General features: G+C 47.7%; 51 protein-coding genes (1 of these 51 cut by a window edge). 32 read left to right on the top strand and 19 right to left on the bottom strand.

The features are described 5' to 3' along the window. The 6 genes from H8K52_RS13630 to H8K52_RS13605 form a co-directional block, all read left to right on the top strand. On the top strand, positions 1-204 hold a 204-nt coding region (locus H8K52_RS13630), incomplete at its 5' end, for a transposase (RefSeq protein ID WP_186923452.1). 275 nt (positions 205-479) lie between these two features. Beyond that, a complete protein-coding gene (locus tag H8K52_RS13625) occupies positions 480-632 on the top strand; it encodes a hypothetical protein (protein WP_186923451.1) in 153 nt (50 codons plus the stop codon). Positions 633-667: 35 nt separating this feature from the next. Further along, positions 668-1360 (top strand): DUF2711 family protein, encoded by a 693-nt coding sequence (locus H8K52_RS13620; protein WP_186923450.1) that lies wholly within the window; start codon positions 668-670, stop codon positions 1358-1360. Between the two features lie 19 nt (positions 1361-1379). Further along, complete coding sequence (locus H8K52_RS13615; protein WP_186923449.1) at positions 1380-1829, top strand: hypothetical protein; 450 nt, start codon at positions 1380-1382, stop codon at positions 1827-1829. Between the two features lie 372 nt (positions 1830-2201). Further along, a complete protein-coding gene (locus tag H8K52_RS13610; protein ID WP_186923448.1) occupies positions 2202-3578 on the top strand; it encodes an amino acid permease in 1377 nt (458 codons plus the stop codon). A 43-nt stretch (positions 3579-3621) separates the two neighbouring features. After that, on the top strand, positions 3622-4443 hold the full coding sequence (locus H8K52_RS13605; RefSeq protein ID WP_186923447.1) for a substrate-binding periplasmic protein: 822 nt from the start codon (positions 3622-3624) through the stop codon (positions 4441-4443). A 42-nt stretch (positions 4444-4485) separates the two neighbouring features. On the opposite strand, the gene H8K52_RS21305 is transcribed toward H8K52_RS13605, so the two are convergent. Both H8K52_RS21305 and H8K52_RS13555 read right to left on the bottom strand, forming a co-directional pair. After that, positions 4486-9843, bottom strand: a complete 5358-nt coding sequence (locus H8K52_RS21305) for a type I secretion C-terminal target domain-containing protein (protein WP_246464530.1) — start codon at positions 9841-9843, stop codon at positions 4486-4488. Between the two features lie 350 nt (positions 9844-10193). Next, a complete protein-coding gene (locus H8K52_RS13555; RefSeq protein WP_343044200.1) occupies positions 10194-10550 on the bottom strand; it encodes a VOC family protein in 357 nt (118 codons plus the stop codon). Positions 10551-10823: 273 nt separating this feature from the next. Between H8K52_RS13555 and H8K52_RS13550 the strand changes: the two genes are divergently transcribed. After that, the gene (locus H8K52_RS13550) at positions 10824-11573 is read left to right on the top strand and encodes a hypothetical protein (protein WP_186923446.1); all 750 of its coding nucleotides are present in this window, start codon (positions 10824-10826) and stop codon (positions 11571-11573) included. Positions 11574-11643: 70 nt separating this feature from the next. Here H8K52_RS13550 and H8K52_RS13545 read toward each other — a convergent pair whose 3' ends face one another. From H8K52_RS13545 to H8K52_RS13535, 3 genes are all read right to left on the bottom strand, one after another. Then, positions 11644-11994: a VOC family protein gene (locus tag H8K52_RS13545; RefSeq protein ID WP_186923445.1), complete on the bottom strand. Its 351-nt coding sequence runs from the start codon at positions 11992-11994 to the stop codon at positions 11644-11646. An 80-nt stretch (positions 11995-12074) separates the two neighbouring features. Continuing rightward, the gene (locus H8K52_RS13540; RefSeq protein WP_186923444.1) at positions 12075-12875 is read right to left on the bottom strand and encodes a hypothetical protein; all 801 of its coding nucleotides are present in this window, start codon (positions 12873-12875) and stop codon (positions 12075-12077) included. A gap of 46 nt (positions 12876-12921) precedes the next feature. Then, the gene (locus tag H8K52_RS13535; RefSeq protein ID WP_186923443.1) at positions 12922-13992 is read right to left on the bottom strand and encodes an AraC family transcriptional regulator; all 1071 of its coding nucleotides are present in this window, start codon (positions 13990-13992) and stop codon (positions 12922-12924) included. Positions 13993-14189: 197 nt separating this feature from the next. Here H8K52_RS13535 and H8K52_RS13530 point away from each other — a divergent pair, with 197 nt between their 5' ends. Then, positions 14190-15716, top strand: a complete 1527-nt coding sequence (locus H8K52_RS13530) for an amidohydrolase family protein (protein WP_186923442.1) — start codon at positions 14190-14192, stop codon at positions 15714-15716. Here H8K52_RS13530 and H8K52_RS13525 read toward each other — a convergent pair. Beyond that, positions 15661-16887 carry a GGDEF domain-containing protein gene (locus H8K52_RS13525; protein WP_186923441.1) on the bottom strand — a complete coding sequence of 409 codons (1227 nt, stop codon included), beginning with the start codon at positions 16885-16887 and terminating at the stop codon, positions 15661-15663. The two genes, H8K52_RS13530 and H8K52_RS13525, sit on opposite strands and share 56 nt — an antisense overlap. A gap of 334 nt (positions 16888-17221) precedes the next feature. Here H8K52_RS13525 and H8K52_RS13520 point away from each other — a divergent pair, with 334 nt between their 5' ends. The 4 genes from H8K52_RS13520 (at position 17222) to H8K52_RS13505 (ending at position 21501) form a co-directional block, all read left to right on the top strand. Continuing rightward, complete coding sequence (locus H8K52_RS13520) at positions 17222-17464, top strand: hypothetical protein (RefSeq protein ID WP_186923440.1); 243 nt, start codon at positions 17222-17224, stop codon at positions 17462-17464. 134 nt (positions 17465-17598) lie between these two features. Then, the gene (gene ggt, locus H8K52_RS13515) at positions 17599-19392 is read left to right on the top strand and encodes a gamma-glutamyltransferase (RefSeq protein ID WP_186923439.1); all 1794 of its coding nucleotides are present in this window, start codon (positions 17599-17601) and stop codon (positions 19390-19392) included. Between the two features lie 72 nt (positions 19393-19464). Continuing rightward, the gene (locus H8K52_RS13510; protein ID WP_186923438.1) at positions 19465-20760 is read left to right on the top strand and encodes an NRAMP family divalent metal transporter; all 1296 of its coding nucleotides are present in this window, start codon (positions 19465-19467) and stop codon (positions 20758-20760) included. A 51-nt stretch (positions 20761-20811) separates the two neighbouring features. Further along, complete coding sequence (locus H8K52_RS13505; RefSeq protein ID WP_186923437.1) at positions 20812-21501, top strand: DNA alkylation repair protein; 690 nt, start codon at positions 20812-20814, stop codon at positions 21499-21501. Between the two features lie 26 nt (positions 21502-21527). On the opposite strand, the gene H8K52_RS13500 is transcribed toward H8K52_RS13505, so the two are convergent. Next, a complete protein-coding gene (locus H8K52_RS13500; protein ID WP_186923436.1) occupies positions 21528-21992 on the bottom strand; it encodes a winged helix-turn-helix transcriptional regulator in 465 nt (154 codons plus the stop codon). A 236-nt stretch (positions 21993-22228) separates the two neighbouring features. On the opposite strand from H8K52_RS13500, the gene H8K52_RS13495 reads away from it, so the two are divergent. Both H8K52_RS13495 and H8K52_RS13490 read left to right on the top strand, forming a co-directional pair. Continuing rightward, positions 22229-22531, top strand: coding sequence for a hypothetical protein (locus H8K52_RS13495; protein WP_186923435.1), 303 nt, complete (start codon positions 22229-22231; stop codon positions 22529-22531). Between the two features lie 110 nt (positions 22532-22641). After that, the gene (locus tag H8K52_RS13490; RefSeq protein WP_186923434.1) at positions 22642-23511 is read left to right on the top strand and encodes a hypothetical protein; all 870 of its coding nucleotides are present in this window, start codon (positions 22642-22644) and stop codon (positions 23509-23511) included. 81 nt (positions 23512-23592) lie between these two features. On the opposite strand, the gene H8K52_RS13485 is transcribed toward H8K52_RS13490, so the two are convergent. The 8 genes from H8K52_RS13485 to H8K52_RS13450 form a co-directional block, all read right to left on the bottom strand. Then, entirely contained in the window at positions 23593-23880 is a 288-nt protein-coding gene (locus H8K52_RS13485; RefSeq protein ID WP_186923433.1) for a helix-turn-helix domain-containing protein, read from the bottom strand. Next, positions 23864-24073 carry a type II toxin-antitoxin system RelE/ParE family toxin gene (locus H8K52_RS13480; protein ID WP_246464529.1) on the bottom strand — a complete coding sequence of 70 codons (210 nt, stop codon included), beginning with the start codon at positions 24071-24073 and terminating at the stop codon, positions 23864-23866. Before H8K52_RS13480 ends, H8K52_RS13485 begins: the two co-directional genes overlap by 17 nt. Positions 24074-24340: 267 nt before the next feature. Further along, positions 24341-24757, bottom strand: coding sequence for a hypothetical protein (locus H8K52_RS13475; protein WP_222613781.1), 417 nt, complete (start codon positions 24755-24757; stop codon positions 24341-24343). A 159-nt stretch (positions 24758-24916) separates the two neighbouring features. After that, entirely contained in the window at positions 24917-25888 is a 972-nt protein-coding gene (locus H8K52_RS13470; protein WP_186923431.1) for a leucine-rich repeat domain-containing protein, read from the bottom strand. 82 nt (positions 25889-25970) lie between these two features. Then, positions 25971-26501, bottom strand: a complete 531-nt coding sequence (locus H8K52_RS13465; protein WP_186923430.1) for a hypothetical protein — start codon at positions 26499-26501, stop codon at positions 25971-25973. 117 nt (positions 26502-26618) lie between these two features. Continuing rightward, positions 26619-27182, bottom strand: coding sequence for a TIR domain-containing protein (locus H8K52_RS13460; RefSeq protein ID WP_186923429.1), 564 nt, complete (start codon positions 27180-27182; stop codon positions 26619-26621). A gap of 10 nt (positions 27183-27192) precedes the next feature. Then, positions 27193-28023: a macro domain-containing protein gene (locus tag H8K52_RS13455; protein ID WP_186923428.1), complete on the bottom strand. Its 831-nt coding sequence runs from the start codon at positions 28021-28023 to the stop codon at positions 27193-27195. A gap of 206 nt (positions 28024-28229) precedes the next feature. Beyond that, on the bottom strand, positions 28230-28646 hold the full coding sequence (locus H8K52_RS13450) for a rhodanese-like domain-containing protein (protein ID WP_186923427.1): 417 nt from the start codon (positions 28644-28646) through the stop codon (positions 28230-28232). A gap of 135 nt (positions 28647-28781) precedes the next feature. On the opposite strand from H8K52_RS13450, the gene ftrA reads away from it, so the two are divergent. Both ftrA and H8K52_RS13440 read left to right on the top strand, forming a co-directional pair. Next, a complete protein-coding gene (ftrA, locus tag H8K52_RS13445; protein ID WP_186923426.1) occupies positions 28782-29750 on the top strand; it encodes a transcriptional regulator FtrA in 969 nt (322 codons plus the stop codon). Between the two features lie 62 nt (positions 29751-29812). Beyond that, positions 29813-30499 carry a glutathione S-transferase family protein gene (locus H8K52_RS13440; protein WP_186923425.1) on the top strand — a complete coding sequence of 229 codons (687 nt, stop codon included), beginning with the start codon at positions 29813-29815 and terminating at the stop codon, positions 30497-30499. Positions 30500-30577: 78 nt separating this feature from the next. On the opposite strand, the gene H8K52_RS13435 is transcribed toward H8K52_RS13440, so the two are convergent. Next, positions 30578-30820 (bottom strand): DUF1161 domain-containing protein, encoded by a 243-nt coding sequence (locus H8K52_RS13435; RefSeq protein WP_186923424.1) that lies wholly within the window; start codon positions 30818-30820, stop codon positions 30578-30580. A 380-nt stretch (positions 30821-31200) separates the two neighbouring features. Between H8K52_RS13435 and H8K52_RS13430 the strand changes: the two genes are divergently transcribed. From H8K52_RS13430 to H8K52_RS13380, 11 genes are all read left to right on the top strand, one after another. Continuing rightward, positions 31201-32172 (top strand): FHA domain-containing protein, encoded by a 972-nt coding sequence (locus H8K52_RS13430; RefSeq protein ID WP_246464532.1) that lies wholly within the window; start codon positions 31201-31203, stop codon positions 32170-32172. Between the two features lie 34 nt (positions 32173-32206). After that, the gene (locus tag H8K52_RS13425) at positions 32207-33229 is read left to right on the top strand and encodes a serine/threonine-protein kinase (protein WP_186923422.1); all 1023 of its coding nucleotides are present in this window, start codon (positions 32207-32209) and stop codon (positions 33227-33229) included. Between the two features lie 192 nt (positions 33230-33421). Continuing rightward, positions 33422-33865, top strand: coding sequence for a DUF1843 domain-containing protein (locus tag H8K52_RS13420; RefSeq protein ID WP_186923421.1), 444 nt, complete (start codon positions 33422-33424; stop codon positions 33863-33865). A gap of 243 nt (positions 33866-34108) precedes the next feature. Beyond that, on the top strand, positions 34109-35560 hold the full coding sequence (locus H8K52_RS13415) for a GDL motif peptide-associated radical SAM/SPASM maturase (protein ID WP_186923420.1): 1452 nt from the start codon (positions 34109-34111) through the stop codon (positions 35558-35560). Positions 35561-35641: 81 nt separating this feature from the next. Further along, positions 35642-35941: a DUF1843 domain-containing protein gene (locus tag H8K52_RS13410; RefSeq protein ID WP_186923419.1), complete on the top strand. Its 300-nt coding sequence runs from the start codon at positions 35642-35644 to the stop codon at positions 35939-35941. A 413-nt stretch (positions 35942-36354) separates the two neighbouring features. Further along, positions 36355-37002, top strand: a complete 648-nt coding sequence (locus tag H8K52_RS13405) for a collagen-like triple helix repeat-containing protein (RefSeq protein ID WP_186923418.1) — start codon at positions 36355-36357, stop codon at positions 37000-37002. Between the two features lie 107 nt (positions 37003-37109). Further along, a complete protein-coding gene (locus tag H8K52_RS13400) occupies positions 37110-37625 on the top strand; it encodes a hypothetical protein (protein ID WP_186923417.1) in 516 nt (171 codons plus the stop codon). 10 nt (positions 37626-37635) lie between these two features. Further along, positions 37636-38274, top strand: coding sequence for a hypothetical protein (locus H8K52_RS13395; RefSeq protein ID WP_186923416.1), 639 nt, complete (start codon positions 37636-37638; stop codon positions 38272-38274). Positions 38275-38383: 109 nt separating this feature from the next. Beyond that, complete coding sequence (locus H8K52_RS13390) at positions 38384-39394, top strand: hypothetical protein (protein WP_186923415.1); 1011 nt, start codon at positions 38384-38386, stop codon at positions 39392-39394. Beyond that, entirely contained in the window at positions 39391-40326 is a 936-nt protein-coding gene (locus H8K52_RS13385; RefSeq protein WP_186923414.1) for a prenyltransferase/squalene oxidase repeat-containing protein, read from the top strand. The genes H8K52_RS13390 and H8K52_RS13385 overlap by 4 nt, the downstream gene beginning before the upstream one ends. Before the next feature lie 21 nt (positions 40327-40347). Beyond that, the gene (locus H8K52_RS13380; RefSeq protein WP_186923413.1) at positions 40348-41211 is read left to right on the top strand and encodes a phytanoyl-CoA dioxygenase family protein; all 864 of its coding nucleotides are present in this window, start codon (positions 40348-40350) and stop codon (positions 41209-41211) included. A 76-nt stretch (positions 41212-41287) separates the two neighbouring features. Here the strand turns inward: H8K52_RS13380 and H8K52_RS13375 are convergent, their stop codons facing one another. Both H8K52_RS13375 and H8K52_RS13370 read right to left on the bottom strand, forming a co-directional pair. Next, positions 41288-43699 carry a TonB-dependent receptor gene (locus H8K52_RS13375; protein ID WP_186923412.1) on the bottom strand — a complete coding sequence of 804 codons (2412 nt, stop codon included), beginning with the start codon at positions 43697-43699 and terminating at the stop codon, positions 41288-41290. Between the two features lie 7 nt (positions 43700-43706). Further along, positions 43707-44603 (bottom strand): substrate-binding periplasmic protein, encoded by an 897-nt coding sequence (locus tag H8K52_RS13370; protein WP_246464527.1) that lies wholly within the window; start codon positions 44601-44603, stop codon positions 43707-43709. 467 nt (positions 44604-45070) lie between these two features. Here H8K52_RS13370 and H8K52_RS13365 point away from each other — a divergent pair, with 467 nt between their 5' ends. After that, positions 45071-47209 (top strand): S46 family peptidase, encoded by a 2139-nt coding sequence (locus H8K52_RS13365; RefSeq protein ID WP_425507538.1) that lies wholly within the window; start codon positions 45071-45073, stop codon positions 47207-47209. A gap of 15 nt (positions 47210-47224) precedes the next feature. Here the strand turns inward: H8K52_RS13365 and nhaR are convergent, their stop codons facing one another. After that, positions 47225-48187, bottom strand: coding sequence for a transcriptional activator NhaR (gene nhaR / locus H8K52_RS13360; protein ID WP_186923410.1), 963 nt, complete (start codon positions 48185-48187; stop codon positions 47225-47227). Between the two features lie 147 nt (positions 48188-48334). Here nhaR and H8K52_RS13355 point away from each other — a divergent pair, with 147 nt between their 5' ends. The 4 genes from H8K52_RS13355 to H8K52_RS13340 form a co-directional block, all read left to right on the top strand. Next, positions 48335-49021 carry a Bax inhibitor-1/YccA family protein gene (locus tag H8K52_RS13355; RefSeq protein WP_186923409.1) on the top strand — a complete coding sequence of 229 codons (687 nt, stop codon included), beginning with the start codon at positions 48335-48337 and terminating at the stop codon, positions 49019-49021. A 90-nt stretch (positions 49022-49111) separates the two neighbouring features. Then, complete coding sequence (locus tag H8K52_RS13350; RefSeq protein ID WP_246464526.1) at positions 49112-50068, top strand: TerC family protein; 957 nt, start codon at positions 49112-49114, stop codon at positions 50066-50068. Between the two features lie 477 nt (positions 50069-50545). Beyond that, entirely contained in the window at positions 50546-54295 is a 3750-nt protein-coding gene (gene metH, locus H8K52_RS13345) for a methionine synthase (protein ID WP_186923408.1), read from the top strand. A 32-nt stretch (positions 54296-54327) separates the two neighbouring features. After that, a protein-coding gene (locus H8K52_RS13340; RefSeq protein ID WP_186923407.1) for a hypothetical protein crosses the window boundary here: on the top strand, positions 54328-54495 show its start. Its footprint extends 303 nt past the window's final position; 168 of the gene's 471 nt are visible here — the first part of the coding sequence; it begins with the start codon at positions 54328-54330; the stop codon falls past the right edge of the window.

The raw sequence follows: 54495 nt of genomic DNA, 5'->3' as shown, positions 1-54495 counted from the left end.
GCGATCGAGTCTCTCAACAGTGTCATCCGTTCGGCGACTAAGCGAAGAAAACTATTTCCAAGTGATGACTCAGCTATGAAAGTGGTGTATCTCGCCATCTCTCAGGCCGCAAAGAAATGGACGATGCTGATTCACAATTGGCGTATGGCCTTAAATCGTTTTATGATTGAGTTCGGTGATCGTATTCAAAAACACGATCACTAACTTGTTCCGTGGCATTTACACAGAAATTCTTACAGGCTCCGTCGAGGCGGGTATGCAATATTATGTTGTGTTTTCTTTTGTTTGGTAATCGGCCTAAGGAAAGTTAAGGAAGGGGCCAACCCACGCAGCCAATCGTTGTTGAATGCAATACCTTGCGTGTGCTTTGCAAAGCGCGGACATTACTACTTTGCACTAACAGTGTCTGGAACTGTCTTGTTTGATTTTTATGGTTGTGTTAACTTCGGCTCTTCTATTTCCAAATAAGTTGGCGACCTATGCGTATTAAGTACACGTATGATGATCTGAGGCTAATTCATCCTCTCTGGTACACCGTGATTGCTGCTCAAGCACTCGGCGCTATCGCCGACCTTCTTCTCCAGCAAGAAGGGCGGGTTGCACCCGCCCTTCTAAGCTATCGATATTTTTGATAGCGAGTTTTACCATTTATCGCGGAGTCAAATTAATGACCACAAGAGTTTTGCCACAAGCAGAAAAATTTGCGTCGTGTCCAAGCGATGGGAAGATACTTGATTTCTATAAAGGACAATTTGATGACGTGTTTGTTCTACTTCATCCCTTTGTTAGACCAATGGATATCAGTATTGATCGATTTTGCCCCGAACATTGGCCAACGAAATTGGAAATTCTCGAACACTGTGAGCCAGTCGTTTGGCAAAGGATTCTTGAGATGACCGAACTCACTTGTTTGGAACAAATCGACGTCGGTCTAAGGACTAGCATTCATGGTCTAAACGGCGAAAAGGCAAATGAACTCTTCGCGTCAAGCCTGATTGAGTTAAGCGAAACAACAAACATCATTCATCCGACAGAAGGTCAACTTCCACCTCTTTTGGAAAATCGCATTTTCAATACAATCAAGCTCTTGGGTTATGAGTGGTTGTGGGTGGGGGATGATCTTGGGACCGAGAGAAAACTTCATTGGATTGATGACTTAATGAGTAGTGATGAAGTCCCCTCTCACGGTTGCATTTTTACGCCCGACCATAGACTATTAATCACAACCCACTGGGACAGCCATTGTTCTTTCTTATGCTCGTCGAAAGATCTGATCGAAAAAATCCTAGACGTTGATAATTTTGAGGGATTCTACTGCACCGAGAATACAGAGGTCTATTGGGGACTTTATGAAAGATAATCAAGTAGGACTAAAAATAATGCAAAGCTTTTTCCTATGCCTCCTATTATCCTTGTCCCTAACGAGCCAAGTTGCGATGGCCTGTAAGCTGCGGGCTGAGGCTTATGTTTTAAAAGCTTTTCTTGCAGAGCGAACACCTGAGCAAATTGTGTTTCTTGGAAAAGTGGTGGCAGTTGAACCGATCCCAACTTCAACTGAAGGCGTCGCGAGTCAAATAATTCACTTCAAGGTGAGTCGGTGGTGGCGTGGCGAAAAACGCGATCAGATTATCGCCATCGGTGTACAAGGCTCAGCAAAAGGAAGTAGCTGCGAAGGTGTGTTTGATTTTGAGGCACGCATTGGACAAGAATTTCTGATCGTTGGATACGAGATTAGCGGAGAAATTAGGCCATCAAAACGACTGAGCATCGAAGTTCAAGAGTGGAAACTACCAGAAGATGTGCGGATTTTGTTAGGCGAATCGAAATGATTCATGCAGCTTGGTTGATTCTAAATAAGCAGGCAATTGAGCTCTAAGTACCAGTTAACAGCCCTAACATTTTTCGTCGATAGAAACGCATTACCTGAATCACCATCGATCCTTTCTCATCTAGCTGAGCATTCGCTCAAATTCCGCAAGCTACCTATCATGCCTGCAGTTGTATGTCCGCATACGGGACACAGCATTGGTCTGTTTGACGTTTAAAAGCCTCGCACTGCAATCGACCTCCACACAATTTTCTATTACGGCGCTATTTTCACGCGTAATATTCCCCCTTTGCCTAATCAGCTGGGGCGCTAGGCTGGCCCGAATCACTAGCGTTGAAACGAGATACTAAGACTGCAAACCACCGGAGACAGAATGAAACAAGAGAATACTAGCTTTGCTGAGATTACCAAACGCGAAACGGGTTTGCAGCGACATTTGAGTCGTCGTCAGATGACCATGATCGCCTTGGGTGGCGCGATTGGCACGGGTTTGTTTTTGGGCAGCGGGTTTGCGATTAGTTTTGCGGGGCCTAGTGTGTTGATTAGTTATGCCATCGGTGCGGTGATTGCTTTACTGCTGATCGCCAGCTTGGCAGAGATGACGGTGGCACATCCTGGCAGCGGCTCGTTTGGTGCCTTGGCGGAACACTATGTGCATCCGCTCGCAGGTTTTTTGATTCGCTATGCGTATTGGGCTGCGAATGTGCTGGTGATCGGCACTGAGGTGACGGCAATTGCCTTATACATGCAGTTTTGGTTTCCCGATTCGCCGGGGTGGTTGTGGATAGGTGGTTTTTCGGCCTGTCTGGTGGTTGCCAATGCCATGAGTGTGAAGGTGTTTGGCACCATTGAGTATTGGTTTTCTAGTGTCAAAGTGATCGCGATTATGGCCTTCATTTTGCTCGGTTCGTATCTCTTGATTAGCGCTCCGGCGGCACGTGATATTGGCTTTCATCATTATGTCAGTCATGGTGGTTTTTTTCCCAAAGGCGGATGGGGAATGTGGCTGGCGGTGATCGTGGCTTTGTTTAGTTATTTGAGTATAGAATTAATCGCGGTAGCGGCTGGCGAAGCCGAAAATCCCGAGCAGGCAATTACTGGTGCCTTTCGTTCTGCCCTACTGCGCTTGGTAATTTTTTATATGCTGACTTTGGCTTTGGTGCTAGCGATTGTGCCGTGGACGCGGGCGGGTCAAGATAAAAGTCCATTCGTTTCGACGATGGAGGCCTTGCAAATACCGGGCGCGGCCGGGGTCATTAATTTTGTGATTCTGGTTGCTGCTCTGTCGGCGATGAATAGTCAGCTCTATGCGGCGACTCGCATGTTGTTTAGCCTGGCGCGAGGCGGTTTTGCACCGGCCGGATTAGGCAAGTTAAATCGCCAAGGCTCACCGATGCGAGCGCTTATTTTGTCTTGCGCTGGCATTGCTATCGCTACCTTATTGAGTGTGATTTATCCGAGCAATGCGTTTATGTTGATGATGGCGATCTCGATGTTTGGGGGGATGTTTACTTGGTTCATGATCTTTGTCACGCATTATTTCTTCCGCCGTTCTTGGGATCGTGCGGGTAGGGATAGACTAGCATTTCGGATGTGGGGTTTCCCTTGGTTGACCTTGATAGGCGCAGGTTTGATGTTGGCGTTGATGATAACCACGGCGTTCACGCAGGAGTTTGCGATGACCTTGGCAACGGGGATTCCGTTTTTGATTGTGTTATGCATCTTCTATTTTGTCAGACATCGACGATGACCTTGGTATAAGATCAGAATTGATGGAATCACGGATTAGATTGATGACTATGCGACGTTTACTACAACAAATTTCTTTTGCGATATTGCTGTTATGTTCTGTAACGACAGCGGCAATCGCGGCCGTCGCAGCCGTCGATGCTGGTCAAACTTCGACCACCACGGTCACCGTGTATCTTCAAGAAACCTTAGATACCAAAGGCAATTTGCAGCCAATCTCAAAAGGTCTATTGAAGTTTCTTCAATTTTTAGAACGTGAAACGGGTTTGCATTTGCAACCTGTTTCCGTACCTTGGAATCGCGCAAAATTAATGACTTTAGACGGTAAAGGAATTATTTGGGGCTTTTCCAAATCGCCAGAACGCCTGTTGTCGTATCGCTATTCAGAGGCTGTTTTAAGCTCAAGAATCTGGGCAATTGCTTACGGTGAGCCGCGTATGCGTTTGCGTTCTATTAAAGATTTGCAAGGCAAAGTCGTCAGTGTCGAGCGCGGGGTCAGCCATGGCATGGAATTCGAATTAGCCAAAAATAAGGTGTTCAAAATCGACGAAGATTCGGCGCAAGCCTCTGCCAGGTTTAGAAAACTCATCGCCAAACGTTCGGATGTGTTGTTGTGGGGATTGGCGCAATTTGATCGCCCTGATCTGTTCTTAGCCTATCTGCACAAGACGTATATCCCAGAATTACGCGATCCAGAATTGCTGGGTAAGACGTTTTACGTTTCAGATATCCCATTGTTTTATGACTCAATACATTTTGCTAGCGCCAAAATGCGATTTGAAAATGAAATGCAGAAGATCGATGCGGCGATCAAGCGTGGAATTAAAACGGGTGAGTTGACGCGATTGATGGCGACCTTGGATTAAGACTAGCGCCTGGTCTGGCGCTAGTCTTTTGTTGAGTATGACTTAGATAAAACTCATCTCACTTGCTGAAATGCCGACCAGTTGTAGAGCTGCTGTCATGTCCGTTGGCGTCACGGCTTTGGCAATCGCGACCCCTCGGCCGTAGGCATCCACGTTATAGGTAATACCCCAGTCGATGGCCAGCGTTTTGCCAACCAAATACTTATTGTCTAGCAAGTCCGCGACGTAGCCGTAGGTCGCATTGCCCTTGAAGGTGTGAGCGGAGTTGAGAATATCCTGCGCCAGGGAACCACGGGTTGACTGGCCGGCAGCTAATTTTCCCATCCAATAGTCTAAACCACCAGTGTCCGCACCTTCACTACGGCCAAGCACATTTTTGTAGAACGTATGGATAAAATCAGCGTTGCTCATGTTGGCAGTAAAACCCGTCAGTGATGCATATTGGGGTGAGGCGCCAATGTTATAGAAGGATTCTGAAATCGCACTCATGCTAGTCCCGGATTTGACTTGATCTATCCAATACGAAAGGCCGTCTGCATCTGGGATACGGTTGAAGAAGGCAACGTAGATTTCGATGAGTGTTTTGACTTCAGCAGCCGAAATCGTGGCGGCCTTTTCTTTCATTGTGAGGTTGATGTTGACGTCGCTAAAATGCAGATATTCAACACCATTAACAGTATCAGTTCCTTCAAGCTTAGTTTTATCGTTAATCACGAAACCGTTACTGGTCTTGCTGATCGCATAATTGGAGAATTTATTCGCGTAGGATGCTTGATCAAAGCCATCGCCGCCCTTGAGTTGATCGTCGCCTGCACCGCCCTCTAAAGTATCATTGCCTTCGCCGCCATCCAAGATATCTTGATTTGCAAAACCGCGAAGCAGATCATCGCCAGCTAAACCAGATAAATTGTCGTTCAACCAGCCTCCTGAGATTTGCTCGGATTGCAAATTTCCAGTGGTAGTAAGACCGATATTGCCACCGAGCGGATTCACGTGTTCTGCAAAGTGATTTGCGGTGAGTTTACTGGCATCGATATTTTCTAATATCAATAATGTGATTGGACTAAAAGCGGTGCCAGAGCCATCAGAATCAAATTGAACCAAGGTGTTTTTGCTACTTTGTGTCAACAGAAGCTTGCCACTATCAAATGGATTGCTATCAGTTTTGTCGAATAAGTGAGCGATCGAAATCTGATCACCATTGTTGTTCAAGTCAAAATCAAGGACGTTAAACTTACTGTTCCAAGTCGATGAACTCAATGTGTATTGATCCTGCCCACTACCACCAGTTGCGAAAATTGGTATTGTCATAGGATAAAATGACAAATAGGAAAACGAGTCGTCGCCCGCACCTCCGAATAGACGTAGTCCAGGATCCATGTAGTTGTTGTAATACGCGTCTACTGTGATGACAAATTCATCATTTCCATTTTCGCCTTTAAAGATGCTATTTCTGAGGGTGAGTAAAAAAGTATCATTGCCGTCGCCGCCGTTACCGATGTTACTATTGTCTCCAGACGCGATAATCGTATCATCGCCAGCACCACCAATGAAGGTATTGAAACCGAAGCTATCGATCAAACGATCATCACCATCTCCGCCATCAATTGTGTCATTACCTTCGCCACCAGAAATCGTATCATTACCGCCGTTCCCAGCGAGATTGTCATTGAGATAGCCACCAGAAAACTCCTCTCCTGTCTCACTGCCTTGAATCTTGAGGCCAGTATTGCTGCCATCAAGCGAGTAACCACCTACAAAATTGGTGGCGCTGAGATCGGAAACTGTGACATCTTTCAAGGTAATTACGTCTTGAAATTGTTTCGCACCCAATGGGCCATCTGTGTCGGACTGCAAGATCGCATCACCGCCGCGTTGAATTAGGCGAAGTACACCAGCAGCACCAAAAGGATTGTTACCCCCCAAAGTGTAAGACAGTAAGTGTTGAACATCAATTTGATCTCCACCAATGCCCGGCATAAAGTCAGTGACCACATATTGGCTCAATTCCGTGACTCTATTGGGCGAAAATAGATCAACGCCCTTGCCACCCGTCACATTCATTTTCACGCTTGACGACATTGTTAGGAAATTGAAAGTATCTTTACCATCACCACCGTTTGCAGTGACAACGGTGCTTATTTTGGCATCAGCGTATGGGCCATACATATTGAAAACGTCGTCGCCATTTCCGCCCAGTAAGGTATCGTTTCCTCTAACTGATGTCAGGATGTCGTCACCATCGCCACCATCAAGGCTATCGTTACCTGAGCGATCATACAGGTTATCGTTACCCGCTCCCCCCAATAAAGTATCGTCACCACTTCTGCCGCCGTTGAGGATATCGTTGCCAGCACCACCTTGCAATTTGTCATTGAGGAAATCACCAGTCAAGGTATCGGCCGCGCTGGTACCGATCAGATCAAGACCATCTTGTGAGCCATTAGGATTGATACCGTTCAAGAAGTTCGCTTTGGTCAATGAGCTGACGGTGACATTGCTCAAAGTTACTAAGGGCAGAAAACCATAGGCGCTTTTGGCAGCGCCGTCTTGATCAAATTCAATAACGGTGTCCTCACCCTTTTGCACTAATTGAAAATATCCCGAGCTTCCAAATGGATTTCCATCACCAAAATCCGATGGCAGGATTTCAAATAATCCAATGAGGTCTCCACCGCTGCCCGTTTTGAAATCAAGAATGACGAGGGTATTAGAGAAATCCCCGCCGACAAGCTTATAGGTATCGATGCCGGCACCACCTATGGCTTCAACTCTTAAAGGCTCCCTGGCTGTTCGGATAGTAATTTCGTCGTTGCCATCGCCAGCATTAATCTTGCTCGTGGTTGTTTGGCTTTGATCGTATTTATAACTAATATCAATTTTGTCGTCACCGCTACCACCAATGAGGGTGTCGTTACCAGCGGTGCTATAAAGCGTGTCATCGCCCTCACCACCATCGAGCAAACTACCAGTACCATTGCCGCGAAGAATATCGTTTCCAAAACCGCCATTTAGCGTGTTTTGACCGCTAGCGTCGTTGAGCGTGTCATCGCCACCCCCACCGTTTAAGGTGTCGTTGCCATCGCCCCCCTCGATGACGTCGATACCATCACCACCATCAAGGCTATCATTGCCGCTATCACCAAATACGGAATCATTTCCTTTGCCACCTACAATGGTGTCGTTACCTGTTTCGCCGTGTAGATCGTCCCCCGTATTGAATTGGGTTTCATCGCCTCCTTCGATCAGGTCATTGCCAGAGCCTCCATAAATGCTATCGGAGCCATCGCCACCGTATAATTTGTCATTCAGACCCAGCCCAATGATTTTGTCGTTGGCGGTAGTACCATTTATCGTAATTCCCTCTTCACTACCATCCGGATTCCACCCACCTACAAAATTGAGGCCGCTCAGCATCGCCAGGTTTGTGTTTTCTAAACGCAGTATGACGGTCATGCTTTCTGCTGTGCGCTCAGCGCCATCAGGATCAACAGAAATAATGACATCATTATTGACTTGCTCTGCACGTAAGAACCCTGAGCTTCCGAATGGGTTTCCAGTTCGGTCATACCCGTACAGATTGAAACTTGAATTCAAGTCAATTTGATCTCCTTCACTTGGAGAGAAATCAGTAATGACCGTGTCTACCATTTTTTGATAATTGAACTTAAATAGATCGCTGCCAGTTCCACCACTGATACGAATTTTTTGATTCGGCGGTGATTGAACAATGATTCTGTCGTTGTCGTCATCGCCATAGACGGTAGCATTTGATCCTACATAAATCGTATCATCACCGGCGCCACCACTAAAAACATTAGTGCCACCGTGGTCACGCAAAGTATCATTACCAGCGCCACCTTGTAGGGTATCATCATCATCGTTTCCATCTAGTTCGTCGTCGCCAGCGCCGCCTTGTAACAGGTCATGTCCAAAGCCACCATTGAGCCGATCATTGTCATCACTTGAGTTATCGGCACCGCCAATTAGGGTATCGTTGCCGCTACCGCCATCCAAGGTGTCGGGTCCACCCAAACCACGCAGCGTGTCATTCATGATATTGCCGGTAATGCTATCGCCGCTTTCTGTGCCTGTCAGGGTAAGTCCTGTTAAACCGCCTTTGGGGTCGATGCCACCGACAAAATTGTCGGCAACCAATTCAGAGAGAAGAACATTTTTTAAGCGAGCCACGGTGCTTTCTTGACCTACAACAATGCGTTTTAAAAGCGTATCCTGTCCGTCTTGCCGCAAGCGCAAATAACCATTATCGGCAAAAGGATTGATCGTCTTGTCAAAATAAGAATTGATGAAAAAACTAAGATCAATCTGGTCACCGTCAGTTCCTGCAGTAAAATCATTGATGCTGAAATTTGTATCGGTGATGATATAGCTTACAGTTAGCCCGTATGTATCTCTTCCGCTGCCACCGGTTGCAGTAACAAAATCGCCGCTTCCAATGTAAATGGCAAATTGATCGTTTCCGGCGCCACCGTCTAAGTTACTCGTAGAAGTTGATCCATTATTGTTTTGAAGACGTATTTTATCGTCACCATCCCCACCCTTTATTTCTACACTTCCAGTAGCATTAAGGATGTCATTACCGGATCCACCATCTAGCAGATTGCGACGTGACTCTCCAAAATTATGCGCCTGCAAAGTGTCATTGCCCGCACCCCCTATTAGTGTGTTATTTCCATTGTTGTCTGTGAGATGATCATCCCCATCGCCGCCATCGAGATAATCATCTCCTTCATCGCCACCTAAACGATCTTTGTCTGCATCACCATACAACTTATCGTTACCGATGCCGCCAGCTAAAAAGTCATTGCCGTTGTTTCCATGCAGCGTGTCATTGCCGTTGCCGCCTTCGATGTTGTCCCCAGACCACTGGTCAGTCTCGTCCCCACCGTTCAGAATATCGTCACCAGTGAGACCGATGATCTTATCAGCGCCACCGCCGCCATTGATCGTATCGTCTTTGCTGCTTCCATAAATCGTTTCATTGCTGCTGTTGCCTTCGTATTGGATCGCTGTTTGGCTAAAATCTGTCTGAAAATAATAGGAGTGGAAGATCCTCGAAGTTAATGGCGTACCACTTAAGCTTTTGACAAAACCAGCGGGAATCTCGATTTGATAGAATTTGTTAAAGTCAAAATCAGCAGACGGATTGAGTGTCAGTACATTTCCCGAAATCGAAAATAACGGACTATTGATGTTTTCTCGCAATATGATTTGGTAGTTTGATGAATTCCGAATGGTGATTTCGCCTGAGCCGATGACGATAGGCTCACTAAAGCTAATCACGATATTGGTGCTAGCCAGCGCTGTCATTTGGACGTTTGGCGTCACGCTGACGATAGTCAATTCTTTATCTTGCTCGGACGTTGCTAAAAAATCCATCATATTGATCCAGTAGGTGTGAGTATTGTCTTGATGGAAATCATTGCATAAAATGCATTCAGCGTCTACCAATTTTTTGCTGGTTTTCAGAGACCTCGCCCGTCTCATTGTAAAAACGCAGAAAAGTTGAATGCGCTGCACCCGTGTCTGGTATTAGCGCAAATAGATTGCCGCAATCGTCTGCGTTAGAGAAATTCATTTGGGGGTTGTCGCAGGGGCCTGGCTCTTCTTGTTTCGATTGTTCGGATGTTGCAGGTGCCTGAAATGTCCACTCTGCATTGTGAGGATATCGTCTTTTGTCATTGCTGATGCCTACCAAAAAGAAAAATGTTGGCTTGCAATGGGTTGTGCTAACGACGCCCAATCAAATCCCATTTATTGCCATACAAATCTAAAAACACCACCACCGTGCCATACTCTTGTTCGCGCGGTTGCTCAGTGAATGTCACTGCATGTGATTGTAGGTGATGATAGGTTTCCCAAAAATCGTCGGTCTCCAAAAACAAAAACACCCGGCCGCCAGTCTGATCGCCGACATGACGCAATTGCTCCGGTGTGCTTGCTTTGGCCAGTAATAATTTGGCGCCGGTTGATCCCGAGGGCGCCACGACCAACCAACGTTTGTCGGCATTGAGCTGGCGATCTTCGATGAGGTCAAAGCGCAATACTTGCGTGAAGTAGGTGAGTGCTTCGTCGTAGTCACGCACGAGGTAAGCGATGTTGGATCCGTCGGAAATGATCGTTTGAACAAAGTGCGACGTCGATACGACAAGTATCTCAATTGTACGTGCCCAATTGTATTAATTCATACGTTCAATCCAACTTGAAGCCGTCGACGTGTTTTTACATCTTTGTTTGCCCCCTCTTATCGATAGGTTCTGACGAGCATGACCGTTGTGTCGGGCGTCTGAGCGTGACTTGCAAAACAGTCAGATGACCCTCACACTATGAAACTAAGTATATATAGGAAGGAAACTAAGATGGCTATCTGGAAAGCGGATCTGAGTAATGAGCTTGGGCAAATCGAAAACGCCATGATTCGTGTGTCAGAAAACACCGTCAAACCCATGCTCACAGAATCGATCGCGATGGCCAGTGAACATCTCGATCAAGTGGTAGAAAAAGCCAGCGCCAGCCTAAACCAAGTGGTCGAGCACGCAGGCAAACAACTCAACGAGAGCATTGAACGTCTGTCTTCGGAAGTTCACGATCTCCGCTCCATCACCAAAGATGACATCAAGGAACTGATCGAATTTGCGACCTTGCAAATGGGACAGATGCTAGACCAGCGTATTTCTGCTTTAAAGGACGAAACCTCAAGTCTGATTAACGATAAAACGCAAATGCTCAGGTCAGAGCTAGAGGATGCTGCGATCCGTAGTCGTAAAACTATGTACACGAATGCGGCAATTTCTATTGGCGCGGCTATATGTATGGCTGTGGTGGGTTTCTTTTACAAGCAAGTGTCGCTCGATCAGATTGATTTACTCTCAGTATTCCGTATTGCGCTGTTATCGCTCTCAGTAGGTTCTGGCATTGCGAGCGTTTTAAAGATCATCCAGCATTGGCGCAGCATGAGCGAAGCGAAGAAAAATACGACGACGGTCGTTATTAGTTATCTAGGTGTATTGCGACCCAACGGTGCCTTTGGTTTGTTTGTCTTAAGCGTGGTGTTACTGCTGGGCTGGGGTGGTCTACTACATGTACCGAAGTTTTTACATTTGGGGTAAAACGATTATCTTAAAAAGATAATCGTGTAGAGCCGTTAGCAAATACTGGCGGCTCCATGTTTACCACTAGTTACCATTGTCGAAACACAATACAAACCTGACTCGCGTCTAATAACGCAAATTCCTTCGCTCCCCACGGTCTATCTTGTACGCTCGATAAATTGGGATGCAATAGGTCAGGCGCGCGGGCAGCAATTTCTGCGTAGATCTCGTCGATATTATCAATCTCGATTGCCAGCTCGGGGCGATCGAGCACAGCAAGCTCAGCGTTTTCCATCAAATAGACTTTCACCTGATCTCGCCCCAACACCGAAATACTGCTGTCTTGATGTAGGAGTTCAAAACCAAGACCACGGGTGAATAAGTCTAGGCCGACTTGAATATCAGCGTAAAAAACTTTGGGGATGAGGCTTAGTAGCATGGTGTGCGTTCCTTTACGTGGGGAAGACATTATTGATAGTGCAAACTCGGTTTTGCTTCACGCACGATTAAATTTTCGATTTAAATAGGATCAATTTGCGCTTCCGCAGGCATATTGACTTCGGCTGCGTGATTTTTTCTAAAGATCAGGAAGCACACAGCACCTAGCGGTAGCGAAATGGAAAGGATCCATGGGCCATGAGGTACAGCAGAAGCCGATGCACTAAACATTTGTATTGCCAGTAAAGCAAAGCCGAATTCTCCAGTACTCCAATTCACCGCGAGGTTTCCAAAACCGAACAAAATGAACAGTATCCATGGCCATTTTCGTCCCCGCAATTTCATTTTGATACAAATGATCAGCGCCACGATTGTGACAATAGCGAAAGCGACCGCCAGCGCCAAAATGAGGTACTGCAATAGCGATTTCCCGACCAGGCTGAAACTGTTCTGTTCCTCGATCTGCGCCGATTGCGGTGTGATACGGATTCCCAAAATGCTGGGTTGATCATGACTTTTATTTAGCGTCACTTCGAGAATAAACCATTGTTTTGGGTAGGTATATTCATAAGTTAAATTGCTCATGACCTGACTAGACGAGTGATTTTGTCGTGTCGAGAGTAGGATGACCTTGCTTGGCTCTTCAGGCGGCAGCAAGGCTGACATCTTTTCCAAGCCACCACGCAAGTTTGGCTGTTGAATACTTGCATCCATCCGTTTTTCAAGTTCTTCAAATTGCTTATGGCGAAGTTGATCCAAAGACTTTTCTACAAATGCCTGATCCTCGGCGGAGGCTAATTTTCTGACGATGTCGTCTTGATTACAGCTTATCAGCATAGCCAAAGGCAACAGGAGGACTAGGCAAAACAGTACTTTTTTCATGGTATTTAACTGACTTTCGAAATTATGAACGAGCTTCTTATCTTCGTTATATCTGTGTGACTGGTTTTGAGCGCTCTTCTCGAAACCCCGACGGCGACAAACCCGTCACCCGCAAAAACTCTTTATTAAAATTCGACTTACTACTAAAACCGGATTCTTGCATGACGTCGATTATCGACATTTCCGGGGCGTCGATTAATAAGCGTTGAGCCTCGTGTATGCGTTGGTCGTTGAGATAGACCGAAAAGCTCTTACCGTAAATATGGTTGATCGCATTGGATAGTTGTCTTGCCGGTACTTGAAGCTTTTTGGCTGCTTGCGGCAGCGTGATGCCGAATTCCAGTTTGTGTAATTGTTCACGTTTGACGAGATCTTCCCAACGTTGGAACAATTGTTGTGCTATATCGGGGGCGATGCTTGGCGTAGCCATCGGTAAATTTTGCGCGCCAAACTGATACATCCACTCCAACCAGTCACTGCGCTTGAGTGCGGCCAACATGATGCTGGCGTTGATCAGGAAAAAAGCCATACTGGCAATGAGTAAGGAGATCGTGTCGCGTAAAGCCACGCCGGACTGCATTTCTAGATTCACGGCAATTTCTAATACGATGTTGATCAATGCCAGCAACATTAAGATCAGTAACCATCGATAGGCTGATTTAGTATGGCTTCCGAGGTGAGCTAGTGCTTGCTCACCAGTGCGAATTTGGAATGCGATAAGAGCTGTGTAGATGATAAAGCTGGCAAGAATCGCAAAATCAATCAAGGCTCTGAGTGGTTTGATTTGGCTCAACAGCACGAAACTCGCAATCCCGAGGATGAAATGCCAACTGTCTTTGTAATGTAGTTGTGCCTGCGGCCGACGTACACATAAAAAATAAACATAAAGACAAGGTCCGAGCAGCATCGCGACCAACGGACGAGTAAAGACAAAACCACTAACATGACCATTTAATATGGCAACTAGTGCAATACTTTGATGGGCATACAAACCATAATTGAAGCCTAGTAGACGTTTGGGAATCGGATACATGGCGCTCATGGCCAATAAATGTGCCGCCAATAACAGGCATAAAACGGCGTTGGCAATTTGTAGGTGGCTGATGATCGATGACATGTTTGACATCATAAGCGATGTCACTAAGGTATTTCAAAAAATGCAGGAATACCGTTGTACCGATTCAGCTTGGCGCCATTTTTTGGTCGATATGGACCCAAAACCGGTTTTTTGCCGTCCTAGATCGCGTTTTCGGTCGAATTAGGGGCTCGAATTGTGAATACTGGGACTCTTTCCAGCCAACAAGGATTTCCTTTATGTTTTCATTGCCCGCCGTTTCCGTTTCTTTTGGACGTCACCTGCTTGCCACTTGTTTGTTGATGTCCTTACCTTTCACGCCAGCTCAAGCCGATAGCGTGTTGATTAAGCAAGTGCGCATTATCAGTGGCGATCAAGCCCAGATTTCCGCCGCGATGGATGTCTTGATTCGTGATGGCAAGATTGTTGCCATTTCTCCAAAATTGAATCCAAAGGCAAGCAAGCACAGCCAGCAGATTGATGGCCGTGGTCAATTTTTGATCCCAGGCTTAATCGATAGCCACGTGCATTTGGATGGTGTGCCGGGTTATGCCGGAGATAATCCTAAAGACGCGAGCATGTTGCAAGAAGCACGGCGACAGATGCCGCGCAGTTATGCCTATTTTGGCTTTACTACCGTATTAGATTTGACAGGTGACGCCAGTTTTATTGCTAAATGGAATGCGCAACCCGCTGGACCACAGGCGCATTTTTGTACCCCCGTGACGATCCCGAATGGCTATCCGGCTTCCTGGATGGATAAAGATTTGCAGTTCCAAGTCCCGGCAACCAAGTATATGTTGTTCGATCCTGCGCAACCGAATGTCTATCCAGCTAATTTCAAAGTCGAAGCGCATACGCCACAAGCGGTGGTGAATGCCGCACGTCAAGATGGCGCGAATTGCATCAAGGTATTTTACGAAACTGGTTTTGGTCCGAAAAAAAATCTTCCGGTACCGTCCATTGAATTGATACAGGAAGTCGTTAAACAAGCAAAGGACTTGGGTATGCCGGTGTATTTGCACGGCAATTCTCAGGCATCTTACGAGTTTGCTTTAAAAGCGGGCATCACGACCTTGGTCCACGGTATGTGGCACGATGCCAAAAATGTCGAACAATTTGTCAATCAGACGCGTCTAGAACAGATCGCACAAGAGATTAGCAAGGCGGGGATTTCGGTGCAACCGACCATGCAAGTGCTGTATGGCGAACATGAAGAAATGAATCCAGAATTTTTTAAAAATCCTGTAGTAGCCCATGCCATCCCATCCTCGTTGATGGTCTGGTATCAAACCGAAGCGGGTCAGTGGATGAAAACGATCTTGGCAGAAGATTTTGACCCCGCCACAAAAACACCCGCAGAGCTATATCTGGCAGTGAAGTCCATGTACCAAAAGCCGCTCTCCACTGTGCGCAAAATGACTGCGGCATTGCATCAAAGTGGCGCGCACTTATTATTTGGGAGCGATACCCCGAGTGGTCCGTTCTATACCCAATTCCCTGGCATCAATGGACGTTGGGAAATGGACCGATGGCTGGAAGCGGGCATGAGTTTGCCGGAATTGTTTAGTGCGCTGACAATCAAGAATGCACGTGCCATGGGTTTGGAAAAGAATATCGGCAGCGTGGAAGTCGGTAAACAAGCGGATTTATTATTACTATCGGCCAATCCTTTGGTGGACGTACGTGCTTACGATGCGATTGAGAACGTTATTTTGCGTGGTCGGGTGCATCAGCGTGCGACTTTGTCCGCACAAGCTCGCTAGCATACTCTGTGTAAGTAATGACTTGATCACGCCCTCGGCGCTTGGCATCATAAAGCGCTAAGTCCGCATGCGCGATGAGGGTGGGAATGTCTTCCGCATCACCATTGCTGTCTGCGATGCCGATGCTAATGGTGCCGCCGAGCGCGTGATGTTGCCAAGGTACGATCAGTTCTGCGTAGAGGCGGCGCAGTCGTTCAGCTAAAACATAGGCCTGTCCTTCAGTGGTCGCCGGTAGCAAGATACAAAACTCTTCCCCGCCATAGCGGGCCAGATAGTCATTGCCTCGCACGATCGATTGCATTAGGCCTGCCAGTCGGCGCAGGACCTCGTCGCCGGCTTGATGTCCATATTGATCATTGATGCGCTTGAAGTGATCGACGTCGATCATCATGATAGCGAGGCTTTCGCCGGTCCGTTTACTGTGCGTTAGTTGACGATTGGCCAAGGTTTCTAGATTTCGGCGGTTGAGTAATCCTGTTAAGGCATCGGTGGTTGCGAGTTCATTGAGTTGATGCGATAGGGTGTAATTGACCAGTAAGATGAAGGCAAATGACATCGACATTTGCAACAAGGTCGTGAACAGCAAGACTAGCGGATTGATGCCGCTCGTGGTGAACATACTGACGTCTTGTGCCGGAGAGTTGAGGACCGTGATAATGCGTGCAATCGCGATGAGGGAAAATAAGCCCATCGATCCTGCGGCTAACCAGTAGGCAGTACGTAAGGGTTGTTCGATGCGAATGAAAAGCGCACGAGCACAGATCGCGTAAATGCCGCCTACGATCATAAAATTCACACTGATACGAATTTGGGCGTTGAAATAAATAATGCCGAAAATGTAATTATTGAAGAGGATCGCGCCCGCCACCAAGGCCGGAATCCAACGCCGCACCCGTTCTCCTTTAAACGCTAAGACACCGGTGTAGACCAGTCCTACACTTAGACCGAGAAAGATTGCCCCGATGATTGCGTAAATTGGGGAGGCTGGGTATTGGACTTGACTACCGAGCGCCATGCTTAGACCCATACACAGATCAGCAAGTGCCCATTGACGTACTCCCTTCACATTTGGTGCCTGCATGCTAACTAAAATCAGCATCCCTGCTAATAGCAGATTTAAGGCTGCGCAAACCAGCAATACCGTGCGTGGATCAACTGCGAACATAAGCATGCAAAATGGCAGTGATAGACAAAGTGGGAGACAATTTTTTTCTAAGTGTAGCAAGAGGTAATCGCTGCATTCTAGCAAGCAAGGCAGCAAATAGCGATGAAGTTTATTGTATCTCGCCAACTTAATTCATCTCGTCGCAAGGTTTGGCCGATGTTGCACCGATATCTTGGCGTCGATGTGAATTGTCCGCGTCCGTACACTGACCGCTGTCCGCGCACGCAATATTTATGGCAAGAAAAAAATAATGCGAGTTAAATCAATGGTTTAGATTCGAATGAAACTGGCCCAATTTCTGCATAGTCGTCTTTATCATTCAATCAGAAAGGCCACGGTCATGAAAAAACCACTTCAATTACTTACGCGCCTGCGTCGATTGGCGGAACCTTGCTTTACGATCCTATTTGGTCTTATTTGTTTGATGTTGATTGTGTATTATTGGCCCAGTGACACAGAAGAACATACCAAGCGCGAAGTGGTAGGCAAAGTTTTGATCGTATTGGATGGTGAAAAAATTATCTTGTTAAAAAGGTCTACGGCCTCGAACGTGAGCGTTATAACGCATCGCTTTTTGTTCTGAATTCGCTGGTTGCCGTGTTAGTGGCGTGTCCAAATACGACATGCCAAGGTTTAGGGTTTGCCCTAATACCAGTGATCCGGTAAGGTACAAGGGCATTGTTTTGTTCCTTCCTTCACCAGATATCGGCGGATCGTATGTCTCCTCAGCACAAAAGAATTTCCCTCGTACTCCTCGCCAGCTTTGGCTTTTCTAACCTATCAGCTCACGCTGGGACCAAAACGCCCATGGCCAATGGCATCGGTGGTGCCGTGGCAACGATTAACGAAACCGCATCGCAATCTGCGCTCAAGATTTTGAATCAAGGTGGCAATGCGATTGATGCTGCCGTGGCAGCAGCCGCCACACTAGGCGTCACGGACCCGTTTAGTTGCGGTATCGGTGGCGGTGGCTTTATGTTGATTTATTTGGCTAAAGAAAAACGCTTCGTGGTCTTGGATCATCGCGAGACGGCCCCCGCCAGCGTGCGTCCTGATATGTTTACAGAAAATGGCAAAGCGATTGAGTGGGAAGATGCGGTCAGTAGCGGCAGATCCGTTGGCGTGCCGGGCACAGTACGCGCCTGGGATGACGCCTTGAAGCGCTATGGCAGCATGCAATTCAAACAGGTCTTGGCACCCGCAATTCAAACTGCCGAACAAGGCTTTAAGATCACCCCGATTTTTCATCACCTAAATAGCGGTGCGGCGAAGAAGTTTGGTTTGTATAGCTCCAGCAGTGCTTTGTATTTGCACGAAGGTAAGCCGCTACCGGTTGGATATGCATTCAAAAATCCTGATTTAGCCAAGACTTACAAAATCTTGGCACAGCGTGGAGCCAATGCTTTCTATCGCGGCAACATTGCGGATGCCCTTTTAAATACGGTGAATAATCCACCCGTGCATGGGAATGCCAAAGTCCGCCCTGGCAATATGACGCAAGCGGATTTACTCAATTACGAAGTTCGCACGCGCCTGCCACTGCATAGTACTTATCGTGGTTATGATCTCTATGCCTTGGGTGTGCCGAGCAGTGGCGGTGTGACGGTGGCCTTGGCATTGAATCTGTTGGAAAATTTCGATACCCAAAAAATGTCACGGCAACAGCTTGAGCATTTGTATCTGGAAGCTTCGCGTCTGGCCTTCGCTGATCGCAATGCGTATATCGGTGATCCTGAATTTGTCGATGTACCGTTGGCGGGTTTGCTGAGTAAAGACTACAGCAAACAAAGAGCTCAACAAATTCGTCTCGATCAAGCCGCGAGCCGCACGCATGCTGCCTTGCCCGGTGATCCTTACCAATTTCAACAAGATCCGAGTATTCCTTTGCGCCCGCGCGCATTCGCTGGTTCGGCTTCAGCCGTCGTGAAAGAAGAAAGTAATCACACCACCCATTTAACCGTCAGCGATAAAGAAGGCAATATTGTTGCCTACACGTATACGATAGAAGACTGGGGTGGGAATGGCATGGTAGTTCCAGGATATGGCTTCCTGTTGAATAATGAATTGAGCGATTTTGATTTCACCGCGCCGCATCCCAATATTCCTGAAGCCGGAAAACGTCCGCGTAGCAGCATCGCGCCAGTGATTGCGTTTAAAGATGGTAAGCCAGTCTTTACGGTTGGTAGTCCTGGTGGTTCGACCATCATCACGACGGTCTTACAAACCATCGTGAATCATATCGATTTGAAGATGGATATGTTGCGAGCGTTAGCGTCACCGCGTATGTCTGAGCGGAACTTAACGACGACCCAAGTCGAGCCCAATTTCATCGGTGGCGCACAGGCGAGCGGATTGGCACGTTTCGGTCATCAGTGGAATATCGATAAAAGCGATGCTGAGATCGGCGCGGCGAATGCGATTACCTTTAATCCCGATGGCACTGTCACGGCAATCAGTGAGCCTACTCGACATGGTGTGGGTAGCGCATTAGTGCAAAAGAAAGCGCACTAAGCTTGAGGTAAACAGGGTTCTTTGGAAATGACTTGGGTGTAGTATCAATGGTCGTTTAAACCTTGGAACCCTATGACGAAAAAATCGCGCCTGCATCCGCATGCCGTTGCCCATCATAAGCGCGGCATCGCAGCACAATTTGCGCAATTACGCACGACGGGCTTGGGTTGGTTGGCAGCTTTTTTTGCGGTGCTCGGTCCAGGTTTATTGGCCGGTTTATCGGATGATGATCCTGCTGGTATTACCACGTATTCGATCCTAGGCGCTGAGTTTGGTTATCGGTATTTGTGGATCATTCCTCTCTCGACTATTCTACTGGTGCAGTTTCACATGCTGGCAGTACGTATCGGTGCGGCCACTGGATTGGGCTTTGTCGGCGTGATTCGCCAGCATTGGGGGCGGCATTGGGCTTACGCTGCGGTGATCGGTCTCTTGTTCGCTAATTTCGGCACTATCTGTGCGGAATACGCAGGTATTGCTGCGGCACTTGGCATGATAGGTGTGCCATCTTGGATTAGTGCGCCCGTTGCCGCCCTATTAATTTGTTTGGTGGTCGTACTTGGTTCATTTCATCGCATAGAAAAAATTCTGTTATTCATTTCCGCAACGCTCGCTTTATACATTGTCGATGGCATATTGGCGGCACCGGATTGGTCAGCAGTCGCGCAGGGCGCTTTGATTCCTCATTTTCCCGATACGCAGGTAGCATGGATCGCGATTGCCGCAACTTTAGGTACTACCTTAGCACCATGGGGTTTGGCTTTTATTCAATCGTATGCGGTGGATAAAAAAATCTCGGTGAAGAATTTACGTTGGGAACAGGTCGATGTGGTGATTGGCTCGATCTTGACGGGGGTGATAGGCATCGCCATCGCGATTGCTTGTGCCGCGACTTTGCATCGCTCAGGAACACACATCAAAGACGCTAGTGATGTGGCGCTGGCACTGCAACCTTTGGCGGGATCTTTTGCGACGATTTTTTTTGGTGTAGGTCTATTGGGCGCATCCTTGTTGGCCGCGGCGATCGTCCCGATTGCGACAGCGTATTCAATTGCAGAAGGCATAGGCGCACCCGCTTCGCTGGATTTAGATTCCAAACATTTTCAATTTTTTTATGCCGCGTTTATTGTGCTGACGGTGGCGGCGGCAAGTGTCGTGTCGATCCCCGGCTTACTTTTGATTCCCCTGATTTATTCCAGCCAATTGGTGAATGCGGTTCTGCTGCCTTTGCATGTGGTGGCTTTACTCCTAATCGCGCAAAATACCGAGATCATGGGACCCAACGTGATTGGCATCAAAACTCGCTTATTGGGTTTGCTGAGTTTGTTGTTGATTTTGGCTTGCTTAGTGGCTTTGGGATTTTCTTGAGTCTGAGGAAGTAGAATATCAATTTACCGATAAATGCTTTACTGAGTTCTCATGCACCTTCAAGATTTTGTTCGAGAAATTCAAAGCTCACTGCAAGCGAATGCCAGCATCGTCAACGCGCCAGCGATGCGTGCGTATATGCGCGATCAGTTTGATTTTCTTGGCATTAAGACGCCTCTACGCCGACAGCTACTAGCGGAAATTTTAAAGCCTATGGGCAAGTCAAAATTCAGTGCCGCCGAGGTTTTGCAATTGGCCGATTTGCTTTGGAAATTATCGCAGCGCGAGTATCAATACATCGCAATCGATTTGTTGGCGCAACATAAGAAGATCTTGGCTCCACAAGACATTCCGAGATTAATTCAACTGGCACAAGAAAAATCTTGGTGGGACAGCGTCGATGGTTTGGCGGCTGTGATTGGAGACGTCTTGTTGCTATCGCGACCGTCTTTTCCGCAAGCGCAGTCCATGATGGACGAGGCGCTTCGTGATCCAAGTATGTGGGTCAGGCGAATTGCCATGACCCATCAATTAGGATGGCGTCTACAGACCGATACGCAGCGTCTGTTTTCATATGCAAAACAACTTGCGTCTGAAGATGAGTTCTTTATTCGTAAAGCGATAGGTTGGGCATTGCGCGACTATGCGAAGTGGCAACCAGAGCAAGTGCGCGAGTTTGTGCACACCAATTCCTCGTACCTAGCACCGCTCAGCATTCGCGAAGCCCTAAAAAATCTTTGAGCAGCATTCCTAGTAAATGAATTGTCTTAAGCGGTCTGCAGCTGTTTAGTGAATTCTGGATTATCTTCCATGCGCAGTGTTTTGACCGTCAAGGGCTCGCCGCACGCAGAGCAAGTTTGTCCCGGCTTAGTGATTTGACCGCAGTCTATATGACGTATGACCAACGGTGATGGAAAGGCACAAGGTAGCCAATTTTCGCCGTAACGCATCATTTCCAAGGCCAATGGCAGTAAGGCCAAACCAGCTTCTGTTAGGCGATATTTATAGCGAACAGGACGTTCTTGGTAGGGCAATTTAATCACGATACCAGCTTCCATCATGCGCTTTAAACGGTTCGTCAAGATATTGGTGGCGGCAGTCGTTGCCTTTTGCAACTCATCAAATTTATGTGAGCGTTTAAACAATTCACGCAAAATCAAAAGTATCCATTCATCGCCGATCAAATGAGCGGCTCGCGCGACCGGACAAGCATTCATAGATGTGTTTGGCATTATTTTTATCCTTAGTTTTGCCTCTGGCGAGACAAGCATTTCATTTTACATGCTTGCAAATTGAAAGTCTATGAAGTACTATTTGATGTAACTTGCATTTTACAAGTGACATGTGAATAGCGCTCATTCGATGATGTTATGCAAGATTTGACGCTGATTGCGCATGCATTGTTTATCAATTGTTAGATAGGTTTCAAAGATATCCCTGCGACATTCAATTCATTCGGAGAATCAAAATGAAAACGACATACATAATTTTTGCCATGGTCAGCCTCAGCTTTTCCACCTCAGGAATTGCCCAGTCAAATGCAAAATCAAGCACGACCAATCAAGCCAGTGCAGTCAATGCGATCGCCAGCGTCGAGTTAAAAAGTGGACCTTTGGCTGACTTTTATGAACTTGTCGCGCAACACCAGCCGCCAAAACACCCTCAAGAACACGCGTCAACTATCTCCCAAATCAGTAAGAACCTGCCGACAGCTAAGATGGTGTTAGAACTGGCAGAGAACATAAAAGCCGAGCAAAAAACGAAGCCTTAACAGATGTCATCGTCAACAACGAAGGCGAGCGAAATTTACCAACAGCCCATCGTAGAGAACAATTCGCTGGCTTTGACTGAACCTGTTGTTATCTTCTAGAGAGGGTGTTTATGCAAGTCCCATCCAATATTTTGTCCTTAAAAAAACGTATCACGGCAGAGATTAACGCGAATTTTGCCGCCCATACGCCTGCAGAATCTTGCTTATTGCTTGACAGCACAGGACCGAGTTTTACCCGTCAATACATCGTGCTAAATGCGATAGGCTTAGAACGTCTGCAAGCCTTCAAGGAAATCCACGCCTTCTCTGGCTCGGTCTATGCCTTGTTTGGTTTCCTCGCTTTTACCACGGGCAGAAATCGCGTCAGCGTCGATTCGCTTTGTCACCCCGATGCCGAAAAAGTCTTTCGTGATCAGCATCATATCGGCGCTTTTTCAGGTGTTCGTTCTATCGCCAAATTGATGACAGGGCAATCCGCATTCAAATCCATAGAACCGCTATTGGCGTCCTTGGAATACATGTTCGGTGATTTCGTCGATCAGCCATTTTCGCAATTCGGTTCGAATATCCACATTTATTTGGCGAAGTCCAAAGATCAACCATTGCTAGTCTTGTCGAATAATGCAAACTGCTCACCAGAATTAGAAGAGCTACGCTCCATGCCAGTGAAATACATCATCGCCATGGCAGCGAACGTCCCCTTTGTGTATGGCGGCGTACAGAGCGGCACACCGTATTTTGATCCTGTCTATACCAAGCATTATTTATCCACGCTGAAACAAATTACCAGTACCGACAGACAGACTTTAATCTCGACGCCATGGCGCTCAGGTAAAAAAGAAAACCGCCACTATCTGAATTGCTTCCCAAGTGGTAATGCGCGCTGGCAAATGTTGAAAGACTTCAGCCGCCTAGTCAGCGGCCGTCGCAATATTGCTTGGAGTCGGGATATTTATACGGCGTTTCGGCATCCGGCTTGACTGGGTGCATTTATTTCCATTGTCAACAGCAACATTCGATTCTAATCGCGGGCGCTTTGCGTCACGATCCAAACTTGCTTGTTAGCCGCCTTTCGGAACGAGGCGTACTTCAAGTTGGCAACCAACTGCCGCAGCATATTTTCTGAGCGTGAGGATAGAAGGTGAATGTCGCCCACCGCCCTCAAGGCGAGCAATGGCAGGGGCTTTTGTTTGCATACGTGTGGCAACTTCTGCTTGTGTTAGGCCAGCAGCCTCGCGAGCATGCAAAAGCTCATGGGCAAGTGTGTATTCCTCAGCGAGTGAATCGTAGGCAATCTTAACCTCTGGGTTCGCCAGAGCACGTAATTTGAGTTCAGCGTGTGTGAGCATTTTTAACCTCTTGCATTCGAGCTGTTGCAATATTTAATTCCCGTTTTGGTGTTTCCTGCGTTTTCTTTACGAAACTATGAAGCATGACGATTTTTTGTCCGACCAAGTAGCAATACAAGACACGACCGATACCTTCCCGACCTTTCGGCCTGAGTTCAAACAAACCATCGCCCATAGCACGGGAATGTGGCATACGTAGAGAAGGTCCAAATTCTTCAAGGAGGGGAGGTCGGCGAGGCGTAAGTAATCAGCCAAAATGCCAGCCGGACGTCCAAGAATATCGTCTTGAATAGATTCTGAGTAGTAGAAAATTGTGTAAGATATACGAAATGTTAACGTAAATGTTAATATTGATCAAGTCGCTTAACGCCCGGCTGTGGCGCCGGAGTGCAGTTGGAATTTTTTGTGGTTTTCACCACAAAAAAGGCCGACGAAACGGAGGTCGCACATGAGCCGATTGTTATGTGTTTTCATAGTTCTTTAGTGTTTTATGTTCAGCACTTATGGAAGGCCACAAAATAACTTTGTAAACATCATCAGCATCTTCCCACTCTGTGATTATTGAACCGAGACCTTTTGCTAGCGAAAGTACAGAATATTTGCCGGGAACAAGTTCAATTTTTGCAGCATCCGGCAGGTAATCAGTACAGCCGAAAACAGCACATTTTCCCGACTTTATAGTGAAGTAGCCCATCGCTGCATGATCCCACTCGTCCAAGCGTATTTCCGGCTCACTCTCGTGGACCTCAATCTCTAGAGGAACGTCAACATTGCGGAAGGTACCGACAGCTAGAGTATTGGGCATTATGCCAAGTTTTATATCTAGCGCCTCTTTCGTCCATATATCTGACGTATCATCTGCAGCTTCCGTATCCATCAGGTATACCTGAAAGTAGTCAGCGAATAATTCAAATTTATAACACTTCATCGCGCCCTCTGGACACATAACGCCGCGCTAACCAGCAGCCTGAAGGGCTGTCGGTATTGAGCACTGAGTTAAGATTGGATTTTTTCGCATTATTTCTCCGGATTGGATTCACGGTTCATGATATTCGAATGCGCCACAATACTCAGCTCGTTTAAGATAATTTGCCACGGCTTCATTACGCTTCGTTGAGCCTAAACCGACGTTAACAGCCTTCAGCGAACTATGGGACAAAAATGGCTGAAAATCCTCTACTTCCAGATGCCGCACCCCACCAACCGACAGTTCTTCGAGATTCGGAGCGTCGCTCACAGGCCGCAAATTAGTCAGCCCTTTCATTCCACTTAATTCCACTCGCCGTAAATTAGCTAGGCGGCGAAATGAGGGCAACTCGGCGACGTTTTTAAGCCGATCTAAAAATAGGTACTGCAGGTTGATAATGTCGCCGATAGCGCTTAAATCGGTTAATCCAGATATCTGCCAGAGCTCAAGGTACTTAATTCTCCCTATTCTAGGTAAGGCGTCCAAATTCCTCGTGCCGCCTAACTTAATATCGAGCGAAACGAGCGATTTTAAAGCCGTAAGCTGTTCTACGTCCGGCAAGGTAATCGAACGCAGTGTTAGCGATTGAAGTTTCGTCAGAGAGGTAAGCGATTCAATTGATTTAGTCTGACCGTCCAAGGACAGTCGCTTTAACCCAGGATATTTTTCTAGAAATTTAAGAGATAGTTTATTTGATTTGTTTGCTGATAAATGCACTTCTTCGACGGATTCAGGCAGGCGGTTGAGTGCATCAAAATCCGCAAAGTCGAAATGGTGGACATCTAAAGCATACAGGTGAGGCAACTGATCTAAGAAGCCGAGGTCCCCTGCTTCGCCAAAGCTGGACAGACAGACTGTTAACCGATTCACGTCTTTAAGACATTCGGCAAGCTGTTTAGCGTCATCAGCAGTAAGCTTGCCTCTTACGACAAGCCGAGTTTCCTCAGACAGCTGGGTTCGCAATACTGTCGGATTGACTGGGGATGATACGTGAACGACACCTGGTCTCTGAAGTAATGGTGTTCCAATGAACATATTCATCTCCGTGCCCTTAGATTCTTAACGTTTGACATGAGCGGTGGCCGACCGCCGCAGCCGGTTGGACATCCGCTCGATGAAATGGTTAGGCATCACCGTCGTCACGGTCGTCATCACGATTCCACTGAGCTACGTCTTCGACTGGGCTTGGAAGCCTTCCTTCTAGCTCACTCTTGATCCACTCGGGATCGATGTAGTTGAACTTCGACTCGATGGCCCATGCCAGAAACTCCGCTGGCCCGCCGTTTAGATATGGAGGGGGCGATACAGGCATGAACACCGTGGGCAGCTTTTCCTGCAGTGATATGTAGTTCAGGACAAAGCCGAGCTCCTGAACCACGTGCCATGCAAAAGGATCGGAGATGTCTATCTCGAGCTTCACCCACCAGTACGCATCGGGGGTTGAATCTGACGAGATGACTCTCACTGCAGGGACCCGATTCAGAAACTCGACCAGCTTCGGAAGCCCCTTGGCAACAACTGCAGGGTTGATGTGCTCGGCGGGCGGGGTGACTGCCTCTAGCTTTCGCACGATGTGGGCATGTAGCGTTCGCTTCGCGTCGGCCGCTTCCCGTTCCAGTGCTTTGCGAAGCTTCGATGGGAGTTCGAGTTCCATGTGATGCCTAACGTTGAAGTTGAGCCGCGAGCAGCGGGTGGGCACGGAAGGCCCAGAATGAAATGGGGGCCTGAAGAGCCCAGCCGTTGCGAGTCGGCTCGAACGCCGGGTTATGCCTCACTCAATACCCCACCCGTCGTATGTTTCCTTTGTGTACCACCCTAGCGCCCCACCTTTTGGAAAATTATTGTGATCGAAGTGGCCAATAGCCGCCTTAATCGCAGCCTTTTTGAATGGGATGTGTATTACCCCGGCAGTTTTGTTCTCAATCCTAGATTTCAAAGCCGCAGGCCAGTAGCTTGCAATATTTGAGGAGATGCTTGGACTAAGAATTGGGCCAGCTATTTCGCTGTATGCGGCAATGATCGGAATCTTGCATTCATCAATCGCGTGCCGAATTTCAAACGGCACCCAATCGGTATCTTCCTTTGTCGTTTTGCCAAGTATCAATAGTAAATGCTTAGAATTGTTTAGTCTGGTCACGAGACGTGTACGCAGAGTTTCACGAAGGCTTGAGTCGCGCACGGCGGCAGTCTTATCGTGGCTGTTGATTAGTGAAAAATCGTCATCTTCACGCTCAGTCCATGCCTTGATGAGGTTGTAGTACTTGATATCTGATGCAGTTGGGTCTGTTTGCCCATTGGCATGAAATGCGATGTAGGTTCCGTTTCTGTAGGCCATTTTTTCTCTCCTAAAAATTCAATTCTTGAAGGTCGATCTCTTTCGCCAACGCTTTGGGCAGGACGATTGTCAGACGACCAGTTATCTTTTGTTTCTTGGTGTAATAGGAAAATGAAGTCATAAGTAATTGCAGCAAGTTTCTTGCTGGCAGCCCAACACCGGAAAGACCGCCACCAACCAGCGGCATGCTTACGGGGTCTCCATTGCCGTGTATTGTTATTGCAGCCCAAAGGCCAGCAAGCGCATCCCATAGCTCATGTACTGATGCAGATGCTTTCAGCGTTGTTGTGTCGGTCTTGGTAAAGGCGAAGAGAAGATAACGTTGAGGTCCAATATCTATGGCTGCTGTAGTACCAATCTTGTATCTCTTCGTATTTCCACTGGTTCGTGGAACGTGTTCAGAGGGTACGTTAGAAAGCGCTTGAGTGACGTACCTATCGAAGTCAGAAGACTGACTTCGCAGCACGTCGCGAATAAATTGGCCGTGAAGTGAGTTCGGAGATACGTGATTTCCAAGAAGGCTGTCGAAAAACTCATTCACTTGAATGGCAACGCATCCTTGTTTTTTCCAAATATCTCCAAACTCGATGCAGAGCACGGTATCCGAGTTCGGGACTGCTAACTCAACTCGGGATATGGGCCATGCTCGCCATACGCCGTAGACGACAGATGGCAACACAAGAAAAGAATACTGCAAGATGCCGTCAGGTTTGATCTGTGAGAAGAATGCGCCGACCGATTCAACAAGCGTCCAAAAAAGGCCATAAGCGGCCAAGCCGTGAATAAGGAAGGTTTTTAATCGGTGCTTAAGCAAGAGTACGGCTCCATTTTCTTGAGGCATAACGTGATTTAATTTGACAAAATGAAAAGATACCCGACTACGGTAAAAACTGCAATTTGTTTCAACTCTCTTAAAACCCGCATGAATGCTGACTCAAAATAGTTATACTAGGAAAATCAAAGGTATAAATGAATCGACAAAACGTGCATTGTTACAAATGCGATTTCGCGACCTCCATGTCTGATGAAGTTCATACATTAAACCAGTTACGCGCCCAGCTCTTGACGCAAACTAAACCCCTCATCCACCCAACCAGTCACGCCGCCTATCATGATTTTCACGGGACGGCCGAGTTTGGCTAAGACCATCGCTGCTTTGCTGGCACCGTTGCAATGTGGTCCTGCGCAATACGTGACGAATAAGGTATCTGCCGGATACTCAGCCAGTCGGGATGCGATCATTTTTCCACGTAGTAAATTGATGGCACCGGGTACATGACCTTTGCTATATAGCTCGGGACTACGCACATCTACTAAAACAAAACCGGGATCACCTTTCTCGAAGGCATTGTGCACATCCCAGCAATCGGTTTCAAACTGTAAAGTCGCGGCGAAATGTTCGTATGCACTTTGACTGTCTGCGGCGGGAACAGCGAGAACGGCATTTGGTGGTGTGATACTCATGAATTTCCTTTCGGTGGTTGATGGAATAACGAGATTGTGCGCTTGGGCGGAAAAACGGTATAGTGGCGTGAATGCCAATTTGCAGTCGTATTCCGCCATTGTCCAATTTCGCCGAATGTATCTTTAAGGATGTCTATGTCAGCACCACTCGTCGTTGCTCTTGCTTATGATCAGCTTTGTACTTTTGAATTTGCCTGCGCGGTTGAGCTATTTTCTTTAGAGCGTCCCGAATTAGAGGTCGACTGGTATCGCTTCGCCGTATGTGCAGCTGAGCCTGGTAAGTTGCGGGCGGCAGGTGGGATCACGATAGAAGCACCTTACACCTTGCGCATGTTGGATAAAGCCGATGTGATCATTATTCCTGGTTGGCGCGATGTGGATGAAGTGCCACCGGAGCAATTACTAAAAAAGATCCGTAGCGCGTACGCACGCGGAGCGCGCTTTTGTACGATTTGTTCTGGTGTCTTTGTGTTAGCGGCGGCGGGTATTTTGGATGGCAAAACCGTGACCACGCATTGGCGCTATGCGGAAAAATTGGCCAAGCGCTATCCGCAATTGCAGGTGCAGGCCGATGCTTTGTATATCGATGCGGGGCAAGTGATTACTTCCGCTGGTTCCGCCGCGGGCTTGGATATGTTGTTGTATCTGGTCAGGAAAGACTATGGTGTGAAAGTGGCGAATCAAGTGGCGCAACGTCTAGTCATACCGCCGCATCGTGAAGGCGGGCAGGCTCAGTACATACCGCGACCCGTCGCGCAAGATGAACGTGGGCGGCTGTCAGCTTTATTGGATTGGTTAAGGGCAAATCCCGCACAGGCGCATAGTTTAGAAACACTGGCAGCGCGTGCGGCAATGAGTGAACGGACTTTGCAAAGGCAGTTTTTGGAACTGACCGGATATTCCCCCTACGAATGGTTAATTCGTGAGCGGGTGGCGATCGCCAAAGAATTACTAGAGTCTTCCGAAGCAAGTATCAACCGTATTTTGGAACTAAGTGGCTTTGGCTCAGAAGAAACTTTTCGACGACAATTTAAGCGGGTAACAGGAACTAGTCCTATGGCTTATCGAAAACAGTTTTTTGGGAAATCAGAGTTGTCGTTATAGGTCATAATGGAACTTAGTTGTGTTATTGCTTGCCTGTCTTCTCGCCTCTAAAGGAATTCTCTATGTACACACTTTATATTGCCAATAAAAACTATTCCTCGTGGTCCTTACGACCTTGGATCATGATGCGCGAGTTGGAATTGCTGTTTGAAGAAAAACTGATGCCCTTTGGCAATGGCAGCAATTGGGACAGTTTCCGTAAATTTGCTCCGGCTGGTAAGGTGCCATGTCTGCATGATGGTGAATCGGTGATGTGGGATTCGTTGGCGATTATTGAATATCTGGCAGACCGACATCGTGGTGTCTGGCCTGAAGATGCCAAGGCAAAAATTTGGGCGCGTTGCGCGGCAGCGGAAATGCATTCTGGATTCACGAATTTGCGTAGTACTTGTCCTATGCATGTCGGCTTGCGTATACGTCTCAAAGCCATTAGCCCCGAGTTACAAGCGGAGCTGGATAGACTCAACGAGTTGTGGTGTGAAGGTTTAAATCGCTTCGGCGGGCCATTTTTGGCGGGTGAAAAATTCACTGCGGTGGATGCCTTTTTCGCGCCAGTGGTTTTCCGTATTCAGACCTATGGTTTAAGTATGAACACACAAGCGAGCGCCTATGTGAAACGGATGCTGGCTTTGCCGACTATGCAGCAATGGCAAACTGAGGCTTTGAGAGAGAAATGGCGTGAACAAGGTCACGAAAAAGCCGTGCTGGCTGCTGGCGACGTTTTAGAAGATAAACGTATGCAGCCTTAGTCGCCGTTCTTGCCTTAGCGCACAAACGACAATGGCGTTCTGCTTGACTGCAGAACGCCATTTTTGTTGGGTGGCTGCTTACTCGACTGCTTTGGCTTTTGACTTTGCGTGAATGATTTTCATCGTCCCGCGGTCGCAAGTGCCTAGTACTCGACCTTTCATCTGCGTATCTTTGCTGACGACGGTCATGTCATAGTTTTTGACACCTTTTCCAGTGACTTTATTTTCTATCTTTGCTTTTAAATCGTCACAAGATAGGACGCCAGCCGAGACTGGCAAGACCATTAATAGAAGGCTGCTTGCTAAGATTATTTTTTTCATGACGCCTGCTCCTGTAGTGAAATCATGGACTCCTCATTACCGACTTGACGACCCTAACGAGACTCGCTAACAAAACCTTATCACCCGACAACAATTCCGAGAAGAAATATTCATTGCGGCAAGTGGATACTGTTGTAATTGCCACTAAAGCTGGCATTAGCCAAACCCGTCGATGTGGCATGCAAATTGCGAGTAAGTGTTTATTCAGCGTGCTTACGTTCAATTTCGCGCTGACTGCAGGCATGCGTTATGCAATTCGAGAGGCGTAAAAACGCTGAATTAACGATTAAAAACTTAATAAAAATAATAATTGACATGTAAAACGTAAATGTTATGCCGCAGTTTTTGTCACATTAACCTCACGAGCTATCTTTTTGATCATGTTATTAAAAGATGAAACTAGCCAACAGTGGATATATATACGTGCCTTGCATGTCTTTGGACGTAGCCGGTTGAAAGCCGACACCACATTAAGTAATCTCGATGCCTCTCAAATTCATGCCAGTATCCGTTGGAATGGTCAGATCTGGGAGTTGCTAGATCACAGTCGCAATGGGACTTTTGTAAACGGACAGCGCTTGCTTACAGATCAGCGATTTGTCTTGGTGTGCGGACAAGAATTGCAGTTCGGCCCTCATGCCACCAGCAAATGGAAAGTGGCGTGTATAGCAGCACCGCAAGCGATGTTGATACCCATTGATTGCGCAGCGCCAGTGATCAATTTAAGTGAGCCGCAATTTCTACCTGATAATCAAGCTCCCCAAGTCTCCATTTATCGTTCTGCTCGTGGACATTATCTATGGCAGGACTTACACGACAGTGTGATTTTGCGTGATGGCGATTTATTGACTTTGGCACCGCATCGCTGGCGTTTTTTCGATGTGCAAAAAGAAGAAGTCACTTTGAATATCCGGCAATATCAGTCCAGCTACCAAGTCTATGACCAAGCCAAGGTCAGTTTTAGTTTTACCGTTAGCCAAAATGAAGAGCATGTAATTCTCGATATTAAGACGCCCAAGCGGCAAGCTAGTTTGGGTGAACGTACTCATCATTATGGCTTACTAACCATGGCGCGTCAGCGTATGCAAGATGCTTTGCGCGGGCTTGATATCAGCACGCAAGGATGGCTAGGAATAGAAAAATTATCGCGCATGCTCGGGGTAGAACCGGCGCATTTGAATATGCAATTGTTTCGTGCTCGTGGACAGATTGCACGTGAATTCCCAGACCAGAGTGAATTACTGGATGTGATAGAACGGCGGCGTGGGGAAGTGCGTTTTGCTGCGATTCCGTTTGAGATCACCCGTGGCTCTTGCTTGGAGTCGCGTTTTGATCCAGCGTCGTTTGTTTAAGGCCCTTTCCTATTGCCGTCTAAGAAAAATTCTGATGTCGCTACCAAGTCAATCACTGATACCACTGACGATCGTGGGTCGACTTCCTCACCAACAATATCGCGTCTTATCGCTACTAGGACGCGGTGGGACCGCTATCGTGTTCAAAGTAAAACAACTGCATAGCGGACAAATCTATGCACTCAAGTTGATGCACGCAGACTGTAAGAGAGAGGCGTTTAAACGCGAAAAAATGCTAAGTGCGCAAATGCATCATCCCCAGATCGTGCAATACATAGATAGTGGCGAAACCAGCGACGCGCAATTTTTCCTCGTGTTTGAAATGCTGGAAGGAGAAAGTCTTAAAGATCGCTTAATCCGTCGAGGACAATTATCAGCTGTTGAGAGCGCAGATATTTTAGGGCAGGTATTACAAGCACTGATTTACCTGCATAGCAAAGGCATCGTGCACCGAGATCTCAAGCCGCATAACATTATGTTGTGCGGGACTATGACGCATCGCCAAGTGAAGCTGATTGATTTTGGTAATGCTGGTGTCGTGACGCAGGCTGAGGCGAACTTGCACCAGCAAATGCAAAGCACGTCGCATCGTTGCAATGAAACTTTTTGCTCACCAATCTATAGCGCACCAGAACAAATACGTGGCGCTAGCCCCGCCGTGACCATGGACATTTATGCTTGGGGACTCCTGTTACTAGAATGTCTGACGGGGCAAGCTGCGATTCAGGGCGCTACGATAGCCGACGTTTTACAAACGCAATGCAGTCCGGCAGAAGTGCGGCTTCCCCCTTCCTTGTATGGGCATCCGGTCGCACAGTTACTCTGGCGCGTATTACGCAAAGACGCGCAACAGCGAACACGTGATGCCAGCGTGCTCTATCGCGATTTGCGAAATCTGAAGCTGCAAACGCTTGATGCCAGATTGCACAGCCACGGCTTGTTTGCCCAAAGCACGCAGCAAACAGATCTGGAAATAACCCAAGTGATAATGAACCAAATACACAGACTACCTCTGCCTGCATCCCGGCAAATGATCGCAGAATCTAGGTGCCACTAGCCATCGAGCGCTCTTCATGAATCGCGCTTGGTGCCACGATGTTATGACTTGTTATTAGGTGTTATTCAGTGTGATGGTTTTGAAGAACGACATTTCCTAAAATGTCTGAGCGATTTCTGTAGCGTCTCATGACAACGCTCGCACTTCGCCTCAATCACGTCGTCTCAATTACCAAATAACCAGGAGTACACCATGACAAGTACCAACAATACGCCGATGCGCCCCATGCCTTTATATGCCGTTGCGATGTCTGATGCGATTGCTAGTGGCGACGTGAATGCCATGATCGCCGCACGCGATGCCGCCTTCGATCATTTGGCAGCAGCGCAAGACGTAACACGTTTGTTGCCTGCTTTAGAAAGTGCGCTCAAAGCCAAAGGCGCAGTGATCCGTCCACTGTATGCCGTCACGATTCAAGATACGCTGGCGCGTGGCAATGCCGCGGAGATTGCGAATCTCAAAGCCGAGTTGGCATCCTATGCCTCAATGCTCGATGCGCAAGCGAAAACCCCAAGCCCTATGGTGCCCTATGGCGTGGCAATTCAAGACGCTAAAGCGCGGGGTGACAGCGCCGAAGTGGCACGTCTGACAGCCTTAGCTCAAAGCTTACTCGCCCAATTGAATGCTGGTGGTTAATTAGCCCGCGTCAAAGGATCGGCGAGCGCCGATCCGATCAGATTTTTCATTGATTGAGCATCACGCTAGAAAGCTGTCTATTTAGGCATAGAACATCGACTCGTCATCACTGTGGTAGCGCTGATTCAGTGTGTTTCGGCTTTTACGCCACTCGCTTCCCGCCTGCGCGGGAATGACGGTAACGAACGACAAGCTTAAAGAACCTACTTAGGTTTATCGCGGGAATTAAAACAGGAGTTAAGCATGGAACTAAGCCGTGTCGCCGAGCCAGCACGCGCTCGTACTTTATCCGATCTGAATGGACATACGCCCGTCCATGTGGTGTGGGAAATCACGCTGGCCTGCAATTTGAAATGCAATCACTGCGGTTCCCGCGCGGGTAAGCGCAGGATCGGTGAGCTCAGCACGGAAGAAGCTTTTTCCGTGATTGATCAATTAGCGGCTTTGGGTACGCGAGAAATTACCTTGATCGGCGGCGAAGCCTTTTTGCGTAAAGATTGGTTGCAACTAGTTGAGCGTATCGCGGGTCACGGCATCCGAGTCGGTATGCAAACTGGTGCACGGGCATTGAATCATGCCCGACTCGAAGCGGGTAAACGCGCGGGTCTGTTTGGTATCGGCGTGTCTATCGATGGGATGAAGGAGTTACATGACCGTGTTCGTGGTGTGGTCGGCTCCTGGCATGACGCGATCCGCGCGATTGAAGCGGCCAAAGCCATGGGCTTGGGAGTTAGTTGTAATACCCAAATCGGCGCAGAAACCATTCCAGAGCTCGAACCCCTATTCAATAAACTGATAGAGGCAGGTGCAACGCACTGGCAATTGCAAATTACGGTCGCGATGGGCAATGCCGTTGAAAATGACCATCTGCTGTTACAGCCACATCGCATCTTGGAATTGATGCCCTTGCTCAATCGTCTGTATCACGAAGGCGTGCAACGTGGTCTCTTGCTCACCTTTGGCAATAATCTCGGTTACTACGGTCCGTATGAACATCATTGGCGTGGTCTTGGTGATGAAAGCATGCATTGGACAGGATGTGCAGCCGGGCAAAACGTGATTGGCTTAGAAGCCGATGGCACGATCAAAGGTTGTCCTTCGTTGGCCACAGAAACTTACGGTGGCGGCAATGTGCGCGACACCGCGGTGGCGGAATTATGGAATACCTCCGAAGCTTTGCATTTTGGGCGTATGCGCAATATCGACTCCTTGTGGGGACATTGCCGCACTTGCTATTACGCCGATGTCTGTCGTGGTGGCTGCACCTGGACGTCGGATTCCTTGTTCGGCAAGCCCGGCAATAATCCCTACTGCCACTACCGTGCCATTCAACTGGAGAAGCGCGGCATCCATGAAAAAATTCGTAAGGTCGCAGAGGCACCAGATAAGCCATTCGCGATTGGCCGCTTTGAACTGTATGAAGAAGCCATACCCGGTCGCGAAATACTGCCAGCAACGCTTCTTCCAGCCCCAAGATTTGCCGAACGCACGCTCGCTGAACCGCTACCACAACTGAGTTTATGTCGCGCCTGTCATGAGTACATTTGGCCAGACGAAGTCACTTGTCCGCATTGCCAGGCGGATATTCAACAAGCAGAAAAAGACTATGCAATCGCCGAGGTGAAACGTCATCAGGTGATGGCAGAGCTCAATGAAGTGCTAGGACGCTTACGTGCCTATTCAGGGGTGGTCTAAATCCTTCGTGAGCACTTATCGCAAGATTTTTAACCTGCATGGCAGCAATCGAGCTACCTGCATTAACCAGAGGAGTGAAACATGACTGCAACAGCATCCGCAGGCGGATCAACCGCACTGTATGCCGTACCGATTCAAGACGCCATCGCCAGTGGTGATGTCGCCAAGATGAACCAAATTCGCGACGAGGCTTTTGCCTACTTAGCGTCCGTGGCTGATGTCGAACGTCTGCTGCCAGAATTGGAAAAAGCGATACAAGCCAAAGGTGGACCAATCCGCGTTTTGTACGGCGTATCCATTCAAGACGCCATCGCACGTGGCGATCAAGCTGAGATTGCGCGCCTCAAAGCAGAAGTGGCTTACTACAGTCGCTTGTTGTGATTCGGTTCAGTCGCTTTTTTGTGATGCTAAGTCGCACGCCTAACTTCATCGATCATTACCAAGTAAAGCCCGCAAAGTTAACTACAAAAAAGCGTAAAAAATTGAGAACTTCTTTTTTTTTAGGGCACATCAATTGCTGAACTGCCTGGAAAAACAAGGAATTTTGTGGGTTGAGTTTGGGTTGCAGAGACAAATTCCAGATCGTCATGGCTGGGTCAATTTTTGACTATTTGATCGTGATTGAGAGAAGCAGGACAAATGGGGCAAGGCTGGATTTTTGTCTCTTAGATGGACTGAATGCGCCAATTTTGGCTTGGAGAATTTATGTCGTCATCAGCAAAAAAATGAATGGGTCATTTGACCAGTTTGGTATGCAGAAGCAGTAAACAAACATCTTTTAGGTGGAGGTTGATGTGGTAACAGCAAATATTATTTACACCGCTGCAAATGGACAAAACGCTGCTGACGCAGCGGCAGCACCAGCTGGTTCTGCTGGCGTGAGTTTGACTTCCGTCAAAAAAGATTGGCAAGGCAAACCAGTTTCACAGACCGCTTCTGCGGGAAGTAATGGTGGAAATGGCGGTCAAGGCGGCGAAGGAAGCGCAGGTGCCAGTGCTGCAGCAGGCACTATCTACATCGGAAGTCTGGCAGATATTCTGACTATCGAATTATCTGGCGGTACTGGCGGGATTGGCGGCGATGGCGGTGCTGGTGGTGCCGGTGGCAGTGGCGGCAGCGGTAACACATTTGGAAACGGTGGTGCCGGAGGCAACGGTGGTAATGGTGGTGATGGTGGCAATGGTGGTAACGGTGGCGATGCTGCCAACGTGACTGTCTACTTACCAGAAAACCAGTGGGACAACATCGTGTTGATCAACACCGCCGCTGTTGGTGGCGCAGGTGGGCAGGGTGGCGTTGGTGGTCCTTATGGCGTCGGCGGAACTTGCAGCAGTCAATACACGCCCGGCGCAAATGGTATGCCAGGAGAACCAGGAAATAACGGACAGCCGGGCACCGCCGGCAATAAAGGAACACTAACAAAACAGCCGACACCGGCATAACTTTGTGATGTGCGTAATCAAGCAAGTTGGCTTGATTACGAATGAGTATCGGGTCAATTTTTCATGATGAAAAATGACGCGTTTTTTAAATTAATGGAGAAATGAACATGCAACGATTCAGCAAGAATTTTTCAGACCGTTTGGCACATTATGGCCTTGCTCAGGTAGCGCATGAGCACATCAATATCACGAGCCCGATCACGATCGACGACAATAATTCGCCTTTCGCAATTAAAGAAATCACGACCAATTGCTTAGATGAATTAAAGAGCTTGATCGGCACGCCAAATAATCAAGCGAATGCGGCACCAAGCAGCGAGCACCTGGCATTGTCGAGCTTGGCGACAATACCAGATGACAAAATCTACGATGCTGCCACTGCTTACATTTTTGGCGATAGCTCCACCTTGCAACATCACAAGGCAGCCATCGAGAGCAAATTGGGCGCGCGTACTGTCAAAGTGGCGTCTGCTGGCACTGTGACGATTAGTTCTGTCGTCACTTTTGACTCCTCAAATCCTTATGTGTTGACGGCGGATACCTTGATTTTTGAACCAGGTGGTCAGATCGTGAATGTTGGTGTACTCACCATCAACGCCAGCACAATTCAGAACAACGCATAAGGAGAACACGATGACTACTTCCTCAGATCAAATTGTTTATATCGCAGCGAGTGGCGGTAATGGTGCCAATGGTGGTACCGGTGTTGCAGGCACGACAGGCTCCTCAGGTGGATACAACACCGATTGGAAAGGCTCTAAAAGCTACTACGCCGGTGGTCCGGGTTCCACTGGTGGTAACGGCATTAACGGCGCAGCTGGTGGCGCTGGTGCCGCCGCCGCACCTGCGACTATCTATGCAGGCGCATTGATCGGTATCGTGTCGATCAATATTTCCGGTGGTGTTGGTGGTAACGGTGGCATGGGTGGTGCCGGTGGTGTTGGCGGTACTGGCGGTGCAAAATCCGACGGTAGTTCTGCAGGTAACGGTGGCAAGGGCGGTAATGGCGGCAGCGGTGGCAATGGCGGTAATGGTGGCAATGGTCCTGCGTTAACGATCTATTGCCCGCCGGGGAATAATGCCAACTTCGTGATTGCAGCGAATCCAGCAAGTGGTGGCACCGGTGGTACAGGTGGTATTGGCGGTGCAGGTGGCTCTGCTGGTTCTGGTGGTGGTGGTAGTCCAGGTAGCGCAGGTAGCCCGGGTAGTACAGGCCAGCCGGGTGTCGCAGGTGCGCCAGGTGCTTGGACTTTCCAACCGATTCCATCTTAAGTGTTCGACATAATTTGGTTTTGAAATTGGTATAAGCAATTCCTCTTCCCTTGCGAATAGGGAGGAGGAATTGTACTAAACCGTCTGCAATCGAAAATTGAGCTTGACCATGAACTATCAGCAACGCATCGACAGGGCGCAACAATTGCTTCCAGCCTATAGCTTTTTGACCGGCGCACCGATTGAGGAAGTGGCGACTTTCGCTGATCAACTCATCGGCGTTCCAGCAATTGCGCCAATGGAGGCGTGCGGCGACTCGGGCCTAAATGCGGATCAATCGCCATTGCAACTTTGCATCACCAGCACAGCCAATGACATACATTGTCGATTCATCTCGGATCCATGCAGTTACGAATCCATTCCTCAACAGCGTTACCGTCAAGCTCTACAGTTACTGCCACAAGTTCTCAGTAGTACTTCTTCCGTCGAGAATGCAAGCTTAGTTAGCAAGCTTCTAGATCATTTCGTGTCGCAAGATAGCAAGGACATGGAGTCATTTACCCGCGGTGTGTTCTGGCTCGGTGCCTCAATAGAGAAACAAGGCGTCGCACTCTACGTCGATACCTCAGTAAATGATATTGCTGTGGGCTGGGATGTCGCGCATGAATTCTTCGTGTCTCAGAACTTAGGGAGTTCGGCGGCGATTCAAGCGATACAAACGATTCGAGACTACTGCTGGTTGTCGAGTATCGGCATTGAAGGAAGTAATCCATCGAATAGTCGAATCAAGATGTACGCGCGAATGAACGCGCTGATGCCAAACAATATGATAGGAACGCTGTTTCCACCCGTGAATGCATTGATTCAGTCCGGCTGTTTGGCTGCCATCATGGGGGATCAAGGCGCTACTTACGACGACATACTGTTCAATTTCGGTTTTTCGGCAAGTACCGGCGACTTCGAAGATATGAAGATCGATATTGCAAGCGCGCCACTAGGCATGGATATGCATCAGCTATCGGAAGTCAGTGCACGGGTATGCGACATGCTGGGATTGCAGTCGATACCTATCGACGCTTTGAGCGAACGATACAATCTGGCGCCATCCTTTATTGGTGTCGCCGTTTCAGCGCGAGGTCAAAAGCGTTTGAATGTCTATCTGAAGTGTGGAGCAGCATGACCATATCGACCAACATCGCTCCGAATATGCACAAGGGGCTGGAGTATCTTTTGTCTGTACAGAAATCAGACGGAAGTTGGTGTGATTACGATCTGCCAGTTGGTGCCTCAGATCAATGGGTCACTGCTTATACCGCGCTAGGTGTATTGCAAGCTGGTAGGGTGCTGAAGGTCGATGCGGCGATACACGCAGCACGAGCTGCCGCAGATTTTCTCTTGAATTCACAGGTCTACGAGGCAGGCTGGGGTTACAACAGCACCACTGGCGTTGATGCCGATAGCACTGCGCAAACCATACGTCTAATGCGCGCTTTGGAAATTGATATTCCAGCGCGGAATCATAGTTGCTTGCTGCAGCATTTTCAGGAAAATGGCGGCGCCAGCACTTACCTTGATCAGACAGCTTGGGGGATTGCGCATCCTGATGTCACCGCGACCGCAGGTTTAGCCCTGAGTCACGAGCAATTTGCATATCAACAAAAGTCACTTCAACATTACTGTGAGCTGAGCTATATCCCTGGCATTGGATGGCCGACCTATTGGTGGAAAAATCATCTCTATGCCACCTGGCATATGCTGATGCTGTATCAACGCATGAATGTCGACTTGCCATCCGACCTGCATTCGATCGCTGTCAATATTGAATCCGCATTTGACTTCGCTTGGGCGCTTGGCATCTTACATGTATTGCATTCCGATCCCACAGTGATCGCTCAGCCTCTATCGACCTTGTGCCAATTACAGCTATCCGATGGCGCGTGGCCAGGAGCGGGAAATTTACGTGTCACTGATCCCGATTGTTTTCAGCCATGGCAAGCACCGGCGGGCGAGTACTACACAGATCAACGCCATACCATTACCACAGCATCCGTATTGATGGTGCTCTCGACAATCGCATCCGCTGGCATCGATCCCAAAGCCAGCAGCATTTAACCAAAGCAAACTAGATAAATCATGAAAACAGCTATCTTTCTCGATTCTAAAATCGAAGCCCAATTTCGAAGCGAAGGCTATGTGATCTTGGATCTCTTTAATGACGAGGAAATCCGTCAAATGCAAGCCTGTTATCGCACTGTAGAAGAGATGCATAGTGGGCCGATAGGCGTCAGCGTATTGACCGATCAGCTGTCGGAGCGGGCGAGAATTTCCGCCACCTTGTCACCGATCTTTGCGAATCGATTGATGCCTTTACTGAATGATTATCGTATCGCGGTTTCCTCATTCGTCGTCAAGCAGCAAGAATGTGCGCAAGGTAAATTTCCATTGCATCAAGACCCCAGCTTCATCGATGAATCCGAGCAAGCGGGCTTATCGATCTGGTGTCCATTGCAGGACGTTGATCAAACGAATGGCAATCTCGGGATCGTGCCGCGTAGTCATTTGCTAAATCCGTATTACCGCACTACCTGCATGTTGCCTTATCCAGAATTAGAATCCTTGATAGAAGAACGCTATATCAGATATTTACCTATGCGTGCTGGACAAGTAATGATTATGGATCATCGTATGATTCATGGTTCACCAACCAATCTCAGTAAACAAACTCGGGTGGTTGCCGTCGGCGTCGGCGTTCCACGACAACTTGATTTGTTGTACTGCCATGTTGATCCATTTCACAGTGCCGATGTCTTGGAGGTTTATGCGGTGGCGGAGGATTTTTATCTGCGCAACACTTTCGGACAAAGGCCAACGGAAGGTCAACATCTTCGGAACCTCCCCTATCAAGTGGCAAGATTAACACCAGAGATGTTGGAACAGCATTGTGGGGCTGCTATGGAGAATGCAATGACTAGCCATGCTGTAGCACTAAGCAACTGAACTCCTTGTACGAGAGCGAGGTTCATCATTGACCTCGCTGCTTTCAAAAATCCAAGATTATTAGTTCAAACAAAGATTAATAGCCACTACTCAGACTGAAAAAAATCTGCCGTGGCGCAATCGGAAAGCTATTGTAAGTCTCAGCGGCAGCGCCGACTAACAACGTGGAGGTGCCGCGACGATTCGCTAGATTGGTGATTTGTATACCCAAGTGATTGATGCCACCATTCCATACAAACGGTAAGCGATATCGCATTCCCACATTCATTAATACATAAGCTGGCACGCTGAGATCATTGGTGAAAGTCGCGTAGCGTTTACCCACATAATCGACCGTGAATTGTCCTTCGAGTTCTCGCCAATTCGCTTTCAACATCGTCTTGTTTAACCAGTTCGGGCTGGCGGGTACTTGTTTGCCTGTCGTATTCACACGATTACCACCATTCGAATAATCGTCCAGATAAGTTGAGTGGTTATAGGACAGCGCGTTAAACAAGGAGTAGCGGGAGCCGAATTGAATCGTCGTCGCTATATCGATACCTTGCGTTTTGACGCCGCCTACATTCGCCAATATCGGATTGCCGTTGACGATGGATGAGATCACAGGCGTTGGGCTGATTTGCAATAAGCGATTCTGAAAATTCACTTGATACAAACTCACTTGCGTATCTAAGGCGGTTAAACCTGGAATGGGCGCGGTCTGTGGGGAAAACTGACGGCGACTACGAATGCCTGTTTCAAAATGCATCGCTGTCTCTGGTTCTGCCGTCCGTTTAAATAAATCAAAAGCACTTTGATTATTTAAACTCCAAGGCGAAGCGCCTACGGCGCCATAGGTAATAAACTGCCGTAAATTTTTCTGTAAATTCATATACAGCTGATCGCCCGGCGACACGCGCCAAAGCATACCTAGTTGTGGCAAGAACCATTGTTTGGTGGTGATATTGCCCTCGGGTAGCGCAGTGGATCCGCCATTGATCGCACCGACTTTAGGCTGCACTGGAAAACGTCCATCGGCGAATTGCAAACTCGATTTAAATCCGGCTTGCAAACTAAAGTCAGGCTGTAATTGCCATTCATCTTGCGCATGAAATTGGACAACTTGATTGTCGATTTCGCTGCCATATTGGGTGATCAAGGGATTTTGCGGTTGCTGATAAGGACTCAAAGGCTGCGTAGCATCCAGCGCATACCAGCGACGATATGCGCTGGAGCGATTGCGTTCTACCCATATTCCAGTTTGCCATTGATGCGCCCCAGTCGTTGCCTGCCAGTTTGATATAAAACCAAAGCGATTAATATTGTACTCAGTCGTTCTGACCGCATAACCGGAACCGCCAAACGTCTGCTTCAAATCTTGCGTAGGGAAATACACTTTAAATAAATTCGGCAATCCGGCGACACCAATAGGTCCTGCCACCGCACCCAAACCATCGTCGTGGTGGGCGTATACCTGATTGACCCAATTGCTGTTTGAACCCATCTGATTGTCGAATTTAAGATATGCGAGGTGGTCACGACGCTGGGCCACGCCAAAGTAGTTGCGATAATTTGCGCCGTCCTGCTGTGGCGGCTCACCTTGCGGCGTCAGATACGTTTGCGCAAAGCGGAAATCAGGATGCGTCGTAGGACGTGTGTAGGGTGTAAATGATTCTCGCGTGCCGCGCACGACGCTATCTTCATTGGGCTCGGTCTTATCTGAGAAATTGTAATAGGCCGTTATCTTCGCTTTCGCCAGATGTTTGACCCACTTGGCGTTAAATTGCTCACCACCTTGTACTCCATCAAAGTCCCAGGCCCGGGCACGTTGTCTGACGGCTGCCAGATAGAAAGACTGTGATTCGTCACTACTAGTATCTGTAGCGAACTCACCGCTGTCATACCTCAGATAACTGCGGCTCGCGCCATAACTACCCACAGTTTGTGCCATCGCCCAATTTGACTTAGTGCGCGGATCACTGGAAAAACTTTCTATCGTGCCGCCCAGATTGCTAGTCGATGCGGTAGCCAGATCGCCCGCACCCGAATTCATCAACACACTACGCAAGTTTTCACTGATCACCGCGCGCTGCGGTGATAAGCCATTGTAGTTGCCGTACTGCTGATCACCGAGTGGCACACCATCTAGGGTGTAGCCCAATTGCTGCGCACTAAAACCATGTATGAATAAGGAGAAATTTTGTTCGTTATTTCCCCAAGGATCGGCCGATTGAAAGGTCACTCCCGCGAGTTGATGCAAACCTTTTAAGGGATTCATTCCGGGCAATAAGCTTTGCAGCGTGGTGGCGGGCAAGCTAAGTGTAGAGCGGCTTTTTTTGGTTTGAATCAACACCGATGGTAGAGGCTCTGCACTCGCGTTTTGTTCGTTTTCACTAATTCGCTGCTGATCCGATTGCGCGAATGCGCCTTGACTGACGAACACAGCCACACCGCATAGCAATACGGTCTTTATACTTTGTTGTTCAATCACGCTGGCTAAGGCAAGCATGATATTGTCAATGCAGTTTCGGTCGAAACCATAATCTGGCGTCATTCAGTGGCGTTTCTTTTGGTAGTAAGTGGTTTTGTATGTGAATAATCCGGCGATTCTTGAAATTCACCGCCTCGATCGCTTTACGATTATATTTCCAAAAAATCGCGTCGAAAGAGCCATCTTTGATCATCTTACGCAAGCCTAGTTCCAGACGTTGATGCAATTGAGGATTGGTTTTGGAAACAAAAAAATAGTAAGGCCAAGGGTAATGTATCAGTAAATGTTCATCGATAACCAAGTCCGGATTTGGCACGGATTCTTTCTCATATTCTGCGTAAATCTCGCTAATGCCGCGCGGAAAAAAGTCAAAACGCTTGTAACTAAGCATGCGAAATAAGTTGCTGTATTTTGCCTCGATGACGTCGATGCCATTCGCTTCGTACAATTTTACGTCATCCCAACCAACCCCTTGTCCCACACTAAATTTCTTTAGATCTTGCAGGTTTTTTACATTTTTGAGTAAGGCTTGATTGTCTTTGTGCACGAGTAACAGCCGATAACCGAGCAATCCTTTACGTAGTGGAATTCGAATGGGCAGGTAATTACGCTCTTTACTTTCGGTCGTTGAGCTCCAAACGACATTTAAGTCGCTATCGTTTGCCAAGTTATTTAAGTAACGCAAACCATTGGTGTGTTGACTTGATGCGCGCAGCTCAAAAGGACCGAATTCCGGCACAGTTTTTTCGAGAGCCAGACGTAATATCTCTTTCACATCATTAAAGCGCGGATCACCTTTTTCTTCATCAGCAGGATGTATGACTCGTGTTGTCGTCGTTGACTTTGGCCAAGCAGAAACGCACACACAAAACAGCAGCATGCAAATACCAGTAGCAATTTGTATATGGCGAAATAAAGACATTCAATTAGTTGAGAAAATTCAGTCCTGCTGCATTTTGCAGTTTTAATTTTTAGATAGGCAAGTGTAAGTATTCGTTCCATCAGTGGAAGACTAAATGTAGCACATCTCCCTATCAACACTGGACACTCGCCAATTGACGTGTAGGGATTTAGGCTAGGTCATTTGAACCTGAGATAAATTGAAAATCACATCAAACCGCTCTAAATTTGCCCATCGTCAATTAAATCTAAGCTTAGTGTATTTAACGCGCGAACCCAAGAACGTCGAGTTGAAACGATTTCCAATCCTAGCTGACACGATTTTGCACATTTTCTATGACAGTCAAACAACAAGTTTGCAGTCTTTTGGAATAATAAGCCTTTCGTATGACGACATGATGAAGCAAATCAAATTCAAGGCTGATGGTTTGGTCTGATGTCACGAACAGCGATATACTCACCCTCTTACGCCCAATGAAGGAGAATAAATTGTTCAAAAGACTAGCAATACCAGCCGCGATGCTCGCAATCAGTGCCTGGGCACAGGCTGACGAAGGTCAATGGCAACCTTATCAATTGCCGCAATTAAAAGCTGAGCTCAAAAAAGTTGGTATCACCATTCCGGCTGAAAAATTAGCGGATTTGTCGAAGCATCCTATGAGCGCGATTGTGTCCACAGGCGGTTGTTCGGCCTCCTTCGTTTCGCCAGAAGGCTTGATCGTCACTAATCACCATTGCGCCTACGATGCGATACAACGCAATTCCAGTGCTAAGAAAAATTACATTAATGATGGTTTTTTAGCTAAAACGCGCACTGAAGAATTGCCAGCCGGCGCGAGTACACGCGTGTATATCACCGATAAAGTGGAAAACGTCACCGCCGAAGTCACAGCCGGTTTGAGCGACAAAATGTCCGGTCGTGAACGTCGCGAGCTGATTCAAAGTCGAGTAAAAAAAATCATCGCTGACTGCGAACAAGACAAAGCCTATCGTTGTTCGGTACCAAGCTTTCATCGTGGTCTGGAATACTATCGCATCCGCCAAATGATGATACGTGACGTGCGTTTGGTGTATGCACCAGCCGATATGATCGGCAATTACGGTGGCGACATCGATAACTTCGAATGGCCGCGTCACACTGGTGATTTCTCATTCTTGCGCGCCTATGTCGGCAAAGATGGTCGTCCTGCTGATCCATCACCAGACAATGTCCCGTATAAATCCAAAGACTTTTTGGTGGTGTCTGCTGAAGGCTTGAAAAACGGCGATCCGATTTTGCTAGCAGGTTACCCAGGTCGCACTAGCCGTTATAAGTTGCCATCAGAAATCCGTTTCGCACGTGATACCGATTACCCTTTGCGCGCAGCAGAAATGCTCGCGGACATCGCGACCATCGAAGCCACAACCAAAGGTAGTGCTGATGACGAAGTCCGTTATGCCAGCGTAGTCAAAGGCATCAATAATCGTTTAAAGAAGACGCAAGGTTTGATCGATGGTTTCGCCCGCAAAGACATCGCAGCGATTAAGGATGCGCAAGATGCCGAATTCCGTAACTGGTTGATCAGTGCCAATAAAAATCCAGCAGAAGCCAAGTCCTTGTTGGCAAAACTGGATGCGGTCATTGCCCAAGACATGGCCTTGTCACAAGAAGAACTCGCGTATGCCGTGGCGACTAACAGCGATTTGTTCTCCAGTGCACGCACTCTGTATCGTTTGGCTTTAGAAAAAGAAAAGCCAAACGCACAGCGTGAAGGCGGCTATCAAGAACGTGATTTAGCCTTTATCAAAGGCCGTCTCACACGTTTGGAGCAATCATTTGTCACCAAGGTTGATCGAGCTCGCTTGACCGCAGGTTTAGCGCGCTATGCGAAATTGGCAGTACATCCAGCAGGTTTGGATGCCTTGTTACCATCAAGCGAAGCCGCCGCTGCCCTGTATGACAAAACCCAATTAACGGATACGGCAAAACGCTTGGCCTGGTTGGATAAAGATAAGGCAGCGTTCGCCCAATCTGACGATGCATTTATACAACTCGCTGTGAAATTGCACGATGTCGGTATGTCTTTAGAAAATCGTCGCAAAGAAGTCGATGGCAATCTCGATTTCATCATCCCGCAATACATGCAAGCCGTGATCAACTGGAAAAAATCGCAAGGCAAGCCAGTCTATCCTGACGCGAATTCCACCCTACGTGTCACCTTTGGCAATGTCGGTGCCTATTCCCCTCGTGATGGCGTGACTAAGGGACCATTCACGACGGTCGAAGGTATCGTTGAAAAACACACAGGCAAAGATCCTTTCATCGCACCAGCGCCATTGCTGCAAGCGATCAAGGAAAAACGCTATGGTGTTTTCAAGGACAAAGTATTGGGCACCGTGCCAGTGGATTTCTTATCCAGTGCAGACACGACAGGTGGCAATTCTGGTTCAGCGGTGATGAATAAGCGTGGTGAATTGATTGGTTTGAATTTTGATTCCACCTACGAATCGATAACCAAAGATTGGTATTTTGATCCAGCGATCACCAAAGCGATTCACGTCGATATTCGTTACATGCTGTGGATCATGAAAGAAGTCGATCACGCTGATAATGTACTGAAAGAAATGACGATTAAGTATCCGAAGTAATTTTCTTTATATCGATTAAATAGCGGTCAGTGAATCTACTGACCGCTTTTTTATTACCCGCGATTTCTTTTTTACCGGAGAGTTGATCATAGCTAAAGGAGTCGCTTGGCTAATCGCCAACACCGCAGGATGGGTAATCTTGCGTTGTACCGAAATCGCATAAAATTGTTCCGTAATATCCTCAGTGCTACCGACCAATTCCAAATCGTATTGACGCATCACCATATCCGCAATCGCACTAGGTTTCGCAAAGAAGCCAACGCCCGCCTCACCGAAGGCACTCATCAATGCGCTATCGTCAAATTCCCCTGCAATGCGTGGCCTGACGCCTTGCAGTTCAAACCAGTGCATGAGACGTGAACGTAAAGCCGAATCTTCTCCTGGCAGGAGGACGGGAGCGCCATCTAGGCATGCGGGAAACGGCTGAGGATATTTTGCTCGCAGCGCCTGCGTGGCGAAAAAACTTAAACCACATTCACCCAAGCGATGGTTAAAGCCACGCACATTTGCATTCGGTGGCATTGGTGTATCGGTAATTACAATATCGAGTTTGTGGCGGGCGAGTTCGCCGAGCAAATCGTCAAGTTTGCCCTCGCGGCAGTTAATTTTGAGTGTCTGCGGCAAGCTTAGTGCTGGCTCTAATAATTTATAGGCGACCGCTTTGGCAACGGCGTCAGAAACCCCAACGCGCAATTGCACTGTTCGCTCGGTCGGATGATGGCGTAGGACTTGCTCTAATTCTTGGCCAAGAGAAAATATTTCATCGGCATAAGCTAGTACCAAACGCCCTGCCTCGGTCAGCTCTAAGTTACGGCCGGATTTCTCAAACAAGGCCTCGCCCTGCATATCTTCAAACAAGCTTAATTGCCCGCTTATCGTCTGCGGCGTAATGTGCAATTGCTCACTGGCGCGGGCGATGCTGCCGGTTTTGGCGACGACCCAAAAATAGTGCAAATGTTTGTAATTCAGACTAGCCATTCTATTTGCCTTGTTTATCTTGTTGATACATCGATTTTTGCGATCTATTCTTCAATTATATTCGACTTTTATTTAATTAACCGCTGGCCTACACTTGCGCTGCCCAAATTGGGAAACGTTTTACATCCGAATCTTTAGGAGAGCACCATGAGTATCTTAGACCGTAACACCTTGCGCGAGGCGCAAACAGTCGATTATGTAGATAGCAGCGCGATCAGCGGACATAAAGTACTGCGCAACACTTACATGTTGCTGTCTATGACTTTATTGTTCTCCGCAATTGCCGCTGGTGTCAGCATCGCTTTCGCATTGCCGAGTATGGGCATTATCGTCACGCTGATTGGTTATTTTGGCTTATTGTTTTTAACTGCGAAATTACGTAATAGCGCTTGGGGTATCGCGTCCGTATTCGCCTTAACTGGTTTCATGGGCTTGACCTTAGGTCCGATCATCAGTCGTTACCTTGGCATGCCAGGCGGCAGCGGCATCGTCATGAACGCGATGGGTTTGACCGCTGTGATTTTTATGGGTTTGTCTGCTTACGTGTTAGTTAGCAAACGTGATTTCAGTTTCATGGGTGGTTTTTTGGCGGTTGGCGTATTGGTTGCATTTGTTGCAGGCTTGGGTGCGATGTTCTTTGAGATCCCAGCTTTGTCGATTGCTGTTTCAGCAGCGTTTGTGTTGTTAATGTCGGGCATGATCTTGTTCGAAACTAGTAACATCATTCGCGGTGGTGAAACCAACTACATCATGGCAACGGTCAGCTTGTACATCACGATTTTCAACTTGTTCACCAGCTTGTTGCAGATCTTAGGTTTTATGGAAAAAGAATAAGCACTAGTCACCTGATTGCGCTTTGCTTAGAATAGTCTTGCCGGTGGGATGAATCGCATCCCACCAACTTCCCTTGATTGAAAGAATCCTATGTTAGAAACAGTTGCTCAGCCCTGGATGTGGGCGGCATTTATCGCCTTCGTCCTTAGTATGTTGGCACTCGATATTTTTGCACTTGGTGGTTCGAAGTCGCATAAAGTCAGTGTGAAAGAAGCCGCGATCTGGTCGCTGGTGTGGGTGTCATTAGCGTTGCTGTTCAACTTTGGGATGTATGTTTATCTCAAGGATATTGTCGGTGAAACGATTGCGATGGCTAAGGCTATGGAGTTTTTGACGGGTTATGTCATCGAAAAATCTTTGTCAGTCGATAACGTCTTTGTCTTCTTGATGATCTTCGGCCACTTCGCCGTACCAGAGCAATATCAACGCAAAGTGTTGTTATACGGCGTACTTGGCGCGATTGTAATGCGTGTCATCATGATCTTGGCAGGTAGTTGGGTTGTCTCTCAGTTTGCTTGGGTCTTGTACATTTTCGGTATTTTCCTTGTCATTACCGGTTTGCGCATGATGGTCGCTGCGGAAAAAGAGCCAGACATGGAAGCGAATCCGGTCTTGAAATTTGCCAAGAAGCTGTTGCCTTTTACCAAGGAATACCACGAAGAAAAATTCAGCATCATTCAAAACGGCAAACGTGTTTTCACACCATTACTGTTAGTACTGATTTTGATTGAAATTTCCGACGTGGTGTTTGCAGTGGATTCTATCCCAGCGATTTTTGCAGTAACGACAGATCCGTTTATTGTATTCACATCGAATATCTTTGCAATCATGGGTTTGCGTGCTTTGTACTTCTTGCTTGCTGATATGGCTGACCGCTTCCATTTATTGAAATTCGGCTTGGCATTAGTGTTGATGTTCGTTGGCGTCAAGATGTTGATCGTGAAATGGGTGCATGTGCCGACAGCGATTTCTTTGACGGTCATCGGTACTATCTTGGTCAGCTCCATCGTCGCAAGCTTGATCGCGACACGTAAGAAGGCGAGTTAAGTAGCTAAGTTGGTAAAGTATTAGTAAGTAATTTTTTAGAACTAGCCAGCTTGATAAACAAATTTAATGTCAGCTAGTTCAAACCGGTTCCCTCCTTAAGGCGTATGGCTAATTTGGCATACGCCTATTTTTTTGGGAAATGTCGACAAAATTCTTATATCTTTTTTCTATTTACTAATAAGTGTTGGCTGACAATTGACATCGAAGGGGCTTGAACTCATCGTGTTTCATAGCACGCTGCTTTGATTCTGTAACGACTCATAATGTTTAAACAATGCCGAGCTGTTTAGGAAGTTCATTCGAAATCACGTATAATTTCAGCTTGTTTTCCTGCGCCGATTTGAGACTCAGATTGCGGGCGCGTAATAAGTGCAGCTAAAGGTAGTAATTTCTTACCAAATCGCACACTCATTACCCGATCCACTTCTCCAGCCTGATCGGGTTTTTTGTCAGGTTTTTACCTATTGCGAGTCCTCTATGTCCACCGTTCTGAAATCTTCCGCCACCGAAGCGCGTTTGCGCGAGCTACTCCAACAACGCATCCTGATTCTCGATGGAGCGATGGGAACGATGATACAGCGCTATAAACTTACTGAAGCCGACTATCGCGGTGAGCGGTTTAAGGATTTCACGGGACCTGAAGGTGTCCGGGAATTATTCGTCAAAGGTAATAATGAATTGTTGTCGTTGACGCAGCCACACGTCATTCAAGAGATTCACGAGCAATACTTGGCGGCGGGCGCTGATTTGATTGAGACAAATACTTTCGGTGCAACCACGGTAGCGCAAGACGATTACCACATGGCGCATTTGGCGTATGAGATGAACGTCGCCTCCGCCAAAATCGCGCGTGCAGCTTGCGATAAATATTCGACGCCAGACAAACCACGTTATGTAGCTGGGGCGCTTGGTCCTACACCGAAGACGGCATCGATTTCACCGGATGTTAACGATCCTGCCGCACGTAACGTCACTTTTGATCAATTGGTTGCCGCCTATTTGGAACAAACCCGTGGCTTGGTCGAGGGCGGTGCCGATGTATTATTAGTCGAAACGATTTTTGACACCCTCAATTGCAAAGCAGCTTTGTTCGCGATTGACCAATATTTTGAAGAAACCGGCAGCACTTTGCCGATCATGATTTCTGGCACAGTGACGGACGCTTCGGGTCGTATTTTGTCTGGCCAAACCGTCCCTGCTTTCTGGAATTCCGTGCGCCATGCGAAACCTTTGACCGTCGGTTTGAACTGCGCGCTCGGTGCTGCCTTGATGCGCCCGTATGCGGAAGAGTTGTCTAAGATTGCCGATACTTTCGTTTGTATTTATCCGAATGCGGGTTTGCCTAACCCGATGAGTGATACGGGTTTTGATGAATTGCCAGCAGATACGTCTGCGCTTTTGAAAGAGTTTGCCGAAGCGGGCTTCATCAATATCGCCGGTGGCTGCTGCGGTACTACGCCAGCGCACATTAAAGCAATCGCCGATATTCTCAAGACACAAACACCGCGCGCTATTCCAACGATAGAACCTGCGATGCGCTTGTCAGGTTTAGAGCCTTTCACGATTGACGCACAATCCTTGTTCGTGAACGTCGGTGAACGTACCAACGTCACAGGTTCTAAAGCATTTGCGCGCTTGATTTTGAACGAACAATATGACGAGGCCTTAGCTGTCGCCCGTCAGCAAGTCGAAAACGGCGCGCAGATTATCGATATCAATATGGATGAAGCGATGCTCGATTCGCAAGCCGCGATGACACGCTTCTTAAATCTGATCGCGTCTGAACCTGATATCGCCCGAGTCCCTTTGATGATCGATTCCTCCAAATGGGATGTGATCGAAGCGGGCTTGAAATGCGTGCAGGGCAAAGCCATCGTCAATTCGATTTCCATGAAGGAAGGCGAAGCACAATTCCTGCATCAGGCCAAACTCTGTAAGCGTTACGGTGCTGCCGTGATCGTCATGGCGTTTGATGAAAAAGGTCAGGCTGACACTTACGAACGCAAGATAGAAATCTGTAAACGCGCCTATGATTTGCTGGTGAACGAATGTGCATTTGACCCTTACGATATTATTTTTGATCCGAATATCTTCGCGGTCGCCACCGGTATTGAAGAACACAATAACTATGCGGTCGATTTCATCGAAGCGACACGCTGGATACATCAAAATCTGCCAGGCGCAAAAATCAGCGGTGGTGTATCGAATGTGAGCTTCTCCTTCCGTGGCAATGACCCGGCACGTGAAGCGATTCATACGGTCTTCCTGTACCACGCGATTCAAGCGGGCATGACTATGGGCATCGTCAATGCCGGCATGATAGGTGTGTATAGCGAACTCGACGCCGAGTTACGTGAACGCGTCGAAGACGTTGTTCTCAATCGCAGAGAAGACGCGACCGAACGCATGATTGAATTTGCAGCGACACTCAAAGCCGGTGGAAAACGCGAAGAAGCTACGCTGGAATGGCGTAATGATCCAGTAGAAAAACGTCTGGCACATGCGATGGTGCATGGCATTACTAACTGGATCGTGGAGGATACAGAAGAAGCACGCGTCAATGTGTTGAACGCTGGAGGTCGTCCTATCCAAGTCATCGAAGGTCCGCTGATGGCGGGTATGAATATCGTCGGCGACCTGTTCGGTCAAGGCAAAATGTTCTTGCCGCAAGTGGTGAAATCCGCTCGTGTCATGAAACAAGCTGTCGCGCATTTAGTGCCATTCATCGAAGAAGAAAAGAAACGCAGCGGCGACAACAAGCCGAAAGGGAAAATCGTCATCGCCACCGTCAAAGGTGACGTGCATGACATCGGTAAAAACATCGTCACGGTCGTTTTGCAATGTAATAATTTTGAAGTCGTCAACATGGGCGTGATGGTGCCTTGCTCTGAGATTTTGGCGAAAGCAAAAGCAGAGAACGCAGACATTATTGGCCTCTCTGGTTTGATTACGCCCTCATTGGAAGAGATGGCTTACGTTGCTAAAGAAATGCAGCGCGATCCGCATTTCCGTATGCTGAAGATTCCACTCTTGATCGGTGGTGCTACGACGAGTCGCGCTCACACAGCGGTCAAGATCGCCCCGAACTATGAAGGCCCGGTCGTCTATGTAGCCGACGCCTCGCGTTCTGTGTCCGTCGCACAATCTTTGCTCACACCAGAAAGTCGCGATCAATACATTGCCGACTTGGACACTGATTACGAACGCGTACGCACTTTGCATGCGAATAAAAAAGCTACGCCGATGGTGAGCTTGAAGCAAGCTCGTGCGAACAAAATGAAGGTCGATTTCACTGGCGATAAAGCACCAGTGCGTCCTAAATTTATCGGCCGCCGTATTTTCAAAAACGTCGATTTGGCAACGATCGCGAATTACATCGATTGGGGCCCGTTCTTCCAAACTTGGGATTTGGCTGGTCCATTCCCGGCAATTTTGAAAGACGAAGTGGTCGGCGAAGCCGCCGGCAAAGTGTTTGCTGAAGGTCAAGCGATGTTGAAAAAAATCATCGAAGGTCGCTGGCTCACGGCCAATGGCGTGATCTCTTTATTGCCAGCCAATACGGTGAATGATGACGACATCGAAATCTACACCGACGAAACGCGCAAAGAAGTCGCCTTCACTTATTACGGCACGCGTCAACAAACCGAAAAAGCCATCATCGACGGCGTCCAGCGTCCTAATCAATGCTTAAGTGATTTCATTGCGCCGAAAGACAGCGGCATCACCGACTACATTGGCATGTTCGCAGTAACCGCTGGTTTGGGCATAGAGAAGCACGAAAAGCGCTTCGAAGATGCGCACGATGATTACAGCAGCATTATGTTGAAGTCACTCGCTGATCGTTTGGCAGAAGCGTTCGCAGAATATCTGCATGAACGTGTGCGTAAAGATTTGTGGGGGTATGCGTCTGATGAAGTTTTGAGCAATGAAGAGCTGATCAAAGAGAGCTATTCAGGCATTCGTCCAGCACCTGGTTATCCTGCTTGTCCTGAACATACGGTGAAGACGGCGATGTTTAAGCAAATGCAATGTGAAGAAATTGAGATGTTCATTACAGAATCATGGGCGATGATCCCTGGTGCTGCGGTGTCAGGTTTCTATTTTGCGCATCCTGAGTCTAAGTATTTTAGTGTTGGGAAGATTGCTGAGGATCAGGTTGAGGATATGGCTGAGCGGCGTGGGGTTTCGAAGGATGAGGTTGAGCGGTGGTTGGCGCCGAATTTGTGATCGACTTAATGCAGACTTCAATAGGTTGACTAATGAAAAATTATTATCCCTTTGTACTAAATAATTTGTCATCGTTGTATGAGCACTTGGTAAAAGGGTTGAAGGGATTCGCTTTAAGCTCTGACAATATCTCTCGTACACATACTTTTTGGTGTTTTCTAAGTGATGGTACTGTTCTTAAAGTTCAATCTGAGCTGAAT

Origin of the sequence: Affinundibacterium seohonense, from assembly GCF_014284305.1 — a bacterium.
Classification (GTDB): domain Bacteria; phylum Pseudomonadota; class Gammaproteobacteria; order Burkholderiales; family Burkholderiaceae_D; genus Undibacterium; species Undibacterium seohonense.
The sequence above is the reverse complement of the archived record's forward strand: the minus strand, read 5'-3'. Positions and strand labels throughout refer to the sequence as shown.

Coding starts and splice junctions, on each gene's coding strand:
- H8K52_RS13530 (WP_186923442.1), top strand. CDS start 14,190: ATGTTTTCATTGCCCGCCGTTTCCGTTTCTTTTGGACGTCACCTGCTT.
- H8K52_RS13400 (WP_186923417.1), top strand. CDS start 37,110: ATGCAACGATTCAGCAAGAATTTTTCAGACCGTTTGGCACATTATGGC.
- H8K52_RS13610 (WP_186923448.1), top strand. CDS start 2,202: ATGAAACAAGAGAATACTAGCTTTGCTGAGATTACCAAACGCGAAACG.
- H8K52_RS13505 (WP_186923437.1), top strand. CDS start 20,812: ATGCACCTTCAAGATTTTGTTCGAGAAATTCAAAGCTCACTGCAAGCG.
- H8K52_RS13395 (WP_186923416.1), top strand. CDS start 37,636: ATGACTACTTCCTCAGATCAAATTGTTTATATCGCAGCGAGTGGCGGT.
- H8K52_RS13440 (WP_186923425.1), top strand. CDS start 29,813: ATGTACACACTTTATATTGCCAATAAAAACTATTCCTCGTGGTCCTTA.
- H8K52_RS13480 (WP_246464529.1), bottom strand. CDS start 24,073: ATGCCACATTCCCGTGCTATGGGCGATGGTTTGTTTGAACTCAGGCCG.
- H8K52_RS13625 (WP_186923451.1), top strand. CDS start 480: ATGCGTATTAAGTACACGTATGATGATCTGAGGCTAATTCATCCTCTC.
- H8K52_RS13455 (WP_186923428.1), bottom strand. CDS start 28,023: ATGCCTCAAGAAAATGGAGCCGTACTCTTGCTTAAGCACCGATTAAAA.
- H8K52_RS13355 (WP_186923409.1), top strand. CDS start 48,335: ATGAGTATCTTAGACCGTAACACCTTGCGCGAGGCGCAAACAGTCGAT.
- H8K52_RS13540 (WP_186923444.1), bottom strand. CDS start 12,875: ATGAAAAAAGTACTGTTTTGCCTAGTCCTCCTGTTGCCTTTGGCTATG.
- H8K52_RS13350 (WP_246464526.1), top strand. CDS start 49,112: ATGTTAGAAACAGTTGCTCAGCCCTGGATGTGGGCGGCATTTATCGCC.
- metH (WP_186923408.1), top strand. CDS start 50,546: ATGTCCACCGTTCTGAAATCTTCCGCCACCGAAGCGCGTTTGCGCGAG.
- H8K52_RS13520 (WP_186923440.1), top strand. CDS start 17,222: ATGAAAAAACCACTTCAATTACTTACGCGCCTGCGTCGATTGGCGGAA.
- H8K52_RS13450 (WP_186923427.1), bottom strand. CDS start 28,646: ATGAGTATCACACCACCAAATGCCGTTCTCGCTGTTCCCGCCGCAGAC.
- H8K52_RS13485 (WP_186923433.1), bottom strand. CDS start 23,880: ATGCTCACACACGCTGAACTCAAATTACGTGCTCTGGCGAACCCAGAG.
- nhaR (WP_186923410.1), bottom strand. CDS start 48,187: ATGGCTAGTCTGAATTACAAACATTTGCACTATTTTTGGGTCGTCGCC.
- H8K52_RS13380 (WP_186923413.1), top strand. CDS start 40,348: ATGAAAACAGCTATCTTTCTCGATTCTAAAATCGAAGCCCAATTTCGA.
- H8K52_RS13385 (WP_186923414.1), top strand. CDS start 39,391: ATGACCATATCGACCAACATCGCTCCGAATATGCACAAGGGGCTGGAG.
- H8K52_RS13525 (WP_186923441.1), bottom strand. CDS start 16,887: ATGCTTATGTTCGCAGTTGATCCACGCACGGTATTGCTGGTTTGCGCA.
- H8K52_RS13475 (WP_222613781.1), bottom strand. CDS start 24,757: ATGGATACGGAAGCTGCAGATGATACGTCAGATATATGGACGAAAGAG.
- H8K52_RS13615 (WP_186923449.1), top strand. CDS start 1,380: ATGCAAAGCTTTTTCCTATGCCTCCTATTATCCTTGTCCCTAACGAGC.
- H8K52_RS13420 (WP_186923421.1), top strand. CDS start 33,422: ATGACAAGTACCAACAATACGCCGATGCGCCCCATGCCTTTATATGCC.
- H8K52_RS13435 (WP_186923424.1), bottom strand. CDS start 30,820: ATGAAAAAAATAATCTTAGCAAGCAGCCTTCTATTAATGGTCTTGCCA.
- H8K52_RS13620 (WP_186923450.1), top strand. CDS start 668: ATGACCACAAGAGTTTTGCCACAAGCAGAAAAATTTGCGTCGTGTCCA.
- H8K52_RS13390 (WP_186923415.1), top strand. CDS start 38,384: ATGAACTATCAGCAACGCATCGACAGGGCGCAACAATTGCTTCCAGCC.
- H8K52_RS13500 (WP_186923436.1), bottom strand. CDS start 21,992: ATGCCAAACACATCTATGAATGCTTGTCCGGTCGCGCGAGCCGCTCAT.
- H8K52_RS13430 (WP_246464532.1), top strand. CDS start 31,201: ATGTTATTAAAAGATGAAACTAGCCAACAGTGGATATATATACGTGCC.
- H8K52_RS13490 (WP_186923434.1), top strand. CDS start 22,642: ATGCAAGTCCCATCCAATATTTTGTCCTTAAAAAAACGTATCACGGCA.
- H8K52_RS13550 (WP_186923446.1), top strand. CDS start 10,824: ATGGCTATCTGGAAAGCGGATCTGAGTAATGAGCTTGGGCAAATCGAA.
- H8K52_RS21305 (WP_246464530.1), bottom strand. CDS start 9,843: ATGGATTTTTTAGCAACGTCCGAGCAAGATAAAGAATTGACTATCGTC.
- H8K52_RS13375 (WP_186923412.1), bottom strand. CDS start 43,699: ATGCTTGCCTTAGCCAGCGTGATTGAACAACAAAGTATAAAGACCGTA.
- ggt (WP_186923439.1), top strand. CDS start 17,599: ATGTCTCCTCAGCACAAAAGAATTTCCCTCGTACTCCTCGCCAGCTTT.
- H8K52_RS13470 (WP_186923431.1), bottom strand. CDS start 25,888: ATGAATATGTTCATTGGAACACCATTACTTCAGAGACCAGGTGTCGTT.
- H8K52_RS13495 (WP_186923435.1), top strand. CDS start 22,229: ATGAAAACGACATACATAATTTTTGCCATGGTCAGCCTCAGCTTTTCC.
- H8K52_RS13510 (WP_186923438.1), top strand. CDS start 19,465: ATGACGAAAAAATCGCGCCTGCATCCGCATGCCGTTGCCCATCATAAG.
- ftrA (WP_186923426.1), top strand. CDS start 28,782: ATGTCAGCACCACTCGTCGTTGCTCTTGCTTATGATCAGCTTTGTACT.
- H8K52_RS13465 (WP_186923430.1), bottom strand. CDS start 26,501: ATGGAACTCGAACTCCCATCGAAGCTTCGCAAAGCACTGGAACGGGAA.
- H8K52_RS13415 (WP_186923420.1), top strand. CDS start 34,109: ATGGAACTAAGCCGTGTCGCCGAGCCAGCACGCGCTCGTACTTTATCC.
- H8K52_RS13410 (WP_186923419.1), top strand. CDS start 35,642: ATGACTGCAACAGCATCCGCAGGCGGATCAACCGCACTGTATGCCGTA.
- H8K52_RS13535 (WP_186923443.1), bottom strand. CDS start 13,992: ATGTCATCGATCATCAGCCACCTACAAATTGCCAACGCCGTTTTATGC.
- H8K52_RS13460 (WP_186923429.1), bottom strand. CDS start 27,182: ATGGCCTACAGAAACGGAACCTACATCGCATTTCATGCCAATGGGCAA.
- H8K52_RS13370 (WP_246464527.1), bottom strand. CDS start 44,603: ATGTCTTTATTTCGCCATATACAAATTGCTACTGGTATTTGCATGCTG.
- H8K52_RS13605 (WP_186923447.1), top strand. CDS start 3,622: ATGACTATGCGACGTTTACTACAACAAATTTCTTTTGCGATATTGCTG.
- H8K52_RS13545 (WP_186923445.1), bottom strand. CDS start 11,994: ATGCTACTAAGCCTCATCCCCAAAGTTTTTTACGCTGATATTCAAGTC.
- H8K52_RS13425 (WP_186923422.1), top strand. CDS start 32,207: ATGTCGCTACCAAGTCAATCACTGATACCACTGACGATCGTGGGTCGA.